Origin of the sequence: Candidatus Merdisoma sp. JLR.KK011, from assembly GCF_036941125.1 — a bacterium.
GTDB lineage: Bacteria > Bacillota > Clostridia > Lachnospirales > Lachnospiraceae > Laedolimicola.
Genome location: NZ_JAYWSZ010000004.1, coordinates 1,091,851 through 1,142,500, shown reverse-complemented (window position 1 = coordinate 1,142,500; position 50,650 = coordinate 1,091,851). Strand labels below are relative to the sequence as shown.

Annotated in this window: 49 protein-coding genes, 2 tRNA genes and 1 other annotated feature (1 of these 52 cut by a window edge); of the genes, 12 read left to right on the top strand and 39 right to left on the bottom strand. The window is 49.8% G+C overall.

Going from position 1 to position 50,650, the window contains the following annotated elements; all coding sequences use genetic code 11:
- The 3 genes in view from rsmA to VV089_RS19370 are tightly spaced (at most 17 nt apart) and all read right to left on the bottom strand, a layout consistent with a single transcriptional unit that may run on beyond the window.
- A protein-coding gene (rsmA, locus tag VV089_RS19380; protein ID WP_172541637.1) for a 16S rRNA (adenine(1518)-N(6)/adenine(1519)-N(6))-dimethyltransferase RsmA crosses the window boundary here: on the bottom strand, positions 1-775 show its 5' portion. 113 nt of this gene lie to the left of the window's left edge; 775 of the gene's 888 nt are visible here — the first part of the coding sequence; the start codon lies at positions 773-775; its stop codon lies off the left edge, out of view.
- A complete protein-coding gene (locus tag VV089_RS19375) occupies positions 772-1,578 on the bottom strand; it encodes a TatD family hydrolase (protein ID WP_334337072.1) in 807 nt (268 codons plus the stop codon). Before VV089_RS19375 ends, rsmA begins: the two co-directional genes overlap by 4 nt.
- Positions 1,579-1,595: 17 nt before the next feature.
- A complete protein-coding gene (locus VV089_RS19370) occupies positions 1,596-2,438 on the bottom strand; it encodes a MurR/RpiR family transcriptional regulator (RefSeq protein WP_334337071.1) in 843 nt (280 codons plus the stop codon).
- Between the two features lie 248 nt (positions 2,439-2,686).
- On the opposite strand from VV089_RS19370, the gene VV089_RS19365 reads away from it, so the two are divergent.
- From VV089_RS19365 to dagF, 6 genes are all read left to right on the top strand, one after another.
- The gene (locus tag VV089_RS19365) at positions 2,687-3,097 is read left to right on the top strand and encodes a PTS sugar transporter subunit IIA (RefSeq protein ID WP_334337070.1); all 411 of its coding nucleotides are present in this window, start codon (positions 2,687-2,689) and stop codon (positions 3,095-3,097) included.
- A gap of 31 nt (positions 3,098-3,128) precedes the next feature.
- Positions 3,129-3,617, top strand: coding sequence for a PTS system mannose/fructose/N-acetylgalactosamine-transporter subunit IIB (locus tag VV089_RS19360; RefSeq protein ID WP_334337069.1), 489 nt, complete (start codon positions 3,129-3,131; stop codon positions 3,615-3,617).
- Between the two features lie 74 nt (positions 3,618-3,691).
- Complete coding sequence (locus VV089_RS19355) at positions 3,692-4,441, top strand: PTS mannose/fructose/sorbose/N-acetylgalactosamine transporter subunit IIC (RefSeq protein WP_172541632.1); 750 nt, start codon at positions 3,692-3,694, stop codon at positions 4,439-4,441.
- Positions 4,442-4,446: 5 nt separating this feature from the next.
- Positions 4,447-5,283 (top strand): PTS system mannose/fructose/sorbose family transporter subunit IID, encoded by an 837-nt coding sequence (locus tag VV089_RS19350; protein WP_334337068.1) that lies wholly within the window; start codon positions 4,447-4,449, stop codon positions 5,281-5,283.
- A gap of 33 nt (positions 5,284-5,316) precedes the next feature.
- Positions 5,317-6,438, top strand: coding sequence for a DgaE family pyridoxal phosphate-dependent ammonia lyase (locus VV089_RS19345; RefSeq protein WP_334337067.1), 1,122 nt, complete (start codon positions 5,317-5,319; stop codon positions 6,436-6,438).
- A gap of 1 nt (position 6,439) precedes the next feature.
- A complete protein-coding gene (gene dagF, locus VV089_RS19340) occupies positions 6,440-7,177 on the top strand; it encodes a 2-dehydro-3-deoxy-phosphogluconate aldolase (RefSeq protein WP_172541629.1) in 738 nt (245 codons plus the stop codon).
- A gap of 136 nt (positions 7,178-7,313) precedes the next feature.
- Here dagF and vapD read toward each other — a convergent pair whose 3' ends face one another.
- The 14 genes from vapD to VV089_RS19270 form a co-directional block, all read right to left on the bottom strand.
- Entirely contained in the window at positions 7,314-7,643 is a 330-nt protein-coding gene (gene vapD, locus VV089_RS19335; RefSeq protein WP_334337066.1) for a VapD family protein, read from the bottom strand.
- Positions 7,643-7,978 carry a hypothetical protein gene (locus VV089_RS19330; RefSeq protein WP_172541627.1) on the bottom strand — a complete coding sequence of 112 codons (336 nt, stop codon included), beginning with the start codon at positions 7,976-7,978 and terminating at the stop codon, positions 7,643-7,645. The genes vapD and VV089_RS19330 overlap by 1 nt, the downstream gene beginning before the upstream one ends.
- Positions 7,972-8,997 carry a DUF6382 domain-containing protein gene (locus VV089_RS19325; protein WP_334337065.1) on the bottom strand — a complete coding sequence of 342 codons (1,026 nt, stop codon included), beginning with the start codon at positions 8,995-8,997 and terminating at the stop codon, positions 7,972-7,974. The genes VV089_RS19330 and VV089_RS19325 overlap by 7 nt, the downstream gene beginning before the upstream one ends.
- A 14-nt stretch (positions 8,998-9,011) precedes the next feature.
- Positions 9,012-9,428 (bottom strand): TadE/TadG family type IV pilus assembly protein, encoded by a 417-nt coding sequence (locus tag VV089_RS19320; protein WP_334337064.1) that lies wholly within the window; start codon positions 9,426-9,428, stop codon positions 9,012-9,014.
- Complete coding sequence (locus tag VV089_RS19315; RefSeq protein ID WP_334337063.1) at positions 9,425-9,850, bottom strand: prepilin peptidase; 426 nt, start codon at positions 9,848-9,850, stop codon at positions 9,425-9,427. Before VV089_RS19315 ends, VV089_RS19320 begins: the two co-directional genes overlap by 4 nt.
- A 5-nt stretch (positions 9,851-9,855) precedes the next feature.
- Positions 9,856-10,755, bottom strand: a complete 900-nt coding sequence (locus tag VV089_RS19310) for a pilus assembly protein (protein ID WP_334337062.1) — start codon at positions 10,753-10,755, stop codon at positions 9,856-9,858.
- Positions 10,756-10,851: 96 nt separating this feature from the next.
- Positions 10,852-12,243: a DUF5702 domain-containing protein gene (locus VV089_RS19305; RefSeq protein ID WP_334337061.1), complete on the bottom strand. Its 1,392-nt coding sequence runs from the start codon at positions 12,241-12,243 to the stop codon at positions 10,852-10,854.
- A gap of 2 nt (positions 12,244-12,245) precedes the next feature.
- Positions 12,246-12,416 (bottom strand): Flp1 family type IVb pilin, encoded by a 171-nt coding sequence (locus tag VV089_RS19300; RefSeq protein WP_172541621.1) that lies wholly within the window; start codon positions 12,414-12,416, stop codon positions 12,246-12,248.
- 197 nt (positions 12,417-12,613) lie between these two features.
- Positions 12,614-13,951, bottom strand: a complete 1,338-nt coding sequence (locus VV089_RS19295; protein ID WP_334337060.1) for a secretion protein F — start codon at positions 13,949-13,951, stop codon at positions 12,614-12,616.
- 3 nt (positions 13,952-13,954) lie between these two features.
- Complete coding sequence (locus VV089_RS19290) at positions 13,955-14,692, bottom strand: type II secretion system F family protein (protein ID WP_172541774.1); 738 nt, start codon at positions 14,690-14,692, stop codon at positions 13,955-13,957.
- Positions 14,664-15,899, bottom strand: a complete 1,236-nt coding sequence (locus VV089_RS19285; RefSeq protein WP_334337059.1) for a CpaF family protein — start codon at positions 15,897-15,899, stop codon at positions 14,664-14,666. The genes VV089_RS19290 and VV089_RS19285 overlap by 29 nt, the downstream gene beginning before the upstream one ends.
- A 17-nt stretch (positions 15,900-15,916) precedes the next feature.
- Positions 15,917-16,882: a hypothetical protein gene (locus tag VV089_RS19280; protein WP_334337058.1), complete on the bottom strand. Its 966-nt coding sequence runs from the start codon at positions 16,880-16,882 to the stop codon at positions 15,917-15,919.
- Complete coding sequence (locus tag VV089_RS19275) at positions 16,879-17,007, bottom strand: hypothetical protein (protein ID WP_334337057.1); 129 nt, start codon at positions 17,005-17,007, stop codon at positions 16,879-16,881. The genes VV089_RS19280 and VV089_RS19275 overlap by 4 nt, the downstream gene beginning before the upstream one ends.
- Positions 17,008-17,166: 159 nt before the next feature.
- Positions 17,167-17,358, bottom strand: a complete 192-nt coding sequence (locus tag VV089_RS19270; RefSeq protein WP_334337056.1) for a pro-sigmaK processing inhibitor BofA family protein — start codon at positions 17,356-17,358, stop codon at positions 17,167-17,169.
- Positions 17,359-17,495: 137 nt separating this feature from the next.
- On the opposite strand from VV089_RS19270, the gene VV089_RS19265 reads away from it, so the two are divergent.
- A complete protein-coding gene (locus VV089_RS19265) occupies positions 17,496-17,729 on the top strand; it encodes a YaaL family protein (RefSeq protein ID WP_172541770.1) in 234 nt (77 codons plus the stop codon).
- Positions 17,730-17,827: 98 nt separating this feature from the next.
- Here the strand turns inward: VV089_RS19265 and metG are convergent, their stop codons facing one another.
- Both metG and VV089_RS19255 read right to left on the bottom strand, forming a co-directional pair.
- On the bottom strand, positions 17,828-19,780 hold the full coding sequence (metG, locus tag VV089_RS19260) for a methionine--tRNA ligase (RefSeq protein WP_442891563.1): 1,953 nt from the start codon (positions 19,778-19,780) through the stop codon (positions 17,828-17,830).
- 149 nt (positions 19,781-19,929) lie between these two features.
- Positions 19,930-20,175, bottom strand: a binding site (T-box leader).
- Between the two features lie 48 nt (positions 20,176-20,223).
- A complete protein-coding gene (locus VV089_RS19255; RefSeq protein ID WP_334337055.1) occupies positions 20,224-20,481 on the bottom strand; it encodes a PD-(D/E)XK nuclease domain-containing protein in 258 nt (85 codons plus the stop codon).
- Between the two features lie 276 nt (positions 20,482-20,757).
- Between VV089_RS19255 and VV089_RS19250 the strand changes: the two genes are divergently transcribed.
- The 3 genes from VV089_RS19250 to VV089_RS19240 all read left to right on the top strand — a co-directional run bounded on the left by VV089_RS19250 (position 20,758) and on the right by VV089_RS19240 (position 22,820).
- Positions 20,758-22,551 carry a DUF885 domain-containing protein gene (locus tag VV089_RS19250; protein WP_334337054.1) on the top strand — a complete coding sequence of 598 codons (1,794 nt, stop codon included), beginning with the start codon at positions 20,758-20,760 and terminating at the stop codon, positions 22,549-22,551.
- 25 nt (positions 22,552-22,576) lie between these two features.
- Positions 22,577-22,649: transfer RNA gene (locus VV089_RS19245), tRNA-Ala, on the top strand.
- 97 nt (positions 22,650-22,746) lie between these two features.
- Positions 22,747-22,820, top strand: a tRNA-Val gene (locus VV089_RS19240).
- Between the two features lie 593 nt (positions 22,821-23,413).
- Here the strand turns inward: VV089_RS19240 and rho are convergent.
- The 9 genes from rho to VV089_RS19195 all read right to left on the bottom strand — a co-directional run bounded on the left by rho (position 23,414) and on the right by VV089_RS19195 (position 34,503).
- Complete coding sequence (rho, locus tag VV089_RS19235) at positions 23,414-24,787, bottom strand: transcription termination factor Rho (RefSeq protein ID WP_334337053.1); 1,374 nt, start codon at positions 24,785-24,787, stop codon at positions 23,414-23,416.
- 259 nt (positions 24,788-25,046) lie between these two features.
- The gene (gene larC, locus VV089_RS19230; protein ID WP_334337052.1) at positions 25,047-26,234 is read right to left on the bottom strand and encodes a nickel pincer cofactor biosynthesis protein LarC; all 1,188 of its coding nucleotides are present in this window, start codon (positions 26,232-26,234) and stop codon (positions 25,047-25,049) included.
- A gap of 132 nt (positions 26,235-26,366) precedes the next feature.
- Positions 26,367-27,122: a nickel pincer cofactor biosynthesis protein LarB gene (gene larB / locus VV089_RS19225; protein ID WP_334337051.1), complete on the bottom strand. Its 756-nt coding sequence runs from the start codon at positions 27,120-27,122 to the stop codon at positions 26,367-26,369.
- Between the two features lie 9 nt (positions 27,123-27,131).
- Positions 27,132-27,947 carry an ATP-dependent sacrificial sulfur transferase LarE gene (larE, locus tag VV089_RS19220; protein WP_334337049.1) on the bottom strand — a complete coding sequence of 272 codons (816 nt, stop codon included), beginning with the start codon at positions 27,945-27,947 and terminating at the stop codon, positions 27,132-27,134.
- 340 nt (positions 27,948-28,287) lie between these two features.
- Positions 28,288-29,781 (bottom strand): phospho-sugar mutase, encoded by a 1,494-nt coding sequence (locus VV089_RS19215; RefSeq protein WP_334337048.1) that lies wholly within the window; start codon positions 29,779-29,781, stop codon positions 28,288-28,290.
- Positions 29,782-29,784: 3 nt separating this feature from the next.
- Positions 29,785-30,597, bottom strand: coding sequence for a class I mannose-6-phosphate isomerase (locus tag VV089_RS19210; RefSeq protein ID WP_172541885.1), 813 nt, complete (start codon positions 30,595-30,597; stop codon positions 29,785-29,787).
- Positions 30,598-30,670: 73 nt separating this feature from the next.
- Positions 30,671-31,636: a GDP-L-fucose synthase family protein gene (locus tag VV089_RS19205; RefSeq protein WP_334337047.1), complete on the bottom strand. Its 966-nt coding sequence runs from the start codon at positions 31,634-31,636 to the stop codon at positions 30,671-30,673.
- Positions 31,633-32,730: a GDP-mannose 4,6-dehydratase gene (gene gmd, locus VV089_RS19200; RefSeq protein WP_172541883.1), complete on the bottom strand. Its 1,098-nt coding sequence runs from the start codon at positions 32,728-32,730 to the stop codon at positions 31,633-31,635. Before gmd ends, VV089_RS19205 begins: the two co-directional genes overlap by 4 nt.
- A 405-nt stretch (positions 32,731-33,135) precedes the next feature.
- Positions 33,136-34,503, bottom strand: a complete 1,368-nt coding sequence (locus tag VV089_RS19195) for a sugar phosphate nucleotidyltransferase (protein ID WP_334337046.1) — start codon at positions 34,501-34,503, stop codon at positions 33,136-33,138.
- Between the two features lie 166 nt (positions 34,504-34,669).
- Here VV089_RS19195 and VV089_RS19190 point away from each other — a divergent pair, with 166 nt between their 5' ends.
- Entirely contained in the window at positions 34,670-35,539 is an 870-nt protein-coding gene (locus VV089_RS19190; protein ID WP_172541648.1) for an AraC family transcriptional regulator, read from the top strand.
- Here the strand turns inward: VV089_RS19190 and VV089_RS19185 are convergent.
- The 7 genes from VV089_RS19185 to VV089_RS19155 all read right to left on the bottom strand — a co-directional run bounded on the left by VV089_RS19185 (position 35,532) and on the right by VV089_RS19155 (position 44,214).
- Positions 35,532-38,231 carry a GDSL-type esterase/lipase family protein gene (locus tag VV089_RS19185; protein ID WP_334337045.1) on the bottom strand — a complete coding sequence of 900 codons (2,700 nt, stop codon included), beginning with the start codon at positions 38,229-38,231 and terminating at the stop codon, positions 35,532-35,534. The two genes, VV089_RS19190 and VV089_RS19185, sit on opposite strands and share 8 nt — an antisense overlap.
- A gap of 185 nt (positions 38,232-38,416) precedes the next feature.
- A complete protein-coding gene (locus tag VV089_RS19180; protein WP_172541650.1) occupies positions 38,417-38,857 on the bottom strand; it encodes an RbsD/FucU family protein in 441 nt (146 codons plus the stop codon).
- Positions 38,858-39,045: 188 nt separating this feature from the next.
- Positions 39,046-40,206 (bottom strand): substrate-binding domain-containing protein, encoded by a 1,161-nt coding sequence (locus VV089_RS19175; RefSeq protein WP_334337044.1) that lies wholly within the window; start codon positions 40,204-40,206, stop codon positions 39,046-39,048.
- 72 nt (positions 40,207-40,278) lie between these two features.
- Positions 40,279-41,280 (bottom strand): ABC transporter permease, encoded by a 1,002-nt coding sequence (locus VV089_RS19170; protein ID WP_334337043.1) that lies wholly within the window; start codon positions 41,278-41,280, stop codon positions 40,279-40,281.
- A gap of 14 nt (positions 41,281-41,294) precedes the next feature.
- The gene (locus VV089_RS19165; protein ID WP_334337042.1) at positions 41,295-42,788 is read right to left on the bottom strand and encodes a sugar ABC transporter ATP-binding protein; all 1,494 of its coding nucleotides are present in this window, start codon (positions 42,786-42,788) and stop codon (positions 41,295-41,297) included.
- 18 nt (positions 42,789-42,806) lie between these two features.
- Positions 42,807-43,808: an ABC transporter permease gene (locus VV089_RS19160; protein ID WP_334337041.1), complete on the bottom strand. Its 1,002-nt coding sequence runs from the start codon at positions 43,806-43,808 to the stop codon at positions 42,807-42,809.
- Between the two features lie 226 nt (positions 43,809-44,034).
- Positions 44,035-44,214: a hypothetical protein gene (locus tag VV089_RS19155; RefSeq protein ID WP_172543754.1), complete on the bottom strand. Its 180-nt coding sequence runs from the start codon at positions 44,212-44,214 to the stop codon at positions 44,035-44,037.
- 138 nt (positions 44,215-44,352) lie between these two features.
- Between VV089_RS19155 and VV089_RS19150 the strand changes: the two genes are divergently transcribed.
- Entirely contained in the window at positions 44,353-45,249 is an 897-nt protein-coding gene (locus VV089_RS19150) for an AraC family transcriptional regulator (protein WP_172543753.1), read from the top strand.
- 15 nt (positions 45,250-45,264) lie between these two features.
- Here the strand turns inward: VV089_RS19150 and VV089_RS19145 are convergent, their stop codons facing one another.
- The 4 genes from VV089_RS19145 to VV089_RS19130 are packed head-to-tail and all read right to left on the bottom strand — an operon-like array spanning position 45,265 to position 50,557.
- Positions 45,265-46,248 carry a substrate-binding domain-containing protein gene (locus tag VV089_RS19145; protein WP_334337040.1) on the bottom strand — a complete coding sequence of 328 codons (984 nt, stop codon included), beginning with the start codon at positions 46,246-46,248 and terminating at the stop codon, positions 45,265-45,267.
- The gene (locus VV089_RS19140; protein ID WP_334337039.1) at positions 46,235-48,019 is read right to left on the bottom strand and encodes a cache domain-containing sensor histidine kinase; all 1,785 of its coding nucleotides are present in this window, start codon (positions 48,017-48,019) and stop codon (positions 46,235-46,237) included. The genes VV089_RS19145 and VV089_RS19140 overlap by 14 nt, the downstream gene beginning before the upstream one ends.
- Positions 48,016-49,632 (bottom strand): response regulator, encoded by a 1,617-nt coding sequence (locus tag VV089_RS19135; protein WP_334337038.1) that lies wholly within the window; start codon positions 49,630-49,632, stop codon positions 48,016-48,018. The genes VV089_RS19140 and VV089_RS19135 overlap by 4 nt, the downstream gene beginning before the upstream one ends.
- 34 nt (positions 49,633-49,666) lie before the next feature.
- Positions 49,667-50,557, bottom strand: coding sequence for a DUF1002 domain-containing protein (locus VV089_RS19130; RefSeq protein WP_172541126.1), 891 nt, complete (start codon positions 50,555-50,557; stop codon positions 49,667-49,669).
- Positions 50,558-50,650 lie beyond the last annotated feature (93 nt).

Sequence of the window (50,650 nt, the reverse complement as noted above, 5' to 3'; positions counted from 1 at the left end):
CAAAGGCTTCCTTAGGCACGCAGATATCCGGTGCGTGGGTCAGACCGTTTACCAGGGTCTTTCTGCGCTGCTGGAAGGAGGCGCGGATCAGCCCGAACAGATACGCCTCATTTTCCACCTGGACGGGAGGCTTTTCATGTCTTAAAAGGCGGATCACGGCAGACCCCACCCGGGGTCTTGGCATAAAGCAGTTCGGCGGCACATTTGCAATGAGCTCAGGCCGGGCATAATACTGTACAGCCAGGGATAAGGCTCCGTAATCCTTGGAGCCCGGGCCTGTCCGCATCCGATCCGCCACTTCCTTCTGCACCATTACCGTTATGCTTTCCACCGGCACATGGCTTTCAAAAAGCCCCATAATAATAGGCGTTGTAATATAGTAGGGAAGATTCGCCACCACCTTCACAGGCCGTCCCCCATTCTGTTCTTTCGCCAGGCGGCAGAGATCCACTTTTAAAATATCCTCATTCAATATGGTCACATTGTCATAGCCCTTTAAGGTGTCCTCCAGAATGGGGATCAACGCCTTATCAATCTCTATGGCCGTCACATGGCCTGCCCTGCAGGCCAGATACTGGGTCATGGTTCCGATCCCCGGCCCCACCTCCACTACAAAATCCTCCGGGCCAATCTGTGCGGCCCGGATAATCTTATCCAGCACATGGGTATCGATCAAAAAATTCTGTCCGTATTTTTTCTGAAATACAAAATGGTACTGATTCAGTACGGCAATGGTATTCTGGGGATTTCCCAAAACCGGCTCCGGCCTGCTCATATCATACTCTCCTTATCTCTGGCTCCAAGGGGCTCTCTTTCTGCAAAATACAGAGCTGCGGCATTTTCACGGGCCGCACGGATAACCTCGGCCGCCTCAATTCCCTTAAGCTGCCCTATCGCCTCCGCCACATAGGGGAGGTTCAGAGAGGAATTGCGCTTTCCTCTGTTTGGCTCCGGGGCAAGATAGGGGCAGTCCGTCTCCAGCAGTATCCGCTCTAAAGGCAGCATTTTTACGACTTCCTTTAGTTTTTTTGCATTTTTAAAGGTTACTACGCCGCCGATTCCAATGTAAAATCCCATATCCAGATATTCTTTTGCCAGCTCCGGCCCATAGGAAAAGCAATGGATCACACCCCGAAGCTGCGGCGAACAGGCTGCCCGCACTGCTTCCAGCGTATCAGCCGCAGCCTCCCTGCTGTGAACGATTATGGGAAGCCCCTCTTCCTTGGCCAGCTCCATCTGGCGGCCAAACCAGTACTTCTGAAGCTCGTGCTTTTCCTTATCCCAATAGTAGTCCAGGCCGATTTCACCGACGGCAACGGCTTTGGGATGACGGCACTGACTGCGCAGCCATGCAAAGGCTTCTTCATTTAACTCCCCTGTCTCATCCGGATGAATCCCTACCGCCCCATAGACAAAGGGATACTTCTCCGCCAGAGCCAGCGTGCTTTTCACGGAATCCAGGCTGGCACTGACATTTATAATGGTTTCTATGCCCTGTTCCCTGCACTGGTTCAGCACTTCCTCCCTGTCAGTGTCAAAAGCCGTATCATCATAGTGGGCGTGGCTTTCAAATATCATTCCTTTTCTCCATTTCTTTACTCGTTGTCCTGCTGATTGAACTTGGAAAACGGCGCCGTTTCCTGAAACACATCATAGGAATGCTCGTCCTCATTCAAAATATTGAGGAAAATAATATCAAACAGCATCAGTATAAAGATCTCTCTTGTAATTGTATCGTGATTGGCCAGCATATTCGTCTTAGGAATCAGGAAAGTCAAATCCGCGTAGGCGGAGCAGAGCGAGCTTTCGTAGTTGGACACCAGAACAATGAAGCTGTCATTCTCCACAATCTTACTGATGGCCCTTGCCAGAATCCGGTGGGCTCCGGAGAGAGTGAGCACGATAAATACATCCTCTTTTGTAGCCAGGCTGGAAAAGAGCTTCAAGGTGTCGTAATTGTCAATGACCCTCACGTCCAGTCCCAGGAGGGTAAATTTGTGGCCTATGATCTCGGCTGTATTTTTATTGAGATCCATGCCGGCAATGTAGATTCGTTTTGCCTTAAGCATCCGCTCCCTCAGCATGTCTACATACTCCGGCTTTGTGAATTTGAACAGCGTCTCGGCCAGAAGATTGTACTCCTGGAGCAGAGACGTGTAGGAATTCTGATTGATGATGGTCTGCTCTTTGTTCAGCTCATTCTGAAGCATGAACTTGAATTCATTGAGACCGGAAAACCCTACTTTTTGTGCAAATCTTATAATACTGGCATCTGATACTCCAATCTGCTTCGCCAGATTCTGGGCGCTGCAGGAAATAAAATCTTCTGTGTGATTTTTAATATATTGAACGACCTTCCAGTCCGTTTTTGTGAATTGATTTGACATGCCTTCAATCCGTGACATTACGGAAAACAGACCCTTTTTCTGTTCCTTCATTTCTTCTTTCTGCTCCTTTTAAAACAACTTTCCCGACTTTTGATATAGCATACCACAAAACCCCAAATTAATCAAAGAATTCCACCCCGCTTCAAAAATGTAGCAAATTACATGACTATACATTTTCAACAAACTTTCACTACTATATTGAAATCATAAATGTAGTATGCTACAATTCAATTACAGGAATGAAATGGCCGTTTCGTGATTGTGAATAAGGTTTTAAAACCGGAATAGGAGGATGAAATATGGATAAACCTCAGATTTTATTATTAACCCATGGCGGCTGGGGCATGTCTCTCGTAAAGGGCGTGCGGATGATTCTCGGGGCAGTGGATTTTGTGGACGAGGTTCCCCTGCTGCCGGAAATGACCCTTCCCGAATATCTGGGCAAGGTAAAGGCCCAGGTGGAAAAGCTTCCGGAAGGTTCTCTGATTCTGACGGATGTTTTTGGAGGAACCACTACAAATGTGGGCGCCAAGCTGGGTAAGGATTTCAATATTAAGGTATATTCCGGACTGAATGCCCCCATGCTTCTGGAGGCATGTTCGCAAATCACCTTCACAGGCGCTCTGAACCCAGATACCGTTCTGGCATCAGGACAGGAGGCCGTGAAAGATGTGGTTGCAGAAGTTATGAACGCTATGGGCAACCGCTGACAACAAAAACAAATTCAAACAGGAGGCTACTATGGCAGAGATTGTATTATGCAGAATTGACAGCCGTCTTATTCACGGACAGGTAATGACAAAATGGGTAAATCAGTCACAGGCAAACAAAATCGTAGTGGTCAGCGACGAGCTGGCAGCCGATGAATTTATGCGCGAAATTTACCTGCTTTCCGCCCCGGCAGGCGTCAAGGTGGAATGCTACGGAATCGCAGACACCATTTCGCACTGGGCTGACAATCAATTTGAAAGCGGCAAGGTTCTGCTGCTGCTTCCGGACTTAAAGTCCATGAAACAGGTTTATGACGGCGGCGTCACCGTGGACCAGATCCAGGTAGGCGGTCTGGGGGGCGCTCCCAACCGGAAGGTCGTCTTCCAGAATATTACCCTGGACGATCCGGACGTGGAGATCCTGGAATACCTGCAGGGCAAGGGTGTAGGAATCATTTTCCAGACCATTCCCGAGGACGTTCCCATGAAATTTGACGAAATTTTAAAACGGTATCGTTAATTCTGCCGATTCCTATGTCAAGAGTATCGCTGAATATTTTACCGTCAAACTACAGATGAAAAAGGAGAGTTAATATGAGTGTTTTAGGAGTAGCAATCTTTATGGGCTGTTATTACTGGTTCTGCCGGCTTCGCTTCGGCTACACCTTTTCTTCCGCATTGCTGCAGCCCGTTACAATCGCAGTGTTCGTTGGCTTAATTACAGGAGATATGAAAAATTCTATGATGATCGGCGCCGGTCTCCAGCTGGTATACATGGGCGTTACCTCTACCCCCGGCGGAAACGTGCCGAGCGACCCGGCTCTGGCCGGCTGTATTGCCATCCCTCTGGGTGTTGCTGCCGGAATGAATCCGCAGACTGCAATTGCTCTTGCAATTCCCTTCGGCGTACTGGGCGTGTTCGTGGATCAGTTAAGAAGAACCACCAATGCTATCTGGGTTCACATGGCTGACCGCTATGCGGAAAAAGCAGATACAAAAGGCATTATGAGGGCCGCCTTCCTTTATCCGGCTGCCGCAGGCTTTGTGATCCGTTTCCCCATTGTATTTATCATTGATTACTTCGGCGTTACCGTAGCTCAGAAGCTCATCGAGATTTTACCGGCCTGGCTGTCCCACTCCTTTGAAATTATGGGAGGCATTCTTCCGGCCCTGGGCTTCGCAATCACCTTAACGGTAATCGGAAAGAAAAATCTTATTCCTTTCTTTATCGCAGGCTTCTTTGCCGTAATTTATCTCGGCCTTGATACCATGGCCGTGGCAATCTTCGCAACCTGCACAGCGCTGCTGCTTAACTTATTCAGACTGAAAGAAGAGGAGGCTTAAGTACTATGGGAGAAATCACTACAACACAGGAAAATACAAAGCTTACAAAAAAAGACATTACCAAATCTATGTGGATTTACTATGCAGGCGCGGAGCTTTCCAACTCTTATGAGAGACTTCAAAGTCTTGTATTCTGCGCCTCTATGACACCGATTCTCAAAAAACTGTATACCACGGACGAGGAACTGAGCGCCGCCTTAAAGCGTCATCTGGTATTTTTCAACACAGAGGGAATTCTAGGCGCTATTATCCAGGGTATTGTAATCTCCATGGAGGAACAGAAGTCAAACGGCGAAAGCATCACAGACGATGCCATTACCGGTATTAAAACCGGTCTTATGGGGCCTGTAGCCGGAATGGGAGACGCCATTATCTGGGCTGCCGTTATGCCGATTATCTTCTCCATTTTCCTGCCCTTTGCCTCCAACGGTTCTGCACTGGGCGGTATTATGCCGCTGATTCTGTATCCCCTGGTGACGATTGTAATTTCCTACTATCTGATCCACAACGGATACACCCTGGGCAAGAAATCCATCGTCTCCCTTCTTCACGGCGGACGTATGAAAAACATTATTTTTACGGCTAACGTCATCGGCCTTACCATGATGGGCGCCCTGTCTGCCAGCTACATCACCCTTACCACTCCGTTGGAATTCAGCTTCTCCGGCGGAAGCACGATTGTGATGCAGGAGGTACTGGATCTGATTGTTCCCGGTCTCCTTCCTCTGTCTGCGGTATTTATTATCTACGCTTACTTAAAGAAGAAGGGACCCCACTACACCAAGATTCTTCTGACGGTTGTAATTGTCTCCATCATTACTTCCCTTCTTGGAATCTTCTAATCAAGCTTTTATCGATATGGAGCGTGAAACCGAATGGAAAATATTTATGGAAAAAACGGACTTCAAAAAGTAATCAACGCCTCCGGGCGCATGACAAAGCTGGGAGTATCCACCATTTCCAAAGGGGTGGGGGAAACTCTGGTAGATGCTGCAAGCAATTATATCCTCATCGACAGCCTCTATGAGTTTGCTGGAAAGAAGATCGGGGAAATGATCGGCTGCGAGGATGCCTGTGTGACTTCCAGCGCCTCTGCGGGAATTGCGCTTTCCGTAGCATCCCTGATCTGCAGGGACAACCTTACCATGGTGCACCATCTCTTTGACGAGCTTCCCCGTATCAGCAAACGAGAGGTCATTCTTCTAAAAGGACACAACGTTGATTTCGGAGCACCCATCGGGGAAATGATCCAGCTTGGAGGCGGCAGGATTGTGGAAGCCGGCTATGCCAACGGTTCAAAGCTTGAGGACATCGAGCATGCCGTGAATCCCGATACCCTGGCCATTCTCTTTGTAAAATCTCATCACTGTGTACAAAAAGACATGGTGGATGTCCAGGATGTGACAGCCCTTGCCAATCGTCTTAAGGTTCCCTGTATCATTGACGCAGCGGCAGAGGAGGATCTGAGCCGATACATGGCCATGGGCGCAGATATGGTATGCTACAGCGGCGCCAAGGCCATCGAAGGGCCTACCAGCGGCTTTGTGGCCTGCCGGACAAGAGAGCTTGCTTCCAATATGCGTCTGCAGTACAAGGGCATCGGAAGGGCAATGAAAATCGGCAAGGAAGGCATCATGGGACTTTTAAAGGCCATCCGGGAATATCTGGACGGGGAGCACAAGCCGGTTGTCACCAAAACTCATCTGGAAGCTTTTATTGAAAAAATCAATGAGATTCCCGGCTGCAGCGCCGTCCTGGTACAGGATGAGGCCGGACGAGAGATCTACCGGGCAAAGATTACATTTTACAAAGAACGCTACGGATATTCCGCCAAGGAAATGATCGGAAAGCTCCAGGAAGGGGAATTTGCCGTCTATACGAGAGACTACCAGGCCAACATCGGTTCTCTGGCTATCGATCCCCGTCCCCTAAACAGCCTGGAAGAGCTGGAATATATCTACCGGCGTATCTGCGAAATCGGAAAGGAGCATATATAAAATGGATGGATTAAAATTCTATAAGGATCGTGTCTGCTTAAATTGCCTGACCAATTCTATCGAAAACGCCAAAGCGCTTTATGCAGCAGCCGAGGGGCATGTTGCCCTTGGACTTTTGTCTGCCGATTATCCCGATGTGCCAAGCGCCATTGCGGATATGAAAAAATATCAGAGTGAGGTTGACAACTGTATTTCTGTGGGACTGGGCGCCGGCAATCCGGGCCAGTGGAAGGCTGTGGCGGAAATTTCTGCAGCCATTAAGCCGAAGCATATCAACCAGACCTTTACGGCAGGCGGATATACAAGAGCGCTGACCGGGGAAGGGCCCTTTATGAACTCTATGGTCGCTCCCTGCGGTAAGCCCGGCTTTGTGAAGGTCTCCACCGGGCCGCTGGCAAAGGAGCTGGAACCGGCGATTGTTCCTGTCGGCACCGCAATTGCCATGGCCAAGGAACAAGGCGCGGATTCTCTGAAATACTTCCCCATGGGCGGTCTTAAGTGCCGGGAGGAGTTCGAAGCCGTTGCCAAGGCCTGTGCGGAAAATGACTTCTGCCTGGAGCCTACCGGGGGGATTGATCTGGGGAATTTTAAGGAGATTCTCGCCATCGCCGTGAATGCCGGCGTGAAACGGGTGATTCCTCATGTGTATTCTTCTATCATTGACAAAGAGACGGGAAGTACACGGGTGGAGGATGTGGAAGCGCTTTATGGGATGATCAAAGAGGTTGTGGGAGAGTGATGCCTGCACGTCCGACTGGTTTACTTCCTAATAGAAGTCAATTCTTTTAGCCGTTATTGAAAAAGGCTGTCAGAAATGTGATATCAACAATCTGATCCCACATTTCCGGCAGCCCTTTTTCTTTATGCTTCACTTATCATTCAAATTCTCTTATATCATCTTGAAGCAAAGGCACAAGATCATAATCCTCTCCAACATCTGTTACTTCAAAATGATTTACACACTTTTCCATCCACGGAAATATTTTTTTCATCTTTTGCATTAACAGAAATATTTCAAGATCTGTTGTCTTATACTTGGAATGATATCCGGAATACTGCTCATGAGAAAAATTATTTGATTCAAAATATTTCTGAAGCTTTTCATATGCCCCTTTTGGATTTTTGTAAGAAAAAAACCGTTTCAATGCCTTAATAGACAAATCAAAATATAATGCTTTATAACACAATTGTTTTTTTCTATCCACTAAGCAGCGCTCTCCCTTTTTGTATAAAAATACAGCACGTCTTCTACCGAAAAATCATTCTCATCTCTTCCGCGGTCGCTGTTGTACCAGACCCATTTTATTACATAATCCATAAACCAGGATTTTTCACTCAAGGTCGTAATCAGAAGTCCAAAGGCACCATAATCTCTCCGATTTCCTGTCCCCGAAAAAACACGTGTCCCATCATCCTCTATCTCCTGTTGAAGCCGATACCTGGCAAATCCTTTTTCAATTTTTTGATAAATATCCTCAATGGTATATTTTTGTTCTTCCTTCAGCTTTTCTTCATCCATCTTTATTTCCAGCTTCAGCATGCCACATCCTCCCTTTCATCCTTATTATAAAGGACTTCTCCCGAAAGGTCTACCACATATTTCACATCCGCAAAGCCCACCTGATCGCCGGAACGGATTCGGGCCTTTTCGTTGACCTCCAGGCGGCCGCCGTTTAAGAAGGTGCCGTTGGTGGAATTGAGATCTGTCAGATAATAGACGCCGCCCTCCTTCGAGATCTTTCCGTGGAGACGGGAGATACCTCTTGCTTTAATAAACCCGTCAACGGCATCCTTTTTCTTTCCGATGAGGAACTGTTCCCCTGTGATTTCCATGCTTGGATAGGCCGGATTCTCACTGCGCAGCACCAGTCCGGCAGATTTCTTTAAAAATGTGGTGCCGCCTTTTTCGCCGTGGAACGGAGGCTCTTCCCTGACTGCCTCTGTCTGCGCCGCAGCCTGCACGCCCGGCTCCTCGCTTCTTACCTCTTCTGCTTCTGCCCCATGGGGCTTTTCTTCTGCCCGTTTCCCCTCCTTCCACCTGGCAAGTATCTGTTCCAGGGAAGTGTTCTCCTCTCCCGCCATACGGTAGAATTCATACCCAAGAGCTACGGCTCCCGGATCCTCCCGGTCCAGGCGATCCAGGAGATATTCTGCCAGCTCCAGAAGGCCGCTTCCCATATCACCCTCATAAAAAGGAAAGAGACAGAAGGAAAATTCCCAGGTATCCGGATCCAGATAAATGTAATCCGGATTGAGGAGCAGTGCACGGGTATCCAAAAGAAACTCCTCACAGCTTCCGGCCGTCCGCAGCAGCTCTTCCAGCAGCCCCTCAAGCTGGGAAGCGTTCAGGCGCTTGCGTTCCAATACCAGGCGGAGATTCTGACGGGAGGTAATCTCATAGCAGAAAGCAGCGTCCTTATCCATTCTGCTTAAGGTACATTCCAAAAGGCCGGCAATTCTGTTTTTCACGAGCATTCCTGCCTGATAATTGTTTTGAAAATCTTTTTGTTCTAAGATCAGATAGTTGTGATCCAGTTCGCGCTTATATGATATTTTCATACGATACCTCTATTTCAGATTTTAATTTTTTTCAGTTCCCGGATATTCCGAAGCCTTTTTGCAGGATTCAGCCTCACTGCCTGTTCCTCCTCCTTCACCTTTAAGCCTCCGAGAAGACTGGTTTTCCCCCTGTAGCTGACTGTAATCCGCTGCTTTGTCACCTTCACAGATGCTTCCGTTCCTCTCAGGCAGAGCAGTTTTCCTCCTGCCATCCCTGCCGCCTGGCCCTCAAGCCAGGCTTCCAGCTCCTTTTCACTCCGGTATTTTTCTGCCGCTCCCTTCCCTGCCAGCTCTGCGGCACAGGAGGAGAGGACGCTTCTGTCATGGAGATACAGGCACAAACACAAAAATACAAACAGAACCAGTATGATAAAGGGAATCAGCATAGACGCCTCCACCGTAAAGCTTCCTTTTCTTAATCGTCTCTTCACAAAAACAACCTCCCGATAAATCCCAATAACAAAAACGGAACAAGGGGAACCCGATCCTTAAGCTTTACCTTATCGGCCAGCATCCCGGCCCCCAGAATCACTGCACTTAAAACGGCTCCCAGAAACAGCAGATTCAGATTCTCCCAAAAGCCCAGATAAATTCCGGTCACAAGCAGCAGCAATCCGTCCCCAAAACCGATGGCCTCCCTGGTGAGAAACGCTGTCAGAAGAAGCAGAACTCCAAGTCCGGCTCCTCCGGCCGCCTCCAAAAAGCTCTGATAGCCAAGCCATACATTCAAACCGATTCCCGCTGCCCCGAAGAGCACTAAGCTTACAAGACTGACCTCCCCTTTTCTCCAGTCCAGAATGCCGTTCACAAGGAGCAGTAAGAAAACGGCCGATTTTATTATCTTTTCTTGCATATTTTTTATCCTCCACATACGGAGCAGGGCGGCAGACCTCCCGTCTCCGATATCAGAACCGCCCGGATTCCTCTCACCAGACCGGAACAGTTCAGTGTCTCGTGATACCGGTTCCCCTCCGCTGTAATATATACCGTCTGGCTTCCGTCCTTCCAGCACCGCTCACAGGGGGCATACTTTCCTCCGCTTCCGTTGCGCAGACCCCCAACCTCTGAAAAAGCCGCCTGCTGAATGGAAAGCTTTAAATGCCTGCAGTTTAACCGGCCGTGGTACACCGTTCCGTAATCCGTTACATAGACTACTTTCTCCCCCTGTTCTCCCGAAAAAGCCTGCCTCTCCCCAAAGCCAGTCCATCCGCGGACTGTTTTTGTCTGGGTAATCCGGATGGGATGAAACCAGGAAATCCCCGGCGGCAGCACCGCCTGGTAGGAAGCCCTCAGCGTCAGAACACTGTCTCCGGTGTTCCAGCTGCTTCCGAGCAAAGAGATCCCGTCTGCTCCGTCTTTAATAATTTCCACGCCGGGACGAGCGCTTAAGTACTCTTTTACCTTGTGTTTTCCCTCTGCCGCGGCCAGAAGAGAGCTCTCCGCCTCCTTCGAAAGAGACGCATTCTGAGCCAGCTCTCTGCCTGCATCTGTAAGAGCCCGTCCAACCTCTGTCTCAACCCTCAAAAGCACCAAGAGATATAAAAGAGCCGTCAGTCCGAAGAGAAATAAGGGAAATACAAGGGCCGCCTCCACGGTCATGCTGCCCCGGCCGCGCCAAGGGGCGCACCATGATATTCTTTTGCAGGAAGGAATTTGATTTTCACATAGAACATCCGATGAACTACCGGAATAATCATTTGCAACTGCCTGGAGAGCTTTCTTTTTTCTTTTAGACTCTTCCTTACAAAAGAACATCATGGTACACCCCTTTTCCGGAGCTTTTCTGCCCCTGTCTTTCCGCTTGATATTTTTTAAATACTTTTTTAGGCGATACCTCCGGCCATGCCTGCATAGCTACCATTCATAGCAGAAGGTCCGCTCCGCCGCCCACTCTCTTCCGTTGGAGATAAGAGTGCGAATCTGGAAGCCGTCCGTACACTGGTCTGTGTAAAATCCGCCGCAGCCCGGAAGCCTGCGTATGACGCCTTCGATGACATCCAGACTTCTCATCGTCTTTTTCTCACGCCCCACAGTCATCAGCAGCATTCCCAGGTAATCCTTGTAGGAGAGCCCTCCCGAGTCCTCCCCCTGGTTAAATCCCGAGGCGGAATTCCCCAGATCCAAAGCTCCCGACAGGGAGGTCCGCCAGGTTCCGTCCCCCTTCCAGAAGGAGCACTTCTTTCCGCTTAAAAGAGTGCGCGCATCTGCCACGCTCTCCGCAAAAGCCCAGGCCAGCATAAGCGCCTGCTTAACGGCCTCTACCAGCCCCGGAATCATAGTAACGCCCACCATGGCAAGGGCAAGAGCCTCGCATTCCGCCTGTTTCCCGGCATCCGTGAGCAGATAAGCATAATTCATTCCCTCCCGGATTGCCAGGATTCGTTTGCATACGGACTCCAGATTACCGATATCCGTGTCCTTTCCTCCGATGAGATATTCTATCTGGTAATCCAGCCAAGGCCCCGTCTCCGTATCGCCTGCCAGAAAGTCTACGGCATTTGTGAAATGCTCCAGTAAATATCCGTGAAAAAACAAATCATTTGCCGCTGTTCCCTTATGGATTCCCCTCTCTCCGCTTCCCGCCAGACAGTTTCTCTGTGAAGGTATATTTTCCAAAACCGCTTTTTTCCCGGATACGCTTCCCGTATCCGGAAGCACTAGATGGAGACAGCTTCCTGCCTGTAATGCATTGACGGAGGATACCGGATCAGGCGTATATATCTGCTCCTCTGTCTCCCTGCGTTCTCTCAGCTCCTCCAGATTTTTCTCTTCTGCCGCCTTTGTCTCCTCATATGCGGCGCTCTGCTCCTCCGCCTGCTCTCCCCATGCTTCGCAGGAACGGAGCTGATCGAGAATTGCCGCGCCTGTCTTCTGCTTCATCAGAGATACTGCCTGCTCGTAATAAGCCATTCCTCTGTTGTCTGTGGCCCGGGAAAAGTCCCAGGCCTCCAGGGCTTTTACGCTGCCCTTTGGCAGATTTGCCTTTAGGAATTCCCGAAGCCGCTGCTCCAGATACCCTGTGTCTTCCAGGCCGCTTCCATATCCAAGCTCCACATAGACAAGGCCGTAGCGGTCAAAGAGCTCCCGATGGTATTCGGAGAGAACGGAATATTCTGCAAGCTCCAAGGCCTCCTGGGTCTGGCTCCGCAGGAAGGCCAGACGGGCGGATTGGAGGCAGGCCTGGAAAAAGAACAGCAGGACTGCCAGCATAAGACTCAAAAATACCGTAATCTCACCCTTTTTCATACCTAGATTGTGCCGCTCTGGGTTGTAATCTTGTCAAAAATGTTGTTGACTAAGGTTGTAAGCTGGCTTTTAAAAATGATTACAAGGCCGATGAGAACCACCAGAATCAAAATCATTTCCACAACGCCGATTCCATCCTCTTCTTTCCAAAACCGATACCATAAATTTTTCATTGCTATTCCTCCTTCTATTCTAAGTCGCTGCGCGACAGCTCTAAAGGGTAAAGCTGCTTCGACACACCGGTAATGAGAGAAACTTTTATTCGAGAAAGCACTCATAAAAGTTCCTCTCGTGCGCCTTTGCAGCTTTACCGTCCAGCAGATAATATTTTTCAAAAGCATTTGACATTTCTTAGCCGGACTTCTCGTTTTTACATCTGCATCGACATTCCTGCCGGTACTAAAATCAGAATCATTACTACAATCAACATAAGGATCATAGGCAGCAGCATACGTGTGGCTGCCTCCTCCCCTGCCCGGACTGCCAGCTCCTTGCGCTGCTCGAAGGCCTCCTGGACTTCTCCCTTGAGAAGCCTTGTTAAGCCGTGGTTTCCTTTTCTTAAATTCTGTTCCAGCAGTACGGACAGCTTCATATAACAAGGAATCCGGCAGCGCAGGCCAAAGTTCTCATAGGCCTTAATCTCCGCAACTCCGTTCTGCATCTCCCTTAAGGCCAGCGCCATCTCCTCATATGCGTAGTGCAGAGGCGCTTCCTCTTGTTCCCGTTTGGCCTGGTAGTCCCGGACAATCATTTCCCAGGCTGTGCGCACGGCCGTTCCGGCACCCATAAGGAGTACCAGCTTGCTTACAATCTGCGCATAGTCTCTGCACATCTGACGTTCCCGTTCTTTTGTCTTTTGTACCAGCTCCCGATCCTTTGCTCCATAGAGCGCAGCAGCGCATATCAAAGTAAGCATCAGGATTGTCAGAGGAGAGGAGGACTTTTTTTCTTCCCAGGTAAGGCGTTTTCCCTTTACCTGGACGGGGAGCTCCTTCTGCTCTTTCTCTCCTCCCGTTTCCTGCAGCTCCTCCAGCTTTCCGGCAAGCTCCCGCATAAATTCCTCTTTTTCACTTAAAACAGGCGGCAGGATCTTCGCACAGGCCCTGTAGACAGCCTCCTCCTTATTACAGGTCAGACGTGCCGTCAGTTCCACAAGACTTCCCTCTTCCCGAAGCTTCTCGGGCCGGATGCTCCCGTCCAGATTCAGAACCTCAAAGGAGTCCAGCTCCCACTCAATGGCTATGGGAAGGCCTTCTATCTTTTGGATAAGCTTCAAGTCCCTGCGTACCTCCTCCAGAGACATGTTTTCCCCCAGAATCCGGCTTTCCATTTCTCCCAGAGTCTGGTCAAGCAGCGCCCGGCTCTCTTCCTGCGACAGCTCCTTGGGTTCTACTTCTACGGTCACTTCCTCTGTCTCCCCTTCCTCCGGCGTCATCAGAAGCTCCTGCCGGTAAGTGTATTTTTGTCTTGGCAGGAAGCGTCCCTCCTTCAGATCCCGTTCCCTTAGGGAAAGCACTCCTGCCAGAATGGCGATACATACGCCGGCTGTCAGAACCTTGGCCAGAAGATTGATTTTTTCCGTGTAGTAAAGCTCTTCCTCTTTTGCATTGTCCCCTCCGGCATGAAGCAGCTTCAGATTCTGCCTGACTGCCTCCTGCCCCGGCATTCTCCCCTTGATTTTCTCCCAGATACGTTTGCTCAGCTTCATTTCCTATACCTCAACGGCAAGCAGCCCCTTTCCCATATGCCAGGCCAGAAGGTACACCCCCAGACAGCCTGTCATCACACAGATTCCGGTCAGGTTCCCATACAGCGGATCCAGAAATCCCGGACAGCCTATCCGCAGATACAGTATCATGGCAAAGGGAACAAGATTCATCACCTTCTGCTCATATTTCCTGGAGGCAAGAGCCATGGATGCCTGCCGCTCTGTCTCCACAATCTGGGTGATAGTCCGGGCCGTGTCCTCCATAATTCCAATCAAGTCTCCGCCGCTCCGCTTTCCTGCGGCAAAGATCTCCGCAAAGGTCTGCGCCTCCTCCAGGCCGCTTCGCTTTGCAAAATCCTCCATAGCAGCTTCAATGGTCTGATTTGCATCCATTTTCCGCTCCATGGCAGAGAGCTCCTGAACCATGTCTGTGTTCCCGGCATAGACCAGCTGCAAGTCTTTTCTGGCTTCCCGTATGGCATTTTCTGCCGAATAGCCTGCTGCCAGGGCTGCGGCTATGCCTTCCACCGCATCCTTGAACTGCAGCTTCAAGGCCTTTCTCCTCCGTTCCCCCAGGGACTTCCCCCTTTCCTTCAAAAACCAGAGCAGCACAAAGGGAAATGCAGCTATAGCCCACAGGGAATTGTAAAAGCACAGGGCAATGATTCCGGTGAGAGCTGCGGCTTCAAGGCCAAAGAAGAGCCTTTCCTTTTTATCCGGACGATAGCGCCTGTAATCCACCTGTTTCCCTCCCGATTCCCGCTGTTTTCATTTTTCCCCTATGACGGAGCTCTCCCTGCCTCTCTAACCGTCCCTGTACCTGCCCGGCCGGGCCTTCTTCCTCCTGAAAGGAAAACAGGATGTGCAGGAGAATCTCTCCTTCCCTCATGCCGTCAAGCTCTGCCACCTCCAGAACACGTCGGCTTCCGTCGCGCAGGCGGCCCAGGTGGACAATGAGATCCACGCCGGAGGCAATCTGCCTGCGAATGGCTGCCAGAGGCAGATCCATTCCCATGAGCACCATAGTCTCCAATCTGCTGAGCATATCCCCCGGGCTGTTGGCATGGCCGGTGCTTAAGGAGCCGTCATGGCCGGTATTCATAGCCTGAAGCATATCGATAGCCTCCGCTCCCCGGACCTCCCCCACGATAATACGGTTGGGCCGCATGCGCAGTGCCGTCCGTATGAGATCCCGGATGGTAATTTCGTGCTCACCCTCCAGATTGGCGTTTCTTGCCTCCAGACGCACCAGATTTTCCGCCGTCGCCAGCTGTAGCTCCGCATTATCCTCTATGGTGATGATCCGCTCTCCCGGCGGAATGAACTCGGAGAGGGCATTGAGAAAGGTTGTTTTCCCGGAACCTGTTCCGCCGCTTACAAAAATGTTATAGCCAGCCGTCACCGCCTCCCGGAGGAATTCCGCCGCTTCCCTGGTTACAGAGCCCCACTCAATCAGCTGTGCAATGCGGATGGGATGCTCCGGAAATCTCCGAATGGTAATAACCGGCCCGTTCAACGCAACGGGATCCAGTACGATATTGACCCGGGAGCCGTCTGCAAGCCTTGCATCCGCAATGGGATTTGCCTTGGAAATGTTCCGGTTGCAGAAGCTTACGATCTGCTGAACCAGATCCTCCAGCTTTTCCTCCGACTCAAACTGCTTGTCCCACCGGAACAACCGTCCGCTTTTTTCTACAAAAATATCCTTAGGGCCGTTTACCATAATCTCTGTTACAAGCGGATCCTCAATCAGCTCCTGCAATAGATCCAGTCTCCGGATTCCGTTAAAGAGCTCCTTTTGTATCCGCAGCTTCTCCTCCAGCAGGAGATAATCCCTGCTGCTGAACTGCAGAATCTCCTGCATAATCAGCTCTTCCACTTCCTCATCTGTCAGCTCTCTTGACAGATCCATCTGCCGCTGCACCTGTTCCTGCAGCTTTCTCCTCATATTTTCCCAATTCCGTTTCAGTTTTTACTCCACCTCTTTCCTTCTGTTTTCGCATATCCTTCCAATTGTTCTATGGAGGGGAAGGCAATCTCTTTTGTTTTTTCCAGTATTTCTTCCAATTCCAGAAGCTTTATGGCTTCCCGGTACTGCCAGAGCTTGGCCCTGGCAGTTTCATCCGATGCAACAGGCATATAGATGGTGTCGCAGGCCTCCAGAAGCTCAAAGACGCCCTCTGCCCCGAAGCTCAGATCCAGAATGACAAATTCATATCTGCTCTCCTTTTCCAGTGCGGTGAGAAGCTCCTCCCAGTCCTCTTTTTTAATATCACGCAGCTCCAGAGGCGACTTAACCGGGGGAATGTAGCTTAAGCTGCCGATTTTCCCGGTAATGCTTTCCAGCTTGCAGGCAAATGCCTTTTTTCCCTGCTTCATAAAGTAGACAAGCTCTGACAAGGTCTGCCCGCCACTGGGATAAAGAGACTCAAAACCGGAGAATTCCTCCACATTCAGATAGAGGGTTCGCCTCTGCTTTGCCAGCTCCTTTCCCAGAGCCAGGGCAAAGCTTGTCTTACCTATACGGCCCAAGGGAGAAAAGATACCGATGCGCTTCATTTTCCCCAGGCGCAGGGCTGTCCCAAGGCTTGCCGGAGTCCGCTCCGCATAAATGTCATAAGCCTTTTTTAAAATCCGCAGACACGACTGGTACTTGTAGATTACCGGGTATTCCGGTTCCTCCTCCTGGTATTCCTCCTCCGAAAGACAGATAATCTGTCCCGGGTATTCTTCTTTTTTCAGATCTTTCGTATATTTTTTTGAAAGCAGTACGATGTCTGCCGGATGTTCTTTCGTATCTTCCAGAAACTCCTCCAAGCCGGTAAAGCCATGGACGACAAACAAGGGGTTCCCATGCCGCCCGGCATACTCTGCAAACCGCAGCGTGTAGTCCCGCTCTTCATCGCAGACCGCGATCTGTTTTCTCTTCACCCGAGCCCTCCCTTAAGGAGCAGCGCCCCTGCCACCAGGCAGACGAGCATCTGTAATTCCAGAAAGGCCAGGGTCAAAAGACAATAGCCTTGATTCTTCCGCATAAACTGCAGCATGGATACCAAACTGCCACCTCCTTCTACACATTTACGTAAATCCGGAAATATTGGTTTGATTCAAACCTGAGATGTTGGCTGTGCCGTCTTTGGCATCAGCCAGGAAAGATTAATCGATCTTGAGTTAGATTATAGTGCCGGTTCCTTATTTTGTAAATTGTAAAATTTTCACAAAATTCCAAAGGCAGAAATTCCGTAAAGCAGCCCAAGTCCGCTGATACCAAGGCTTCCGACTGTCAAAAGGGTTAAAATATTTAATCCCACAAACACGCCGATATTTTGAGAAATGAGAATTGCATTGATAATCTGGATTCCAATTGCGCCAAATACCATGCGGATGAGAAAATTTAATGCTTTCATGGCGTTGTCCCTGGCTTTTTTACCATTATATGGATATTCGATCCAATATATTCTATTTTTTAGTATAAATGCCAGTTTTTTTGCCTATACTTTTAGTACAACACAAATACTTATTACGGAAAGTGGGGGATTGCAGTATGGGGTTTTTACGAAAGGAACCGGCGCCGCCGGAGGATTCCTTTACCAGACGGCAGCTTCTGGAGGATCTACATTCTACCAAAAATGCATTGGAAACCGCTTATGCCAACTTCGAGACAGTGGTGGACCCCGATCTCATCGACTGTTATACTTATGAAATCTATTCTGTGCAGAAACGATATAAGTTTCTTTTGGAGCAGGCGAAACAGATGGATTTGCAGACGTTTTTCTGACCTGCATTACAAAACCTGAAAGCCAAAAACAGGACCTGGGATTTTCGAAATCCTTCGGCCCTGTTTTTTATAACTAATTTTTATCTTCACTGAATATCTCAGCAAATCTCCGCCCCTGCAGGCATCGCTTTCTCCGGCACTACCAAAGCCAGATTCCCGTCTGCGTCCTCTGCGCAGAGCAGCATTCCCTCTGACTTCACTCCGGCCAGGGTTGCCGGCTTCAAGTTCACCAGAACCATCACCTTCTTGCCCACCATCTCTTCCGGTGTATAATGGGCCTTGATGCCGGACACAATCTGCTTCACCTGGCTTCCGATGCGTACCTGGGAACAGAGCAGCTTCTTGGACTTCTTAACTGCCTCGCAGGCAATGATCTCTCCTACCTGGAACTGCAGCCTCCCGAAGTCGTCAAAGGTAATCTCCTCTTTCGGCTCCAGATCGATCACCGGCTCCTTTGGTTTTTCCGGCTGTGCCTCCTGTGCTTTCTTTTCCTCTACTTTTGCAAGCACCTCATTTACATCCAGCCTTGCAAAGAGAATCTCTGGCTTCTCCGTCACTTTCTGGCCGGACTGGTAGAGCCCGAACATATTCATCACTTCAATGGAACGTTTCTTTGCACCAAGCTGCTCCAGAATCTTCGCGGAGGTCTCAGGCATAAAGGGCTCCAGAAGAGAGGCGCCGATGCTGATTCCCTCTACCAGGTTGTAAAGCACTGTGGCCAGACGGTCTTTCTTGCTCTCGTCCTTCGCCAGAACCCAGGGCATGGTCTCATCAATGTATTTGTTGCAGCGCTTGAAGAGGGCAAAGATCTCTGTCATGGCATCTGCCACACGGAGCTCCTCCATCTTATCCGCCGCCTTCTGAGCCGTGCTCACAGCCGTCTCCCGAAGCTCCCGATCCAAAGGCTCCATAAAGCCAGGATTGCTCACCACGCCGCCAAAGTATTTGTTGGACATGGAAACAGTACGGTTCACCAGATTCCCCAGGGTGTTGGCAAGCTCAGAGTTCATGCGCTCCACCATCAGCTCCCAGGTAATAACGCCGTCGTTGTCAAAAGGCATCTCGTGAAGCACAAAGTACCGCACAGCATCTACACCGAACATCTCTACCAGCTCATCCGCATAGAGCACATTTCCCTTAGACTTGCTCATCTTTCCATCGCCCTGCAGGAGCCAGGGATGGCCGAATACCTGCTTAGGCAGCGGCAAATCAAGAGCCATAAGGAAAATAGGCCAGTAAATGGTATGAAAGCGTATGATATCCTTTCCAATCAGGTGCAGATCCGCCGGCCAGTCCTTTTTAAACTGCTCTGTGGATTCTCCGTCACAGTTATAACCGATTCCGGTAATGTAGTTGGTCAATGCATCCAGCCATACATAGGTTACGTGCTTTGGATCAAAGCTTACGGGAATGCCCCAGCTAAAGGACGTTCTGGACACACAGAGATCCTGGAGGCCCGGAAGCAGGAAGTTATTCATCATCTCGTTTTTCCGGGAAACGGGCTGGATAAATTCCGGATGGCTGTTGATGTGCTCAATCAGACGATCCGCATATTTGCTCATTTTAAAGAAATAAGCTTCCTCCCTGGCCGGCTTTACCTCTCTGCCGCAGTCGGGACATTTGCCGTCCACCAACTGGGATTCAGTGAAAAAGGATTCGCAGGGAGTACAGTACATTCCCTCATAATAACCCTTGTAAATATCGCCCTGATCGTAGAGCTTTTTGAAAATCTTCTGCACCTGGGCTTCGTGGTCTGCGTCGGTCGTGCGGATGAATTTGTCATAAGAGGTGTTCATCAGATCCCAGATGCGGCGGATCTCTCCGGCCACATTGTCCACAAATTCCTTGGGCGTTACGCCTGCCTCCTTCGCCTTCTCCTCGATCTTCTGGCCGTGCTCATCCGTGCCGGTCTGGAAGAATACGTCATAGCCCTGCATTCTCTTAAACCGGGCAATAGCGTCCGCCAGTACAATCTCGTAGGTGTTGCCGATGTGAGGCTTGCCGGAGGTGTAGGCAATGGCGGTGGTAATGTAGTATTTTTGCTTTTCCATTTCTAAATTCCTCTCTTTCTGCTGAACTTGAGCACCGACGGCTTCTCTTCTCCTGCCCGCTGCTCAGACACATAGGTTAATCGCTTCTCATTTTTTACGGGTCCCTCTGCACGGGGCTGTGCATAAAAAAACCCGCCTTCCTTATTAACAAAGAAGACGGGCGTATTCCCGTGTTACCACTTCCGTTCGTCTGCCTCTCGCGAAAGCAGACCTCTGCGAGTACCTTCATACTCTTCCGCTATAACAGGCGGAGTCCTGTCACGGCTTATCGCTTCCATGCGTTCATCCGTGCCGCTCTGAAACCATCTTCGGCCAGCTTCCTTCCATCCCTCTCAGCCGCCGGGAATTCTCTGTAGAAAATCCATCAAGCCTACTCTTTTCTTCACTGCGTTTTCCTATTTTCTAGGGAGATCCTAGCATATAAGGAATTGTTTGTCAAGGTTCTACCTTCCGATCAATACGGTTTTCCCACGGAAGGCGAATCCGTATTTTCGTATTTTGTTCCCTGGAATGCCTTTTTCTGTCAATATGGATTCATAGCGCTTCTCTTCTATCTGCCGCAGCGCAGCTCTGACCGTATCCACAAGCTCCGGCTCCTCCTCCGTATCCTGAACCTTAAATTCAATGATGATTCCATCCTCTTTTTTCAGTTCTCTTGGTTCCAGCATTATATCGTATCGGCCAAGGCCGCTTCGACACACCGGTAATGAGAGAAACTTTCATTCGAAAAGGCACTCATGAAAGTTCCTCTCGTGCGCCTTTGCGACTTTACCATCTTATTCCAGTTCCATACTACGCCGGACTTTCCCAAGCTTTTTCCCAAATATTGTTTTTCTCTCTCATAAGATTGTTAAGTTCTGTCTTTCTTATTAGATACAGGAAACGCCCTCCAAATACAATGTCAAAACCGGAATAATACATAGCATTTCTTCCCGGGTTATTACATAGAATACACCAAAATTACTTCTGGTGAAAATATGAGACGAAAAAAACTTTTAACCGCAGGCATGCTCCTGCTTCTTTTTCTGTACTGCGGCCTTTTACTCCTTTCCAGGCTTCCACAAAATTCCCTTGAAACTACAGACGAGGCTTTCGAACGCTTTACACATACGCTCTTTCTGAATGAAGTTTCCTCTGATCCTCTGACGCTTCACTATACATTCTCAGACCCAGAGACCTTTGGAGTTGCGGATGTTCCTTCTGCCTTCCGTCTCTATTCCAAAGATGCTTCTGATGCAGAAGCGGCCAATCTGGAAAATACCAGACAGGCCCTCTCTGCATTTTCCAGGGAGGAGCTTTCTGATTCTAACCGGCTCACTTATGACATTTTGTCCTATCAGCTTGAAAAGCAGGCAGCTCTTCTGGACTTTCCCTACTATCAAGAGGTTTTCAGCCCGACACTGGGCACCCAGGCGCAGCTTCCCATTCTCTTGGCCGAGTATGCCTTCCGGTCTGAACAGGATATCGAAAATTATTTTTCACTCCTTTCTACCATAGATGCTTATTACGAAAGCCTGATGAACTATGAACGCGAAAAGGCGGATGCCGGACTTTTTATGTCGGACGAGACAGCAGACACCGTCATTGCTCAGTGTGAGGCTTTTCTTTCCAATCTCGGGGAGCATTTTCTGCTTTCTACCTTTGAGGAACGGATAGCTTCTGCGGACTTTCTTTCCAGGGAACAAGCGGAAAAATATCTCGATTCCAACCGGGCATTGTTTTTCGGCCATGTGGTCCCGGCTTATGAGCTTTTGATACAGGGACTGACTGACTTAAAGGGAGCCGGCAAAAATCCCTATGGACTTTGTTATTACAAGAAAGGAGCCGGATATTATGAGGCGCTGACTGCCGCCGTCACGGGAACCGGGCGGAATATGGAGGAAATCCTTCTGCTTATAGAAGAACAGCTTGATACAGATCTGGAAGCTGTGGCTTACCTTGTCAGCCAAAACCCGGAGATTCTGACGTCCGTATCCCGGCAGACAGGGCTTTTGGAACCCAGGCTTATTTTAGAAAATCTGAAACAGCAGATTCAGGATGATTTTCCTTCTGTCCCGTCTGTTTCCTGCCAGATTAAATATGTGGATGCCTCTTCGGAAAAGTATCTAAGTCCGGCTTTCTATCTGACGCCGCCTATGGATCGGATGAATGAGCATGTGATCTACATCAATCCTGCTGGTAATTATGACAGCCTATCCCTTTTTACCACCCTGGCCCATGAGGGATGGCCCGGGCATCTCTACCAGACTCTTTACGAATATTCCTGCGGCTTTGATCCGGTACGGAATCTTTTTAACTTCGGAGGCTATACAGAGGGATGGGCTACTTATGTGGAATGGCTTTCCTACGCTTATGCCATTGCAGATCCGGAAACGGCGGAGCTTTTGGCCGCCAACGGCGCTGTTTCTTTGGGGCTTCACGCCCGGGCAGATGTGGGGATTCATTATGAGGGATGGTCTCTTGAGGATACGGAGGCTTTTTTTGCCGGTTACGGCGTGACCAATCCGGATACGGTATATCAGATTTACCAGGCTGTTATTCAAGATCCGGGAAATTATCTGAAGTACTACTTAGGAGCTGCTGAAATTCTCAAATTGAGGGAGCAGGCAAAGAGTGCTCTCTCGGATCATTTTGTGCTGAAGGACTTTCATACCTTCTTCCTGTCTATGGGGCCTGCGCCCTTTCCGGTGATTGAAGATTATATGGAGGAACGGCTGTTGTCAAAAGATGCAAAAAAGAGCTTGATTTTCTTTGATAAAGTAGTAAAATAGAAGTTACAGAAACACGATAGAAAAAGGGCTCGTGGCTCAGTTGGGAGAGCGCCGCGTTCGCAACGCGGAGGCCGAGGGTTCGAATCCCTTCGGGTCCATTTTGTATAAGAGAGCTTTATTTGCTTTTGAACGTTCTTTTATAATTACACCAAAAAGAAAGCTTGGCATACCGCCTGATTTTTGGTGTGCATATCCGGAAGCATAGCTCAGCTGGGATGAGCGTTCGCCTCACACGCGAGAGGTCATGGGTTCGAGCCCCATTGCTTCCATCCTTAAAAGTACCGTATTTACGGTACTTTTTCATTTCCATGACAAATTCTGTGACAAATTTATGCCTGCTAAAGCCGGCAAAACACTTTAAATATTATGGGGAAAATCATCAATAAACAGCAATGCCGCCCCGGCTCCTGCATCCTCGACGGTATATTTGCATTGCCTTACTCCGTGTAAAAAACAGGTATCGGGCCCGATCAGAACAGCCCATTCGGCAGACAGCTCCCCCGGCACATGATAATTAACTGCCTTTTCCGGTTTATAACATCAGACATGAGATTCTGGCTGTATATAAAAAACTGCCGGGAATCCCATGTCTGATATAAAAGGGAGAGATAGGGCCAAACGACCCCGACAAAAGACACAAAAAAGACGTCACCACGGGAATTGGTAACGCCTTTGTTATCATTTGTACTTTATGTAGTATCTTTTGTTGATATTATTTTAGTACAACCGCCGGAAAAAGTCAATGTCTCATCCGCCAAAAAACTTGTCAGTTTTTGGCAGTTCTTTGGGCACTTCTATGTCCTATATAGAACCAGCGCAGCAGCAAACGCTTTTATCTTGCGCCCTAAAAACAGGCGATTCCTTATACTAGCTTTGTCTTTTTAATCGTCTGCACGAATTCGCTGTTAAATCTGGTACGGGCAAACATATTCAATACGTTCTCTACCGCCTCATCCGCTTTCAGGCCGTTTAAGCCCTTGCGCACAATATCCATTCCTTCCAGCTCTTCCCCGGTCAGCAGCAGATCCTCCCGCCGGGTTCCTGATTTCGGAATGTCGATAGCGGGGAATACCCTCTTCTCCTGCAGCTTGCGGTTCAGCACAAGCTCCATATTACCGGTACCCTTGAACTCCTCGTAAATCACATCGTCCATCTTGCTGCCGGTCTCTACCAGCGCCGTCGCAAGAATCGTCAGACTGCCGCCTTCTCTCATATTACGCGCCGCACCGAAGAATCGCTTCGGCATATGCAGCGCCGCCGGATCAAGACCGCCGGATAAAGTACGTCCGCTGGGGGGGACCGTCAGATTATAGGCCCTTGCCAGTCTTGTGATGCTGTCCAGAAGAATTACTACATCTTTTTTATGCTCTACCAGACGCTTTGCCCGTTCAATCACCATCTCGGACACACGCTTATGATGCTCCGGAAGCTCGTCGAAGGTGGAGTAAATAACCTCCACATTGGGCCCGGCAATTGCCTCTCTGATATCCGTAACTTCCTCCGGGCGTTCATCAATCAGAAGAATCAGAAGCTGCATATCCGGATGATTTTTGGTAATTGACTTTGCCACGTCTTTAAGAAGGGTTGTCTTACCTGCCTTAGGAGGAGACACGATCATGCCGCGCTGTCCCTTTCCAATAGGCGAAATGAGATCCACAATCCGCATAGCCATACTGCCGCCTGGACGCTCCAGATAAATACGGGAATTGGGAAAAATCGGAGTCAAGTCCTCAAAGCTGCGCCTTCTCGCCGCTTCCTCCGGCCGATAGCCGTTGACGGACTTCAGATACAGCAAGGCTGCAAATTTCTCTGTCTGGGCCCGAACCTTTACATTCCCGCAGAGAATGTCTCCTGTCTTTAGATTATAGCGGCGGATCATAGCCGGATTGATATAAATATCATTTTCCCCCGGAAGATAATTGGCACTGCGGATAAATCCATAACCATCTGCAAGCACCTCCAGAATTCCGTTGGCTATCTGGCCGCTGTCCAACTGGGACATATCCTGAGGCGCACTTGGCCGCTCCTGCGTCCGTTCTGCTGTCTTTTCAGTCCGCTCTGCTGTTTGCTCAGGCGCTTTCTCCGGTATCTTCCGTGGTTTTTGTTCTACATCCTTATCCAGCATCAGCTGAATAAGATCTGCCTTTTTCATTATAGATGTGCCTTTCAGTCCTCTTGCTTTTGCAATCTCCTTAAGCTCTGTAAGCGGAAGGGATTCATACTGCTCTTTTGTCATGCTTGTCCTCCTCTTTTCTCATTCTGTTCCTTCTTCAATCGTACACTTAATTGAAACATATTTTTTCTTGGGAATAACCGCCAGAAGCTTTCGGCGAATTTGAAGCTGAAATACGATATTCCATTGCCGTCAAATGTTGACAACTTGAATATAACACATTTTGGGAAAAAGTCAAAGGATTATTTTTTCAAAACCGCCTGGGAAAGGGGGATTGAGGGGATCGGAACGCGAAGGAGCTGGCTTATTTTGCAACAGCCCCTTAAATCTGCTCCCTTACCAGGCGGTACATCTCTTTATAAGCTGCTCCATGCTCCCGGGCCAGCTTTTTCACGCTTTCATACTCCGGATAGCGCAATTCCTCCCCATTCAGAAAGCACACCTTTACTTTCACCGGGCCGTAAGCCGTCGAAACCTCTTCTGCCCGGCGTTCTAAAGCGGCGCGCTTTACAGGATAGCGGCGCACGCCGATTGTGGTTGTCTCCCGGAACAAAACAGCGTTCATCTCTTCTATCTTTTCTTCATCGCAGAGCACGGACAGCTGATAGGCCGGCCGGTTCTTTTTCATATAGATAGAGGTAAAAAACACATCCCTGGCTCCGGCTTCCAAAAGGCATTCCATAGCATATCCCAGCGCTTCTCCGGAGCAGTCGTCAATATTACTTTCCAGCATCCAGAGCTTTTCCTCCTGCTCATTAGCCTCTTTGATCAGCATGGCGCGCAGCACATTGGCCCTGGAAAACTGCCTTTTCCCGGCTCCAAGCCCGATCTTTTCAATGATAAATTTATCCGGCCTCTTGCCTTCTGACAGCGCCGCAATTGCCGCTCCCGTGGGCGTTACCATCTCTCCCTGCTGCTCTGTCTGCTTAAGTGTCAGCCCGTGGCTGGCCGCAATCTGCAGAACGGCAGGAACGGGAACAGGCAGGATGCCATGCTGGCAGTGCACATGTCCCTGGCCTTCCCAGAGATCGGAAACGAGAACTTTCGTTACCCCCAGCTCCTCCATACAGGCCGCAGCCGATACAATATCTACAATGGAGTCCACCGCTCCCACCTCATGGAAGTGTACTTCGTCCGCAGGACGGCCATGAACTTTTCCCTCTGCATCCGCAACAATCCGGAACATCTGCCGGGAAAGCTTTAGAACTTCCGGCTTTAAGCCTGCCCCGTCCAGCATCTGCGCAATATCCTTCCAGGTACGGTGCTCATGCTTATGTCCGTGAGCATGCTCTTCATTCTTGGCCTTTTCTTCCAGTATCACATCAAAACCACAGGCATCCAGCCCCGATTTCTGAACTCTTCCAATCTTGATCTTATAACCGTGAAGCGGAAGCTTTTCCAGGGTGCTTCGCAGGTTCTCTTCCGTGGCTCCCAGATCCAAAAGGGCCGCCACCGTCATATCGCCGCTGATTCCGGAATAGCATTCCAGATATAAAGTTTTTCCCTGCACGTTACTCCTCCTATTTCAGTTTTATTCCAGTTCCGTAATATCCCTCAAAATACACGGGTATGAAATCAATTTCCAGCCGCAAAAAAAGCGTCTGTAAATTGATTTGTGCATTTTGAGGGATATTACTGTTTTTTAAGTCGCTGTGCGGCCAACCGCCAGCCGGTTAATCTGCGTCGCCACATAAGCCGCCCCATAGCCGTTATCGATATTCACCACTGTAATCCCGTTTGCACAGGAATTCAGCATCGTCAGCAATGCGGAAAGCCCGTGAAAGCTGGCGCCGTATCCCACCGAGGTGGGCACCGCTATTACCGGCACCTCAACCAGCCCCGCCACTACGCCTGCCAGAGCTCCCTCCATGCCGGCTGCGGCAATCACGCAGCTTGTGCCCTCAAATGCATCCATATTCGAAAGCAGGCGGTGAATTCCCGCCACTCCCACGTCAAAGAGCCGAAGCACTCCTGTGCCGAAAAATTCTGCCGTCTGAGCAGCCTCTTCCGCAACCGGAACGTCTGCCGTCCCCCCTGTGCACACAACAATCTTTCCAATCGGCTCTCTTCTCTGTTTTTCTGCCTTTAATATCCTGGAAACAGGATCGTAAACTGCCCAGGGCACAGCCTCCCGTACTGCTTCGTACTGCTCCTGGCTGGCTCTGGTTCCCAGTACATTGATGCCTTCCCCGGCCAGCGTCTGGTAGATTTTTACCAGATGTTCCGTCGTCTTTTTGCTGCAGTAAATCACTTCCTCAAAGCCCTGGCGGACTTTTCTGTGGTGATCAAGCTTTGCGAAGCCCAGATCCTCATAAGGAAGCTTCTTAAGCTCCTTTTCGGCCGCTTCTATACTGACAGAGCCTTCTTTTACCTGTCTTAATAGTTCTACTACATCCATGGCTTGTCCCTACTCTCTTTTTAATACTTCATTCATGCTCCCCATGCGGTATCCCTGCATATCCAAGGTTACATAAGAAAATCCCAGCTTCCGCAGCGCCTTGTCCGCCTTATAGCGAAACTCCGCTTTTGCAGCTCTTGCAAAATCAGTCTCCGAAAGCTCAATCCTGGCTACCGTTCCATGAATCCGCACACGAAGCTGGCCAAATCCCTGTTCATGCAGATAATTCTCCGCCTGCTCCACCATAAGCAGTTTTTCTTCTGTAATCGGTTCCCCATAAGCAAAGCGGGAAGCAAGGCAGGCCGCCGACTGCTTGTTCCAGGTGGGAAGCCCCCATTCCCTGGAAAGCTTCCGTATCTCACTTTTCGTAAGCCCTGCCTCCTTCAGCGGGCTTAAAACGCCCTGTTCGCATATGGCTTTTGCGCCGGGACGGTAATCCTTTTCATCATCTGCATTAGAGCCTTCTATCACACAGGCAAGCCCCTCTGTCTCTGCTATTCGTTTCATCTCTTTTAAGATCGCAGTTTTGCAGTAGTAGCAGCGATCCGGAGGATTTTTTGCAAAACCTTCCACCTCAAATGCCGGAAAGTCAAATTCGATATGCCGGATTCCTTCTGCTTTTGTTAACGCCCTTGCCTCATCCAGTTCTCTTTCCGGAAACGCACAGGAACGGGCTGTCACTGCCACGGCCTGTTGTCCCAATACCCGGTGGGCGGCCCTCATCAGAAAAGCCGAGTCCACTCCCCCTGAAAAAGCAATCACAGCACTCCTTTGTTCCTTCAGATACTGTTCCAGCCGCTGTAATTTTGTATGCAGGATATCCATTGAATCACTTAACTCTCCTCTTTTGACATTTAATCAAATTCTAGCATGCCGGCTTTGAAATCGCAAGAAGAATCCAATTTCTCAGTAAAATCTATACATGTTATACATACAGATAAGCATAATTATAAGCTGCTCCATTGAAATGGCCAAGTATTTCTCCCCATGCTTACCGCCCTCTGCGTTCCTCTGGGAAAGAGACTGTCAGATAACAAAGCAGCAGACTTTTCCAATAGTCTGCTGCTTTATTATCTGACAGTCTCTTCTTTGTTCAACAGAAGAATAAGCCTCCGCCAGTGACACGTCTGCACATCTTCATTTCCCACTTGCAAGGTATAAACGTTCAGTTATCTTTCCTCTCCGTATAAACCTTAATCTTCGGCTCCGTTCCGGAAGGCCGGATGACAACCTCCGATCCGTCCTCCATCCACAGCTTCACCACATCCGCCTTCGGGAATCCTTCCACTCCCTCCTGGTAATCCTGATAACGAACCACCTTAGAGCCGCGCATCTTCATATCCGGCTTCTCCGCAAGACCTTTTCGAATCAAGCTCATACGCCGGTCTGCTTCCGCCCCGTTAAAGGTATAATTCTTCAACTCTGTCACATAACGTCCGTAAGTCTCATACAGCTCCTCCAGCACGTCCACAAGGGTCTTGCCGATAGACTTGTATGCGTCAGCCATCTCGCAGACAGCCATCGCCGCCCCTACTGCGTCCTTATCCCGGACATAGCTCCCAATCAGATAGCCGCAGCTTTCCTCAAAACCGAACACAAAGCGCTTCGCCTCCCCCTTCTGCTCCAAAAGGCCGATCTGCTCTCCGATGTATTTAAAGCCCGTAAGGGTATTGATCACCTCAGCGCCATATTGCGCCGCAATCTTATCCGCCATAGAAGTCGTCACGATTGTCTTAATGATCACCGGCTTTTCCGGAAGGGTTCCCGCCTCCTGCCTGCATTTCAGAATATAATCCAGTAGAAGAATTCCCACCTGGTTGCCGGTGAGCTGCCAGTATTCCTCCCCGTGGCGAACCGCCACTCCGATGCGGTCGCTGTCCGGATCGGTGGCAATCAGAAGATCCGCCTCCAACTTCCTGCAGTAATCAAGCCCCAGATTCAGCGCCTCCTTCTCCTCCGGGTTCGGATAAGGGCAGGTCGGAAAGCTGCCATCCGGCTTGGCCTGCTCTTTTACAAGCTGCAGATTCTTTACCCCGATATGCTTCAAAATACTGCTCACGCAGCTTAAGCCGGCCCCATGAAGGGGTGTGTAAACCACCTTCAGACTGGAGGTCAGCTCCTTCTGCGTGCGCCTCTTAAGCACTGCTGCCAAAAATGCCTTAAGAACCTTATCGTTGATTTCCTCAATCTCTCCGGATTCCAAAAAATACTCAAAGGACAGATCCTCCTGGGCCTCTTTCAGATCTGTCTTCTCAATATACATCTGGATTGCCGCGGCCGCCTGGCTGGTAACCTGGCAGCCGTCGGCTCCGTACACCTTGAACCCGTTGTACTCCTTTGGGTTGTGGCTGGCCGTGATGCACACGCCGGCATCACATTTGAGATAGCGCACGGCAAAGGACAGCGTGGGCGTAGGCATCAGCCTGGGATAAATATAAGCCTTGCAGCCCTTAAGAGCCAGCACCCTGGCTGTCTCCTTTGCAAATTCCTCCGAATGGTTCCGGCTGTCGTAAGCCACTGCCACAGACGGCTCTTCACTCCGGCTCTTTACATAAGCCGCCACCCCAAGGGCCGCCTCCTGTATGGTTTCCAGATTCAGATGATCCGGCCCCTGGCCCATAACGGCGCGGATGCCTCCTGTTCCAAATTTCAAATTCATCCGTTATACCTCGCTTAAAAGTATTTGCAGCCTTCCCGTTATCCGGCAGGCTCCTGCTTCCTTTGGAAGAAATATACTGTCTCCTTTTGAAAGCTCCATACTTCCGTATGGGCTCTTCAAAGTCCCCTGCCCCTCCAGAACGAGAAGGGACTGAAAGGTATCTTTGACAATTTCCTCCATAAATTCCTCTATCTCGTATAATTGTACCACAAAATGCGGACATTGCACCAATAAAGTTCTGGAATATCCAATTTTCTGCACGCGGGGTCCCATGGGATGATGTCCGGCCAGGGGCGGCATGAAGTCCGCAGCCAGAAGCGCTTTGTCAATATGAAGCTCCCGTCTCTGATGATTCCCGTCCTTGCGGTTGTAATCGTACACCCGGTAAGTAATATCCGAGCTCTGCTGCACCTCCGCTACGGTAATGCCTTTCCCTATGGCATGAATCTGGCCTGCCGGGATAAAAAAGACGTCCCCTTTTTTCACCGCCGTCCTTTGGCATACCTCCAGGATCGTCTGGTTCTGAATCCGTTTCTGGAATTCATTTACGGAAATCCGGTGCTTTAAACCATAATACAGGTACGCACCCGGCTCGCAGGCCAGCACGTACCACATTTCCGTTTTTCCCCTTGCCCCCTCCAGCTCCCAGGCAAGGGCATCCTCCGGATGAACCTGAACAGATAAGGCTTCCCTGGCTGTAATAATTTTAATTAAAAGAGGGATGTCCTCCAATCCCTCATGGAGCCTGGAAAGCATCCAGTCTTCTGTTCCCCATATATAATTTTTCCGCACTGGCTTTAGCTTTACCGGGCCCATTTATCCCTCCACAGTTTAGACATGCCTCTTTTTTAATCTCGGTTCAAAAAGGATGGATTTTCGTTCCGCCCTCTTACCGCTCCGTAAACGTTCCTGCCTCATATTGTTCACAGAACCATTCATAAGTTCTGCGGATTCCCGTTTCCAGATCAATCTTCGGCCGCCATCCCGTACTCAGGATGCGGCTGATATCCGTAACCTTTCTCGGCGTCCCGTCAGGCTTTGAAGGATCCAGCAGCACCTCTCCCTGGTACCCTGTGACACGTTTCACCAGCTCTGCCAGTTCAAGGATACGGATCTCCTGCCCCGAGCCCACATTAAAGAATTCATTTCCCTCATAATGATCCATTAGATACAGGCAGGCATCCGCCAGATCCTCCACATTGAGGAACTCCCTTAAAGGCATTCCGCTCCCCCATACCGTTACGGCAGGCGCGCCGCTGAGCCTGGCCTCATGGAATTTCCTTATGAGGGCCGGAAGCACATGGGAGTTCTCCAGGGAAAAATTATCGTTTATCCCATAAAGATTGCAGGGCATCACACTGATATAATTCGTGTGATACTGCTGATTGTAAAATGCGCACATCTTAAGGCCTGCAATCTTCGCCAGCGCATAAGCCTCGTTGGTCTTTTCCAAATATCCGCTTAACAGATATTCTTCCCGAATCGGCTGAGAACATTCCCGGGGATAGATGCAGGAGCTTCCCAGGAACAAAAGCTTCTTCACCTGATTTTTGTAAGCGCTCTCAATCACATTGCACTCTATCTGAAGATTTTTCATAATAAAATCTGCCGGGCAGGTATCGTTTGCGTGGATCCCTCCTACCTTGGCCGCCGCCAATATCACATAGTCCGGCTTTTCCTCTGCGAAAAACGCTTCCGTATCCGCTTGCCTTGTCAAATCCAGCTCCCCATGGGTTCTGGTGATAATCCGGCTAAAGCCCTCCCTCTCAAGGCAGCGCACAAGGGCAGATCCTACCAGCCCACAATGCCCGGCTACATAGATCTTTTTCTCTCTGTCTAAGGGTTCACAATTCATTTCCTAAGCCTCCCTTCTGATACAGCAGCTCCAAAATGCTCACACTCTCTCCTCTGCAAAGCCTCTGCCATATCATGCTCCACCATCCTCTTTACCAGCTCCTCAAAGGAGGTTTTTCCCGGGTTCCACCCCAGAAGCTTCTTCGCCTTGGACGGATCTCCCAGAAGCAGATCCACCTCTGCCGGCCGGAAAAATTCCGGCGACACCTCCACCAGCACCTTCCCGGTTCTTCGGTCGATCCCTCGCTCCTCTACACCCTCTCCCTTCCAGAGAAGTTCCATTCCCCCCTGCCTAAAAGCCGCCTCCGCAAACTCTCGGACCGTATGCGTTTCTCCCGTGGCAATCACGAAATCCTCCGGCACGTCATGCTGAAGCATTCTCCACATACATTCCACATAATCCCCGGCATATCCCCAATCCCGCTTCGCATCCAGATTCCCCAGATACAGCTTTTCCTGCCGTCCTGCCGCAATCTCTCCGACCGCTCGGGTAATCTTTCTCGTGACAAAATTCTCCCCTCTCCTGGGAGACTCATGGTTAAAAAGAATTCCATTGACCGCAAACATACCATAAGCCTCCCGGTAATGGCGGACAATCCAGTAACCATAAAGCTTCGCCACCGCATAGGGCGAACGGGGATGGAAAGGCGTCGTCTCCCTCTGTGGAACCTCCTCCACCTTCCCATACAGCTCCGAAGTAGACGCCTGATAAATCCGTGTCGTCTTTGCAAGTCCCGCCACACGAACCGCCTCCAGAATCCGCAGAACCCCAATCCCATCCGTATCTGCCGTATACTCCGGCTCCTCAAAAGACACTGCTACATGAGACTGAGCCGCCAGATTATACACCTCATCCGGCCGCACCTCAAGCATCAGCCGCACCAGATTCAAAGAGTCCGTCATATCCCCATAAAGAAGGCGAAGCCGCCCGTCCTCCCCGGCCCATTTCTCCAACAAATGCCCAATCCTTCCAGCCGTATTCGTAGACCCCCTTCGAAACACCCCGTAAACCACATACCCCTTATCCAAAAGGAGCTCCGCCAAATAAGATCCATCCTGCCCCGTAATCCCCGTAATCAACGCCGTCTTTCCCATCATCATCCTCCTATTAAAAGTCGCTGCGCGACAGCACTAAAGAGTAAAGCTGCTTCGACACACCGGTAATGAGAGAAACTTTTATTCGAAAAAGCACTCATAAAAGTTCCTTTCGGGCGCCTTTGCAGCTTTACAATCCCCTCTTCCCACCCCCGCACCCCAGTAACAGATGTGCCGCAGCGAAATCCGCTCTCGAGATTTTCCAATATCCAGTGTCCGGCTGTTCGCGAACAGGCTGTCTGATATGAGCGGACATTACCAGCAAAAACCACCACACGCCAAAACCCACAAAGGGTAATGTACGTTCAGAGCAGACCGCCTGTACGCGAACCGTCCGAACACAGGATATGGAAAATCCCGAGAGCGGATTTCGCTGCGGCACATCTGTTACGTCCCCCCTGCACATCACAAAATCCCCGCCAACTCAATCTCATCCCACTCAAACGTAACCCGATGAATATCCTCATTCCCCGTACTCATCCCCACATGAATCTCAACATACTCAAAATCCCGAAAAGCCTTCACCGCATGCCTCTGATTCTTCCGGATACAAACTGCCTTTCCCGGAGACAAAGATATCTTATTCCCTTCCAGAATCAGTTCCCCAGTCCCCCTAAGAACCGTCCAGATCTCATCCCTGTTTTCATGGTAATGATAACTGGAAGTCATACCGTCATAAATCCGTATCTTCCTGGTCAGCGTAGACATCTGGGGCGTCTGCGTGTCATCCAGTGTTTCCAGCGTACCCCACCGCCGCTCCTCAAACATAGGCCGCATCCGAAAGTCCGCCGTCAGCTCCTTCACTCTTGCAGCCTCACTCTTATCCGCCACCAGAATTCCGTCCGGCCCGGCCGCAATCACCAGATCCCTCGTTCCAACCGCCGTTACCGGAGCCTTCAATTCATTGATAATCTGCGTATTCCTGCAGGTATCCGACAAAATCGCTCTTCCCACCGTATCGGTGCTCATCTGATCCGCCATGGCGTCCCAGGTGCCAAGATCTTTCCAGAATCCCCTGAATTCCACAGCCGCCAGCTTATCTGTCTTTTCCAGCACTTCATAATCAAAGCTGATCTTCGGAAGCTTCTCATAGGACTCGCATAAACCCTCATAATCCTCCGGCACTCCATAGGCCGCTGCGCGATCCAGCATATCGCCGATACGGACGCAAAACACGCCGCAGTTCCACAGGGCACCCTGACTCACAAGCTCCTCTGCCTGCCCCTCGTCCGGCTTCTCCGCAAAGCTTCGAACCTCAAAATAATCTTCCTTCCTCTCTCCCGGCAGTATATATCCGTATTTTGTTGCTGCATAAGAAGGCACTGCCCCAAGCAGTCCAATCTCCATACCGGAACGCTCCAGCATATCTCCCAGCCTCTTGACTGCCTCAAAAAAAGCCCCCTCCGTATAGGGATCCACCGGCATCACAGCCGCATAATCCTCTCTTGCAGCTCCCATGCGGCTGTGAAGGTAAGCGCAGGACAGCAGCACCGCTCCAAAGGTGTCTCTCCTGGAAGGTTCTGCCGCAATTCTTGCCTCCGGAACCTGGCTCCGTATCAGCTCTGTCTGAGCATCTCCTGCTGTAATTATCGTATTTTCAGCCATTTCAGCCTCCGTCAGCTGATCCCAGACCCTCTGAAGCATAGAGCATCGCTCCATGGAATTCGTCTCCCGGTTTACCAGCTTCAGATACTGCTTCGGCCTTGCTTCATTGGACAAGGGCCAGAGACGCCTGCCCGATCCTCCGGATAAAAGTACATAATACATCATCATTTCTTTCCTCGCTTATTTTCCGTTGCTTTTGACAGTATAAACCTGTATATTTAAGATAACAAGGGAAGATGTTGCTCAAAATAGGTACTATATTGCTGTCTGTGATTCATTTCAAAAACAGAAGACTGTTCTCCTCTTGTATCTCATCGGAAAGGAGCTTATACTCTTGAAAAATTATTTTGACAAATTTCCCGATTCCTATACGGAAAGCTCGCGGCGCATGATTCAGACCCCCGGCGCCTTTGCCCGCTCCGCCCTTTTTTACGTGCAGGAGACAGGCTATCTGAAGCTGAAAGAAAGCCACCTCGCCCGCCGCAAAAATCTGGAATCCTATCTGGTGGTACTCGTCCTGTCCGGCAGCGGAACACTGATGTATCAGGACACCTCCTACCCCTTAAGGAAAGGCTCCTGCTTCTTTATTGACTGCATGGTTCCCTATTATCACCAGAGCAGCAGCTCCGATCCCTGGGAGCTTATCTGGGTTCATTTCAACGGCTCCAGTTCCGCCCAGTATTACCGGTACTTTTCCTCCAAAAGCGCCCCTGCCTTTTCTCCCCGGGCCTTTCCCGAGCTTCAGGAGGCCTTAGAGCATCTGCTGGAGGTGAATACGGCCTCGGATCTCTCAGCCGAGATCTCTTCCTCCCGGCTGATTGTGGAAGTTCTTTCCCTGCTGCTTCTGGATATTACAGAAAACCACGCAAAAAAGCACCCAGTTCAGCAGAAGATGGCCCAGGTGCGCCATTACCTGGATGAACACTATACGGAAAAGTTTTCTCTGGATACCCTGTCGGAACAGTTTTTTATCAGCAAATTCCATCTGTCCAGGGAGTTCCGTTCTCTTTATGGGATTACTCTCAACCACTACGTCATTGCCAAACGTATTACCTTTGCCAAAAAGCTTCTTCGTTTTTCCGACTACACCCTTGAGGAAATTGCGGAAATCTGCGGCTTTTATGACGCCAGCTATCTCAACCGGCAATTTAAAAAGTCAGAAGGCATCCGCGCTTCTGACTTTCGAAAAAAATGGATCAACTAATTCTGCGGCTTTGTCTTTTCCTCCTCCAACGGATGACTGCAAAAACAGCAGCCGCCAAAAAGCTGCCCAGAGCAGCCAGGATCACCCATTTCCAGCGGTCGAGCCGCATAAAAATACGCCTGCCGTCCGTACCTGCAACCTCTACCAGATAGGTTCTGGCTGCACTGGTACGGGCGATTTCATACATCTGCTTTCCAAGTTTCTCCGTGCGCTCTTTACATATCTCATAAGCGGCATTCACATCCTCCTGGCCCACGCTCCGCTCTCCTAAGGTTGCATCCTCCAGCACCTTGCGGTATTCCGAGAAGCTGTCGTGCCACGCCTGGTTCAGCGTTTCTATCTCCGCTGCCGCCATCTGTCCCGGATTCAGTATGCAACCTGCCAGGTTCACGCCTGCCCCCAGCTGCTTTCCGGTATAATCCCCTACCGGCACCTTATCCATATAAACAGTATACGTTTCGTCCTCCTTCAGGCCTTCTATCTGAAGCTCCTCTAGGCTTATCCAGTCCATAACGGAAAAATACGCTTCAACCTCCTCCAGCTCGCCGGTTGCGGCCATGGGCAGGCTGTGGGGCTGATAGGTGAACCTTACATAGTCGTCGCCGCCTTTCCACTCCACCTGACCAACCTCAGCGTTTTCTGCCTGCGTCTCCTTTCCTTTGAAAATCCGCACGCGCGCCACCTCTTTTCCCGCTCCCTGCTGGTGGAGAAAAAAGGTCCCTGCCAGAATACTTCCTTCCGCCTTGGGATGGATATTGTCGTCAATCGTCAGTGTGGCGTCAGCATTTCTTTCCTGCAGAACGCCTGTAGCCCACAGCAGAGGCGTATGGAGATCCACATAGTGCGTACCCAATTCTCTGGATAGCTCCTTGAGTTTCTCTATATACTCCAAAATGGAATTATCAACCGTGTCTTTTTGCTCTCCGTTTTCCAGATAGTTGGAGCTTCTGGTCTGATCAAAGGGTGTCGATGCTGTTAATATTATATTTTCATTGGGAATCCCCTGTTGGTTCAGCACCTCGATAAGGCCGCGGATATTCTTGATATAAACCTCCGCTTCCACTCCGTCCAGGGCCTCATTCATGCCGAACATAATTACGGCCTTTGTGATTCCCTCCAAAGAGGCATCGCGGATTCCGCTCTCCCCATTGTAAAGCTTCCGCGCATTCTCCGCCGTATAGTAGCCTGTGCCAAGGTTACGGAATTCCAGCTTCCACTGGGGATACCGGGTAATGTAATACTGCTGCAGGAATTCCGGATAGCTGATTCCGCTGTAGCTGATCCGAGTGATGCTGTCCCCGATAAAACCTACCACATCTCCGTCTTCAAAAAGAAATGCTTCCTCCGGCCCGGCCTCCAGCTCCAGTGCCTCTCTGGAATAGCCTTCTGCCGTAATAGTTATGGTATATGTCTTTGAAACGGCCTCCTTTGCCAATTCCTCAATTTCCCTGCGCATCTTCTGATCCGCACTCTGCCAGCCCTCCCAGGTCTCCTTAAGCTGTTCCCAGGCTTCCTCTGTTCCTGCCTCCGCAGCCGCGTACACTGCGCTTCGGTATTCTGCCCCAAGTTTCTGCCGCTTTTTCGTTTTCTCATGGATTGCTCTCGCTGCGTTCTGCAGCGGATTGCCTTCCCCGGCAGCCAGTTCAATTCCCTCCGCCAGCTCCCCACCCGTAAAACTTCCCAAAATGCAGTCCCCCAAAGCCGCCTCATAGACGGCCCCTTGAAGGAGTCCCTCCGCCCGAAGCATCTCTCGTCCAAAGCCCTCTGCAGACGGTATCTGTCTGCAGAGCTCCAGGAATTCATCCGACGCAAACGCCGGCAGTCTCTCCGGCTTCCACGTCAGGCGTATCCCCCTTTCACTGCGGTATACATTCTCTGCCCCTTTCTTTTGCTCCTCCGAAATTGTAATTTCAGAAAGTCCCTCTCCTGCCCCCAGGCCCTTCAGAATCTCATATGCCATCATCATATGGGCAGATGCGCCTGGATGGATGCAGTCGCCCCGGGTCAAAGTCTGCTTTGCATCTTCTCTCTGAACCTCTGTATACAACTTCTTCAGAGGCGTATGCAGATCTATATACTGTACGCCCCACTCCGCTGTTTTTACTTCCAGCTGCTCCGTATATGCACACAGCCTGTCATCACTCGTCTGATAGGGGTGTCCGTTTTTATCGTAATTCAGTGCACAAGTCTGATCGTAGGGCGTTGGCGACAGCACCAGAATATCGCCCCCTCTAAGACCGTCCTCTTTTAAACGCGTAATCAGCCTTTCCATATCGGCAATATATGCTTCTACAGAAATCTCCTGCAGGGCTTCATTCATTCCTAAAAGAATAACCGCTCGGTTGATTCCCCGAAATGCCGGATCCCTGTCGTATGTCTCAAGCACATTCCGAACTGTATAGCCGTTTGTTCCCAAGGTGCGGAATTCTATCTCCCTGTCCGGAAATCGGCTCAAATAATACTGATAAAGAAACTCCACGTAATTTATGTCCGTGTATTCCGCATGTGTAATACTGTCTCCTATAAACCCTGCTATATCCCCATCCCGGAACATCACGTCTTCCTCAGCTGTTATACGCTGGCCAAGGCCGTTCTCTATTGCCTTCTCCTCTCCGCCTGCCAGAACCTCCTTCTGGCACAAAAAAACAAAAACACTGACCAGCAAAAGTTTCAATATCTTACCTTTTTTCATATAATAAAACTCCTCATTTGCCTCAATGGCGTCATTTCCTTCTTTCGTCCATTTCTCCCTCTCCCTTAAATTTACATAACTTTAATAGTTACCAGTATAACCAAAAAAGGGATATGCAACAAGGCATATCCCCAAAAGATAAGAATTATTAAGAAACTCCTCTGTTTTTGTTAAGATTCTCCGGGTTACTCTGTTACAACGCCCTTCTGCAGCATTATATTCGCATACAGGGCTTTTTCTCCGGTGGCAATGATTGCGTAAGAGGTTTTTGCTTCCTCGTAAAATTTGAAACGCTCAATGTTGCCCACACAGGCAGCACCTCTCTCGTCATACTTTGCAATAATCTCTTTATAGGTATCCCAGATCGGCGTCTCTACGTTATCTCCCGGCATAACCTCCATCAGATTCACCGGATGTTCCACATAAGTATCCAGTGGGAATACCTTTAAAATAGCCTCCAAAAGCTCCGGCACGCCGTGGCCGTCACAGCGGATTACAATTGCATCTTTTCCCATGGACTCTGCCGGAAAGTTTCCATCTGAGATTACGATCCGATCGCTGTGGCCCATCTCACAGAGAACCATCAGAAGCTCTGGGGATAAGATTGGGGAAATTCCTTTTAACATGTTCGTACCTCCTATTCCAGTTCCGTAATATCCCTCCCAGTACACAGGTATGAAATCAATTTCCAGTCACAAGTGCCTGGAAATCGATTTGTGCACTGTGAGGGATATTACTGTTTTAAAGTCGCTGCGCGACAGTACTCTTGTGAAAAAAGGGCGCACCCAAAGGTGCACCCCTTTTTTAGTTCTTTTTATTTGCCGTACAGGTTATCCCAGATCTCGGGGTTCTCAATGTTCTCAGCGGTGTACCACTGGCATCCGGTATCTGCATCAGATACGGGATTGCCCTGTGCTGCATCGTACAGAGTCTGAACCAGGATCTCGCCCATAGCTACTGGAGCCTGAGTAATAGCGCCAAGAAGAACGCCGTTCTTTACTGCTTCAATCTGAGCAGAGCCGGAGTCAAAGCCGGCAGCGATAACCTTGTCGTCGCCTACACCGATCTCGCTGTGGTTCTCAGCTGCGGAAATGATGGCATTTGCAGAGTGCTCATTGGAGCCGTACAGTGCAATAATTCCGTCCTCGCCAAGAAGAGAGTTAACATCTGCAAGAGATGCATCGGAAGTAACCTGTGCAGGAACGCGAACGTCGATAACAACATTTGCGCCGTCTGTCTTCTCACACTTGGAATCGCTGATGTACTTCTCGTTGCCCACAACGGTTGCTGTATGGCCGTCAGCTACTGCCAGCTCAGCAAACTTATCGATAAATCCAAGGCCTCTGTTTACAACGGACTCGGAAGTTGCATCCTGAGCTACAACGCCGATACGAACGGTTCCGTCAATTCTGCCCTTAACAGCCTCATAAACCTTCTCAGCTGCCAGTGCGCCTGCTGCATAGTTATCTGTGGAGCAGTTTGCCAATACGGATCCTTCCGGAGCGCCCGGAACACCAGAGTCAAATCCGATTACCGGAATGCTCTTGTCGAGACAGGTCTGAAGCTGGCCCTTTACGGACTCTGTATCCAGTGCAGCCAGGCCGATTGCGGTCGGGGTTGCATTCAGTGCGTTCTCCAGCTGCTGTACCTGCTGGTCAATGTTGGACTCACTGTCAGGACCTACAAAGTTGACGGTTACACCCAGCTCAGCTGCCTTGCTCTCAACGCCCTGCTTTACTGCCTGCCAGTACTCATGCTGTAATCCCTTAGATACAATCTCAAAGGACATGCTGCCTGCATCTGCTGCCGGTGCTTCGGATTCTGCAGGCTCCTCGGACTCTGCCGGTGCCTCAGTCTCTGCCGGTGCTTCGGTCTCTGCCGGTGCTGCAGGCTCATCAGCCTTGCCGCCGCAGCCGCTTAACAGTGCTGCTACCATTGCTGTAGAGAGCAATGCTGCCAAAACTTTCTTTTTCATGTTTTAAATTCCTCCTTTTATTTTTCTCCTTTTTGGAGCTTTTCTATGTAAACTGCTTATGCAGTAAACACCTTACGCAAGTTTCTTATTCTTCAATACGTCAATGTAAACGGCTATAATCAGAACCAGGCCGATGATAATCTGCTGCCAGTTGGCCTGCAGGCCAATCATAGGAAGCCCTGTCTGCAGTACGGACATAAGGAACACGCCGATGATGGTTCCGGATATGGTTCCAGCGCCTCCACTCATGGAGGTTCCGCCGATAATAGCGCCGCCGATGGCGTTCAGCTCGATCCCACCGCCTCCGCCGGGTATCATAGACTGGAATGCGGAACTGTAAGCCAGAGCCGCAAGCCCGGTAAATGTACCAGAGATAATATAAGCTAACGTCTGATACTTTGCCACATTCACGCCGGAAAGCCTTGTCGCCTCTTTGTTACTGCCGATAGCGATGATATAACGCCCCGGCCTGGTCTTGTTCAAAAAGATGCTCATCGCAACTGCCAGAATCAGCACCCACAAGAACCCTATGGGGATCTTTGTTCCGCCCATATCCATCTTAAAAAGCTTACGGGTCCAGCCATTGGGTGAACTGGAGGAAGGCCAGGTAACGCTTGCATTGCCGGTCACGATGGCGCCCATTCCTCGCACAATCATCATGGTACAAAGAGTTGCCAGGAAAGGGGCATGGCCGCCCCTGGAAACGATCAGGCCGTTAATGGTTCCCACCAGCAGGCCGCACAGCACGGTTACGATGATTCCCACAATAACCGGCATGTTTTTCTGGGTAATCAGATAGCCGCCCACCAGCGCATAGCAGAACATTCCTGTTCCGATGGAAAGATCTACGCCTCCGGTAATCAGGCAGAAGGTAACCCCAATCCCCAGAAAAGCCAGATAATAGGTACAGTCCATAATACTCAAAAGCGTTGAATACTGACGGAATGCGGAGCTTGCGGCGCTAAAGAAGATAAGCATGGCAATCAGCACGAGTACAACTACAATCTTCTGTACTCCGATGGCCCTTACAAGCGGATTGTCTGTAAAAGCATTTCCTTTTTTCTTCTCTGTCATGATTTCTCCCCCTCCTAATCCCTAAGCGTCGCCGCATGCATGATTCGTTCCTGGGTTGCCTCTGAAATATCCAGCTCACCGGTCTTCCTGCCCTCACACATAACCACGATCCGATCACTCATACGCAGAATCTCCGTCATCTCTGATGAAATCATGATGATGGACTTGCCCTGTGCCACCAGTTCATTCATCAGCTGATAAATCTCGCTCTTGGCTCCTACGTCAATACCCCGGGTAGGCTCATCGAAAATCAGAATATCGCAGTTTCTTACCAGCCACTTGGCGATAACCACCTTCTGCTGGTTTCCTCCGGAAAGATTCACGACCAGCTGCTCCACGCCGGGCGTCTTTGTCTTAAGCGTCTCTACATACTGCTGGGCTACCTGATTTTCTTTCTTCTTATCGATAAAGGCGCCTTTCATAAAATTCTCAAGGCTGGCCATGGTAGAATTCTCTGCGATTGTCTTTGCCACTACAATTCCGTACCGCTTCCGATCCTCTGACAGATAACCAATCCCGCATTTTACCGCATCCTGGGGGGTCTTTATCTCTACCTTCTGCCCGTTTACATAGACATCGCCGCTCTCCTTGGGATCTGCCCCGAACAAAGCTCTGGCTGTCTCTGTTCTTCCAGCCCCCATCAGGCCGGAAAATCCTAAGATTTCTCCCTTTCGCAGTTCAAAGCTCACATCACGTACCATTCTGCCCGCATTCAGATGTTCTACCTTAAGCACTACAGGCGCATCCTTCGGAACAGCACTCTCCGTCTTGGGATCTTCGTAAATCACACGGCCTACCATCATATTGATGATATCATCCTTGGTAGAATCCTTCGTAATCAAGGTTCCCACGTAACCGCCGTCACGCATAACGGTTACCCGGTCAGTTATCACTTTAATCTCATCCATACGGTGGGAGATATATACAATACCCATCTGCTTTTCCCGCAGATCGCGGATAATCTTAAATAATTCTTCGATCTCGGCTTCCGTTAAAGCCGCAGAAGGCTCATCAAAGATAATAACCCTGGCCTCATGTGAGATAGCCTTTGCAATCTCACACATCTGCTGCTTTCCGACAGTCAACCGGCTCATGGTTTCTTTCGGATCTATGTCAATGCCAAGCTGATCAAAAAGCTTTTTTGCTTCCTCATTCATCTTCCTGTCGTCAATCAGCTTGCCGTTCATAATCTCCCGGCCGATAAAGATGTTCTGGGCCACTGTCAAATGCCCCATCATGTTCAGCTCCTGATGCACAATCACAATTCCCGCATCCTGAGCCTCTCTTGGGTTGGAAAACTCTACTTCCTTTCCCTCATATGTAATCGTTCCCTCGTCCTTGGTATAGATACCGGTCAGAACCTTCATCAAGGTTGACTTGCCGGCTCCGTTTTCACCCATCAGCGCATGTACTTCGCCTTTTCTGACCTCCAGGTCTACATGATCCAGCGCATGTACTCCGGGGAACGATTTGTCGATACCTTTCATGGTTAAAATTACGTCGCCCATTTTTTCCTCCCCCTTCGCTTAATTGCGTCTGCTTCTGCTGCGCAGGTCTGCATATACTACCGTCAGGACAATCAACCCGGTAATAATGTACTGGTAATTAATCTGGAAGCCCATAGCCATAATGCCTTCCTGCAGAAGTGCAATAATCAGCACTCCGATAAGGGTTCCTCCGATGGAAGCCACGCCTCCGGTCATGGATGTCCCGCCCATTACACAGCCGGCAATTGCCTCATTGTTAAATGTATCACCAAGGCCCGGAAGAACCGTAGTATTCTTAGCCACATAGAAGATGGCTGCAATCCCGGCCAGTGTTCCGCAGATGATATATGCCAGCGTCTCCCAGCGCTTGGTATTCACGCCGGACAGCCTTACAGCCTCCCGGTTGCTGCCGATGCACAGGATATAGCGGCCTGCCATGGTCTTATTCAGAATAACGGCGCAGACAGCAGCCGCTATAATCAGGATAAACAAGCCTGTCGGGATCTCTGTGGTCCCCACCTTCATGCCTACCAGGTTCCGGAACCAGCCGTTGGCGTCTCCTGCCTGGGGCCAGCTCACGGACTGCGTCTTGGTAAATACGGATCCAATGCCTTTTGCAAGCATCATGCTTGCCATGGAGGTAATAAACGACGGCAGCCCCGCATAAGATACCAGAACACCATTGAGTACTCCAAAAGCCGTTCCCACCAGTATGCACAGGATCAGGCATATAATCAGCGGCCATCCCTTGGATGTCAGAAGATATCCTGAAATCAATGCTCCGCAGAACATCACCGGGCCAATGGAGAAATCAATTCCCCCCGTAGCAATAACAAAGGTTACTCCCAAAGACAAGAAGCCCATGAAATACGCATATTTCAATAAGCTGACAATACGGGCAAAGCTCACAAAATTTGCATTTGCCTTCACCATCGGTGTGATGAGTGCAAACAGAAGGTACAGCAGTACCATAACACATAACAATACCACCCTGTTAAACCCAATCTTTTTTACGATTGCATTCTGTTTAATTTTTTCCACCTTTTTCCCTCCAGTACCCCCGTAGAGAAGGCGACAAAAACGCCTTGTCTGTCCGTTGAATTTATGTCTATTATATGTCCAAATTATGAATAAAGTAATAGAAAATCCTTTTGGAATAGGTAAATATTTTACGAAAAAACAGCCGCAAATCTCTAAAGTACCGGATTTGCGGCTGTTTTTTCGATTACTGTCTCATTTTTAAGGCTTTTAACTGGAGATTCGTTCTTCAAATACACAAAATCCCATCAAGCATGCGATAAGGGCTCCCGTTATCATTAACAACATCTTCCGCCACCTCCTTGTACCGGCAGAGCCACTGCTCCAGTTCCGGTTCTGTGATATGCTCCAGTTTATCCGGGTTGTGCCGGGCAAACTGCTTCAGCTTCTGAAAGGTCCCACATTTCATTTTCAGCTCCCCCTTTACTTTTCCGGTTTTCTTATCTATAATTATAATCAAGAAATATATTATAAAATATATTTATATCGCTTATTTATATAATTATATCTTCAATTATTCTATTATTATATATGGATAGGAGCAGCTATGAAAATACGGATCAGGGAAAACCAGTCTGAAGAAATCGAGGGCCTTTCCACGGAATATCCTTATATCTGCCATCATGTCAATCTGGCAGACACCAGGATTCCCTGGCACTGGCACGAGGAGGTTGAGTTTGTCTTTGTGGTCAGCGGGGCTATGACCCTTACGACTTCCAATCAGACCTGTTCCTTTCACAAAGGCGAAGGCTTTTTTATCAACGCCAATGTGCTCTGCACTATGAATGCCCGGGAGGAGGGGCAGACTGCCGTTATTGATTCTCATCTGTTTCACCCTGTATTCCTGGGGGGACATTTTAAAAGTATTTTTTTCACCAGGTATCTGGAACCTGTTCTTCAGAACCGGTATCTGGAGCTTCTGGAATTCCGTGAAGCCGGGCCGCGGCAGAAGAAGCTGCTGGAGCTTCTGCGCCGGGCCGCGCTGCTTCAGAAGCATGAGAATACAGAATTTCAGACCAGAAATGTTTTTTCGGATATCTGGCTTCTGCTTCTTGAGGAGCTTCGGGAGGCGAAGCCTCTTTTGGACTCCTCCAAGAGCGTAAACCGGGATCGCATTCAGACTATGCTTGCTTTTATCCAGCAGAATTACCGAGAGAAACTGTCTCTTGAGGATATCGCACGGTCTGCCTGCGTAAGTAAAAGCGAATGTCTGCGCTGCTTCCGCACCAGTATCCAGCGGACGCCTTTTGAATATCTTCTGGATTACCGGCTTGAATGCGCGGAGCGGCTTTTACGGACTACAGATACTCCAGTTCTGGATATTGCTCTTAAGTGCGGATTTTCAAACGGGGCTTATTTTGGGAAAATGTTTAAGGAGGCCAGGGGGATACCGCCTGGACTTTATCGGAAGGTTCATCAAAAAAAGAACGGCGGCATCCCCTGACTTTTTAGAGATTCGTTATTTTTTTCCAAAGAATGGAAATAGGAGTTTTTGGTTTTCTTCGGTATACATGTTTTCTTTGGTTATCAGCTCGGATCCGGAGTCTACGTAGGCTTCTACTGCTTTCCCACGAGCGGCTTTGACTGCTGTCTCGATTCCCAGATAGCCCATGTTGAATGGCTTTTGAATGACTATGGCGTCGAATACGCCTTCCTCTAACAGCTGGATTTCTTCTATAGAGCTGTCGAAGCCCGCCATATGGCAGCTGCCTGAGAGCCCAAGATCTTTTACTGCAAGGGCCGCGCCTACTGCGGAATATTCATTGAGCCCTACAATCATATTCATATCCGGGTATTTCTCCAAAAGCCCACAGGTGAGCTGATAGGCTTTTTCTGAGGAAGAATCGCAGAACACTACTTCTGCTATCTGCTTTTCGGCATCTGCAAGCCCGGCGCGGAACCCCCGTTCACGCTCGACTGCCGTGGAGGTTCCTTTTATATGGCCTACAACGCCGATGACTGTGGCCTCATTTACAAATTGTTTCATAAAGGTTCCCATCTTATATCCGGCTTCAAAGTTGTCGGTTGCAATTAAGGATTCTCCAATCTCCCGTTCCATGGTGGAGTCCATCAGCACCAGGGTTATTCCGGCTGCCTCGATCTGCGCGGCAAAGGGAAGGGTGGCGTCGTAGCTGCTGGGGGTCAATGCGATCGCGTCAGGCTTTTCCTCTATGGCTTCCAGTATCATCTGGTGCTGGAGCTCTGTCTCACTCTCTCTTTTGGGGCCCATAATGGTCAGTTCCACACCCAGCTCATCAGCCGCCATCTGCCCCCCTTCGTAGATGCTGGTCCAGAAGTCTGTATCATCCACTGCTTTTTGAATCAGCACAATCTTAAGAGGGCTTTGTCCCTCGTTCCGGCTCTGCCAGTACCACAGCCCCAGAACTGCCGCAAAGCAGGCGGCAAATCCTGCTGCCAGTATTTTTTTCTTATAATTCCCCATCCCTTCCCTCCTCTCTTCCAAAGGGAAGTCTTATGGCTGCTTCGGTTCCCTTACCCGGGCTGCTTTGGAAACTGATTCCATATTCCTCTCCATAGTAAAGCTGAATCCGCTCATTCACATTGTTCAGGCCCACCCCGTTGGAACGGGTGTCTCTTGTGTGCTTTTCAAATATATGGGCCAAGGCCTCCGCATCCATTCCTTTTCCGTCGTCCTGTACCAGAAGTATCATCTGATCCCCTTTCCGAAAACCCCGTATCCGGATCAGCCCTTTCCCCTCCTTGTACTTTATTCCATGGTAAATGGCATTTTCCACCAAGGGCTGAAGAATCAGCTTAATAACTTTTTCCTGCATGATTTCCGGATCTACCAGGATCTCGTATTCCAGCTTGTCCTTGTAGCGCATTTTCTGAATGGACAGATAGGTTTCTGTATACGCCGCTTCTTCGGCCACAGTCACCACCTCCTGCTCATTGCTGATGCTCCGGCGCAGAAGCTTTGCCAGGGACGAGGTCATACGCACTACCTCCTGGTTTTTCCCCCACTCTGCCATCCAGATTATGGAGTCCAGGGTATTATAGAGAAAATGGGGATTGATCTGGGACTGGAGGGCCTTAAGCTCTGATCTGCGTTTGATCTGCTGCTCCCGGTCTCTCTGTACCATCAGGTTCTTTATTTCCTCTGTCATCATATTGAAATTACGGCTCAGATGCCCGATTTCATTTTCCTCCCGGACATCCAGGGCTGCATGGGCAAAATTTCCCTTTTCCACCTCTTTCATGGACTTTTCCAGAGCCTTAATCGGCTTTGTTATCTCATCGGAGAGAAGATAAGCCAGGGCCAGGGCCGCCAGAAACAATGCCAGGGCTATCACAAGATAAATCTTCCTTGCCTCATCGGCCCTATGCATCAGCTCCGGCACCATGGATACGCCGACTACAATCCATCCCGTCTGCTCGGAACGGGAGACGGTGTACAAACGGCCGTCTTTAGAGAGAAATGAAGATTCCTTTGTCTCCATAACCTCTGTAATCAGCTCTTTTTTCATGCCGCTGTAGATCAGCTGCTGCTGGGGATGGTATACGATTCCCCCGTTTTCATCCAGAATGTAGATATACCCCCGGTTCCCTAGACTGAGCCGCTCGCACAGATCACTGATGGCGCTGTAATTCAAGTCTACAAAAAAGATGCCCCCTGCCTCCGGATCGTCCTTTCTGGAAATATTACGGCTCAAGGTTACAACCCAGTCATAGCTTCCAAATATGGCGTTCTGCACATGGGAGGAGGAAATGACCGTCTCCCCTCCGGCTGCCTCCGCTTCCTGATACCAGGCAAGCTCTGAAACATTGATATACGGATTCAGTCTTGCACGCCCTTGATTAATCAGGGCCTCTCTCTTCCTTGGAAGCAATGCGATGTTGACAATGTCGTTCCGGGTGTCCGTGATCGTGCGGAATACTCCAAGAATCCGCTCTGGAAGCTCCTTCTCCCTCTCCTCGGAAAGCTCTTTTCCAAAAAGGTAATCCCATACATCCGAATTGTCCGCTACAATGACGGAAATATTCTCCATATAGCCGATGTAAGAGTCAATGTCATTGTTTACCTGTCCGATCAGCTGGGAGGTATATTCCGTGGAATTCTCCAGCACTGCTTCCCTGGTAAACCGCAGGGACAGCACAAGAAAAATCATAAGGGCAAAGACAATGAGCACCGCGAAGGAAAATATGATTGAAGTCCGGATGCTGCGGAAACGCATCAGCAGATTTTTTTTCATTCCGTCCGGTTCTCCTTTGCATACTCTGTGGGTGTTCTTCCCGTAGCCTTTTTAAAAGCAATGCTGAAATAATGGGGATCGGAAAACCCCACCTCCCGGGCTACCTCGTAGGTCTTCATGGACGTATTTTCCAGAAGCTTTCTGGCCTCCTCCATCCGCTTTTTTGTCAGGGCCTCTATAAAGGTCTCCCCGGTACAGCTTTTAAACAAGGTGCTGAAATAGCTGGTGCTGATGGCAAGATGGCTGCATACGGAATTGAGATTCACCTCGGAGTTCATATAATTCTCTTTGATATAATCAAGAGCCATCATAGCCTGCTTCTTTCCGTAGCTGTCCCTCTGCTCTCCCAACAGTCCGGAAATATGAACGCAGATAGCTGTCACATCCTCAGCCATATCTGTCAGATGCTCATAGGCGTAAATCCGGTTTAAGAATTCCTTCTCTTCCTCCACAATGAGGTTTTCCTTCTCTTTGATCAGATTGGCCGTTGCAATCACGGTCAGAAGCAGGTTCTGCATATAGATGATAGAACGGTTGCGGTTGGCATAGGAATCCCGGATCTCCTGGGCAAAGGCCCGTATATTCTCCTCAATGGACACCTCGTTTCCGCTTTTGATCTCCTGGAGCACCTTTCCGGCCCACCTAGGCACGTCTATGGCCCGGCTGTTCTCCGGCTCTTCCAGAAGCTCCGGCTTAAGAACCCGACCGCCTCCCATAAAAAATTTCTGCTCCATCACATCCCAGGCTCCTTCATAGGACTGGTACAAACGGCAGATATCGGGCACCATCTGCCCAACGCCGATGGTGGTCTCTATGAGAAGCAGGCTGTGGATGGTTTCCTGGATCTCCCGAAAGATTTCTTCCATCTGCTTTTCCAGCTCTTCCTTTGAACGGCCGCAAAAAATGATGATGGTTTTCTCCTCCATATTCTGAAAAACCACCCCCAGCTTCTGGCGCTCAACCAACTCCTGGGTAATATTGCAGATAGCAAACAGGGCCAGATCGTCACGGACGTCCGTGTACTGGTTCAGAAAAGGCGACAGATCGTCTCCTTCCACAATGGCAGTATTAAAAAAAGCCCCCGACAGACAAATTCCCAGCTCCGCCATCTTATCCCCAAGACCCTCCGGCCGTTCATTTCCCCGTAAAAGGCTGTTTAAAAAGCGTCCGCGCAAAAAGGGCCTGTTGCTGATATAGGCCCCCTGCAGTTTTTTCAAGGTTTTCATTTTTGCACAGCGTTCATCCAGGCTTTTCTTTGCCCGAATGAGAACCTCCATAAGCTCCGAAGGCGTCACAGGCTTAAGAATATATTCCATAACCTGGTAGCGCACCGCCTGCTTTGCATACTCAAATTCGTCATAACCGCTGATGATCACGGTCTTTGTATCGGGATGATTTTCATGGACATAGCGCGCCAGCTCGATTCCGTCTACATACGGCATATAAATGTCTGTCAACAGCAGATCCGGTACGGCCTCTTTCATCCGCTCCATAGCCTCCCGGCCGTTTTCACAGCTGCCAATCAGCTCAAAGCCCATTTCCTCCCAAGGAATATTTTCACTGATTGCCTCGCGGATCAACGCCTCATCGTCTACCAGCAATACCTTATACATAACTCTCTTCCTCTTGCGGCAGCTCCGCTCCTTTTTATCCGAAAAGTTTGTTAAAGAAGCCCATAATCGCATCAAAGAACCGGGTGATAAAATTCCCCACCTGCTCCGTATCAATGTTATCCAGGTCAAGGCCCATGCCCTTGAGCTTCTCATAGAGCTCTCCGGCCTGCTTTGCCAGGGCGTCCACATCCAGATCCAGCTTGCTGATCTTGTTCATCAGCTTAATCAGCTCCTGCACCTGCTCGTCGGACAGCTCAATGTTGAATTCCTTCATGGCATTGCGGATGATCCGCTCAATATCCTCATCGGATTCCACATGCTCCTCCGCTATCTGCTGCTTGATGTAAGCGATAATGTCGGAAGCCGCCTCGGAATCGCCCAGGATGTCGCCCAGGTCTCCCGTTACCACGATCTCGTTTACAGCTGCCTCCAGAGCTTCCTCACCTACATTTTCACCTGTCATTTCCTCGTAGCCCTTGACGGCTCCGATAAGGGCCGCCGTTCCCGACAGGTTGGTGGGACCGGCCACGAATACGTCCGCATCCTTGAGGCCGGCTGTAATCAAGGCGTTCCGATACATATCAATGGTACAGTAGCTGATGTTGTAAGTAGTCACATTAAGGCCGCTGCCCTCTGCCGCCGGGCGGATCAGCACGGAGGACAATGCCTTCGTTCCGATGACGCCGGCTCCCAGATATTGATCCAGATATTGGTGCTCCTGCTCGTTGGTCACATAGATTACCTTGTAGCTATCCAGATCCGCCGGGTCTACGCCCAGAAGATTCAAGACCGTTGCTTTCTGCTCCTCGCTTAAATTGGCTCCCAGGGCCAGGATCGGCGTGTCATCTTCCGCTGCAAATGCCGTAATTCCGGACGTAAGCAGCATGGCCATGGCCAGTATCAGTGATAAAAGTCGCTTTTTCATATTTCCTCCTATTCTAAGTCGCTGCGCGACAGCACTAAAGGGTAAAGCCGCTTCGACACACCGGTAATGAGAGAAACTTTTATTCGAAAGGAC

Coding starts and splice junctions, on each gene's coding strand:
- VV089_RS19370 (WP_334337071.1), bottom strand. CDS start 2,438: ATGAAGGAACAGAAAAAGGGTCTGTTTTCCGTAATGTCACGGATTGAA.
- VV089_RS19140 (WP_334337039.1), bottom strand. CDS start 48,019: ATGAAAAAAAATCTGCTGATGCGTTTCCGCAGCATCCGGACTTCAATC.
- VV089_RS19310 (WP_334337062.1), bottom strand. CDS start 10,755: ATGATGTTCTTTTGTAAGGAAGAGTCTAAAAGAAAAAAGAAAGCTCTC.
- VV089_RS19355 (WP_172541632.1), top strand. CDS start 3,692: ATGAGTGTTTTAGGAGTAGCAATCTTTATGGGCTGTTATTACTGGTTC.
- VV089_RS19175 (WP_334337044.1), bottom strand. CDS start 40,206: ATGAAAAAGAAAGTTTTGGCAGCATTGCTCTCTACAGCAATGGTAGCA.
- VV089_RS19270 (WP_334337056.1), bottom strand. CDS start 17,358: ATGAAAGCATTAAATTTTCTCATCCGCATGGTATTTGGCGCAATTGGA.
- VV089_RS19325 (WP_334337065.1), bottom strand. CDS start 8,997: ATGAAAATATCATATAAGCGCGAACTGGATCACAACTATCTGATCTTA.
- VV089_RS19165 (WP_334337042.1), bottom strand. CDS start 42,788: ATGGGCGACGTAATTTTAACCATGAAAGGTATCGACAAATCGTTCCCC.
- VV089_RS19170 (WP_334337043.1), bottom strand. CDS start 41,280: ATGACAGAGAAGAAAAAAGGAAATGCTTTTACAGACAATCCGCTTGTA.
- VV089_RS19150 (WP_172543753.1), top strand. CDS start 44,353: ATGAAAATACGGATCAGGGAAAACCAGTCTGAAGAAATCGAGGGCCTT.
- VV089_RS19210 (WP_172541885.1), bottom strand. CDS start 30,597: ATGGGCCCGGTAAAGCTAAAGCCAGTGCGGAAAAATTATATATGGGGA.
- VV089_RS19195 (WP_334337046.1), bottom strand. CDS start 34,503: ATGATGATGTATTATGTACTTTTATCCGGAGGATCGGGCAGGCGTCTC.
- VV089_RS19265 (WP_172541770.1), top strand. CDS start 17,496: ATGGGGTTTTTACGAAAGGAACCGGCGCCGCCGGAGGATTCCTTTACC.
- VV089_RS19375 (WP_334337072.1), bottom strand. CDS start 1,578: ATGATATTTGAAAGCCACGCCCACTATGATGATACGGCTTTTGACACT.
- VV089_RS19330 (WP_172541627.1), bottom strand. CDS start 7,978: ATGCTGAAGCTGGAAATAAAGATGGATGAAGAAAAGCTGAAGGAAGAA.
- VV089_RS19130 (WP_172541126.1), bottom strand. CDS start 50,557: ATGAAAAAGCGACTTTTATCACTGATACTGGCCATGGCCATGCTGCTT.
- VV089_RS19285 (WP_334337059.1), bottom strand. CDS start 15,899: ATGAGGAGAAAGCTGCAGGAACAGGTGCAGCGGCAGATGGATCTGTCA.
- metG (WP_442891563.1), bottom strand. CDS start 19,780: ATGGAAAAGCAAAAATACTACATTACCACCGCCATTGCCTACACCTCC.
- gmd (WP_172541883.1), bottom strand. CDS start 32,730: ATGGGAAAGACGGCGTTGATTACGGGGATTACGGGGCAGGATGGATCT.
- VV089_RS19365 (WP_334337070.1), top strand. CDS start 2,687: ATGGATAAACCTCAGATTTTATTATTAACCCATGGCGGCTGGGGCATG.
- VV089_RS19345 (WP_334337067.1), top strand. CDS start 5,317: ATGGAAAATATTTATGGAAAAAACGGACTTCAAAAAGTAATCAACGCC.
- VV089_RS19305 (WP_334337061.1), bottom strand. CDS start 12,243: ATGAAAAAGGGTGAGATTACGGTATTTTTGAGTCTTATGCTGGCAGTC.
- VV089_RS19315 (WP_334337063.1), bottom strand. CDS start 9,850: ATGCAAGAAAAGATAATAAAATCGGCCGTTTTCTTACTGCTCCTTGTG.
- VV089_RS19350 (WP_334337068.1), top strand. CDS start 4,447: ATGGGAGAAATCACTACAACACAGGAAAATACAAAGCTTACAAAAAAA.
- VV089_RS19180 (WP_172541650.1), bottom strand. CDS start 38,857: ATGTTAAAAGGAATTTCCCCAATCTTATCCCCAGAGCTTCTGATGGTT.
- VV089_RS19300 (WP_172541621.1), bottom strand. CDS start 12,416: ATGAAAAATTTATGGTATCGGTTTTGGAAAGAAGAGGATGGAATCGGC.
- VV089_RS19155 (WP_172543754.1), bottom strand. CDS start 44,214: ATGAAATGTGGGACCTTTCAGAAGCTGAAGCAGTTTGCCCGGCACAAC.
- VV089_RS19135 (WP_334337038.1), bottom strand. CDS start 49,632: ATGTATAAGGTATTGCTGGTAGACGATGAGGCGTTGATCCGCGAGGCA.
- rho (WP_334337053.1), bottom strand. CDS start 24,787: ATGACAAAAGAGCAGTATGAATCCCTTCCGCTTACAGAGCTTAAGGAG.
- VV089_RS19145 (WP_334337040.1), bottom strand. CDS start 46,248: ATGGGGAATTATAAGAAAAAAATACTGGCAGCAGGATTTGCCGCCTGC.
- VV089_RS19205 (WP_334337047.1), bottom strand. CDS start 31,636: ATGAATTGTGAACCCTTAGACAGAGAGAAAAAGATCTATGTAGCCGGG.
- larE (WP_334337049.1), bottom strand. CDS start 27,947: ATGGATATCCTGCATACAAAATTACAGCGGCTGGAACAGTATCTGAAG.
- VV089_RS19215 (WP_334337048.1), bottom strand. CDS start 29,781: ATGAATTTGAAATTTGGAACAGGAGGCATCCGCGCCGTTATGGGCCAG.
- VV089_RS19185 (WP_334337045.1), bottom strand. CDS start 38,231: ATGAAAAAAGGTAAGATATTGAAACTTTTGCTGGTCAGTGTTTTTGTT.
- VV089_RS19360 (WP_334337069.1), top strand. CDS start 3,129: ATGGCAGAGATTGTATTATGCAGAATTGACAGCCGTCTTATTCACGGA.
- larB (WP_334337051.1), bottom strand. CDS start 27,122: ATGGATGTAGTAGAACTATTAAGACAGGTAAAAGAAGGCTCTGTCAGT.
- VV089_RS19295 (WP_334337060.1), bottom strand. CDS start 13,951: ATGAAGCTGAGCAAACGTATCTGGGAGAAAATCAAGGGGAGAATGCCG.
- dagF (WP_172541629.1), top strand. CDS start 6,440: ATGGATGGATTAAAATTCTATAAGGATCGTGTCTGCTTAAATTGCCTG.
- VV089_RS19250 (WP_334337054.1), top strand. CDS start 20,758: ATGAGACGAAAAAAACTTTTAACCGCAGGCATGCTCCTGCTTCTTTTT.